General features: G+C 44.2%; 37 protein-coding genes. 17 read left to right on the forward strand and 20 right to left on the reverse strand.

Annotation, left to right across the window (positions count from 1 at the left end; translation table 11 throughout):
• Positions 1 to 775 precede the first annotated feature (775 nt).
• The 5 genes from JWG45_RS04330 to JWG45_RS04350 all read left to right on the forward strand — a co-directional run bounded on the left by JWG45_RS04330 (position 776) and on the right by JWG45_RS04350 (position 6,858).
• Complete coding sequence (locus tag JWG45_RS04330) at positions 776 to 2,173, forward strand: UDP-N-acetylmuramoyl-tripeptide--D-alanyl-D-alanine ligase (RefSeq protein ID WP_205278561.1); 1,398 nt, start codon at positions 776 to 778, stop codon at positions 2,171 to 2,173.
• A gap of 50 nt (positions 2,174 to 2,223) precedes the next feature.
• Positions 2,224 to 2,712 (forward strand): 5-(carboxyamino)imidazole ribonucleotide mutase, encoded by a 489-nt coding sequence (gene purE, locus JWG45_RS04335; RefSeq protein ID WP_205278562.1) that lies wholly within the window; start codon positions 2,224 to 2,226, stop codon positions 2,710 to 2,712.
• Between the two features lie 11 nt (positions 2,713 to 2,723).
• Positions 2,724 to 3,839 carry a 5-(carboxyamino)imidazole ribonucleotide synthase gene (locus tag JWG45_RS04340; protein ID WP_408611598.1) on the forward strand — a complete coding sequence of 372 codons (1,116 nt, stop codon included), beginning with the start codon at positions 2,724 to 2,726 and terminating at the stop codon, positions 3,837 to 3,839.
• Between the two features lie 210 nt (positions 3,840 to 4,049).
• Entirely contained in the window at positions 4,050 to 5,975 is a 1,926-nt protein-coding gene (locus JWG45_RS04345; protein ID WP_205278564.1) for an FG-GAP-like repeat-containing protein, read from the forward strand.
• A gap of 544 nt (positions 5,976 to 6,519) precedes the next feature.
• Entirely contained in the window at positions 6,520 to 6,858 is a 339-nt protein-coding gene (locus JWG45_RS04350; protein ID WP_205278565.1) for a hypothetical protein, read from the forward strand.
• Positions 6,859 to 6,919: 61 nt separating this feature from the next.
• Here JWG45_RS04350 and JWG45_RS04355 read toward each other — a convergent pair whose 3' ends face one another.
• The 5 genes from JWG45_RS04355 to JWG45_RS04375 are packed head-to-tail and all read right to left on the reverse strand — an operon-like array spanning position 6,920 to position 11,149.
• Entirely contained in the window at positions 6,920 to 8,230 is a 1,311-nt protein-coding gene (locus tag JWG45_RS04355; RefSeq protein WP_118967867.1) for a UDP-glucose dehydrogenase family protein, read from the reverse strand.
• Between the two features lie 54 nt (positions 8,231 to 8,284).
• Complete coding sequence (locus JWG45_RS04360) at positions 8,285 to 9,484, reverse strand: ABC transporter ATP-binding protein (RefSeq protein ID WP_205278566.1); 1,200 nt, start codon at positions 9,482 to 9,484, stop codon at positions 8,285 to 8,287.
• Complete coding sequence (locus JWG45_RS04365; RefSeq protein ID WP_205278567.1) at positions 9,481 to 10,236, reverse strand: ABC transporter permease; 756 nt, start codon at positions 10,234 to 10,236, stop codon at positions 9,481 to 9,483. The genes JWG45_RS04360 and JWG45_RS04365 overlap by 4 nt, the downstream gene beginning before the upstream one ends.
• Complete coding sequence (locus tag JWG45_RS04370; protein WP_205278568.1) at positions 10,230 to 10,928, reverse strand: JAB domain-containing protein; 699 nt, start codon at positions 10,926 to 10,928, stop codon at positions 10,230 to 10,232. The genes JWG45_RS04365 and JWG45_RS04370 overlap by 7 nt, the downstream gene beginning before the upstream one ends.
• The gene (locus tag JWG45_RS04375) at positions 10,925 to 11,149 is read right to left on the reverse strand and encodes an LIC12298 family protein (RefSeq protein ID WP_118967863.1); all 225 of its coding nucleotides are present in this window, start codon (positions 11,147 to 11,149) and stop codon (positions 10,925 to 10,927) included. Before JWG45_RS04375 ends, JWG45_RS04370 begins: the two co-directional genes overlap by 4 nt.
• 313 nt (positions 11,150 to 11,462) lie before the next feature.
• On the opposite strand from JWG45_RS04375, the gene JWG45_RS04380 reads away from it, so the two are divergent.
• Together JWG45_RS04380 and JWG45_RS04385 are read left to right on the forward strand one after the other, a co-directional pair.
• Positions 11,463 to 12,449, forward strand: a complete 987-nt coding sequence (locus tag JWG45_RS04380; RefSeq protein WP_205278569.1) for a hypothetical protein — start codon at positions 11,463 to 11,465, stop codon at positions 12,447 to 12,449.
• On the forward strand, positions 12,449 to 14,044 hold the full coding sequence (locus JWG45_RS04385) for a hypothetical protein (protein WP_232380523.1): 1,596 nt from the start codon (positions 12,449 to 12,451) through the stop codon (positions 14,042 to 14,044). The genes JWG45_RS04380 and JWG45_RS04385 overlap by 1 nt, the downstream gene beginning before the upstream one ends.
• Before the next feature lie 471 nt (positions 14,045 to 14,515).
• Here JWG45_RS04385 and pssA read toward each other — a convergent pair whose 3' ends face one another.
• The 10 genes from pssA to JWG45_RS04435 form a co-directional block, all read right to left on the reverse strand.
• Positions 14,516 to 15,280: a CDP-diacylglycerol--serine O-phosphatidyltransferase gene (gene pssA / locus JWG45_RS04390; protein ID WP_205278571.1), complete on the reverse strand. Its 765-nt coding sequence runs from the start codon at positions 15,278 to 15,280 to the stop codon at positions 14,516 to 14,518.
• Complete coding sequence (tsaD, locus tag JWG45_RS04395; protein WP_205278572.1) at positions 15,277 to 16,293, reverse strand: tRNA (adenosine(37)-N6)-threonylcarbamoyltransferase complex transferase subunit TsaD; 1,017 nt, start codon at positions 16,291 to 16,293, stop codon at positions 15,277 to 15,279. Before tsaD ends, pssA begins: the two co-directional genes overlap by 4 nt.
• A gap of 453 nt (positions 16,294 to 16,746) precedes the next feature.
• Positions 16,747 to 18,144 carry a S41 family peptidase gene (locus JWG45_RS04400; protein WP_205278573.1) on the reverse strand — a complete coding sequence of 466 codons (1,398 nt, stop codon included), beginning with the start codon at positions 18,142 to 18,144 and terminating at the stop codon, positions 16,747 to 16,749.
• Positions 18,134 to 18,424, reverse strand: a complete 291-nt coding sequence (locus JWG45_RS04405; RefSeq protein ID WP_205278574.1) for an LA_1448 family UV-C exposure upregulated protein — start codon at positions 18,422 to 18,424, stop codon at positions 18,134 to 18,136. The genes JWG45_RS04400 and JWG45_RS04405 overlap by 11 nt, the downstream gene beginning before the upstream one ends.
• 38 nt (positions 18,425 to 18,462) lie before the next feature.
• On the reverse strand, positions 18,463 to 19,074 hold the full coding sequence (gene lexA / locus JWG45_RS04410) for a transcriptional repressor LexA (RefSeq protein ID WP_205278575.1): 612 nt from the start codon (positions 19,072 to 19,074) through the stop codon (positions 18,463 to 18,465).
• A gap of 69 nt (positions 19,075 to 19,143) precedes the next feature.
• The gene (locus JWG45_RS04415) at positions 19,144 to 19,839 is read right to left on the reverse strand and encodes a hypothetical protein (protein WP_205278576.1); all 696 of its coding nucleotides are present in this window, start codon (positions 19,837 to 19,839) and stop codon (positions 19,144 to 19,146) included.
• Positions 19,840 to 19,918: 79 nt separating this feature from the next.
• Positions 19,919 to 21,100 carry an efflux RND transporter periplasmic adaptor subunit gene (locus JWG45_RS04420; protein ID WP_205278577.1) on the reverse strand — a complete coding sequence of 394 codons (1,182 nt, stop codon included), beginning with the start codon at positions 21,098 to 21,100 and terminating at the stop codon, positions 19,919 to 19,921.
• Between the two features lie 21 nt (positions 21,101 to 21,121).
• Positions 21,122 to 22,522: a TolC family protein gene (locus tag JWG45_RS04425; RefSeq protein WP_408611599.1), complete on the reverse strand. Its 1,401-nt coding sequence runs from the start codon at positions 22,520 to 22,522 to the stop codon at positions 21,122 to 21,124.
• Between the two features lie 143 nt (positions 22,523 to 22,665).
• Entirely contained in the window at positions 22,666 to 23,265 is a 600-nt protein-coding gene (locus JWG45_RS04430) for a hypothetical protein (protein ID WP_205278579.1), read from the reverse strand.
• 660 nt (positions 23,266 to 23,925) lie between these two features.
• Positions 23,926 to 25,497 (reverse strand): tetratricopeptide repeat protein, encoded by a 1,572-nt coding sequence (locus tag JWG45_RS04435; RefSeq protein WP_205278580.1) that lies wholly within the window; start codon positions 25,495 to 25,497, stop codon positions 23,926 to 23,928.
• 114 nt (positions 25,498 to 25,611) lie between these two features.
• Here JWG45_RS04435 and JWG45_RS04440 point away from each other — a divergent pair, with 114 nt between their 5' ends.
• The 5 genes from JWG45_RS04440 to JWG45_RS04460 are packed head-to-tail and all read left to right on the forward strand — an operon-like array spanning position 25,612 to position 29,062.
• Positions 25,612 to 26,136: an ABC transporter permease gene (locus tag JWG45_RS04440; RefSeq protein ID WP_205278581.1), complete on the forward strand. Its 525-nt coding sequence runs from the start codon at positions 25,612 to 25,614 to the stop codon at positions 26,134 to 26,136.
• Positions 26,133 to 26,798, forward strand: a complete 666-nt coding sequence (locus tag JWG45_RS04445; RefSeq protein WP_205278582.1) for an ABC transporter ATP-binding protein — start codon at positions 26,133 to 26,135, stop codon at positions 26,796 to 26,798. The genes JWG45_RS04440 and JWG45_RS04445 overlap by 4 nt, the downstream gene beginning before the upstream one ends.
• The gene (locus JWG45_RS04450; RefSeq protein WP_205278583.1) at positions 26,795 to 27,691 is read left to right on the forward strand and encodes an ROK family protein; all 897 of its coding nucleotides are present in this window, start codon (positions 26,795 to 26,797) and stop codon (positions 27,689 to 27,691) included. The genes JWG45_RS04445 and JWG45_RS04450 overlap by 4 nt, the downstream gene beginning before the upstream one ends.
• The gene (locus JWG45_RS04455) at positions 27,688 to 28,038 is read left to right on the forward strand and encodes a histidine triad nucleotide-binding protein (protein ID WP_205278584.1); all 351 of its coding nucleotides are present in this window, start codon (positions 27,688 to 27,690) and stop codon (positions 28,036 to 28,038) included. The genes JWG45_RS04450 and JWG45_RS04455 overlap by 4 nt, the downstream gene beginning before the upstream one ends.
• Positions 28,039 to 28,057: 19 nt before the next feature.
• Positions 28,058 to 29,062, forward strand: coding sequence for a lysylphosphatidylglycerol synthase transmembrane domain-containing protein (locus JWG45_RS04460; RefSeq protein ID WP_205278585.1), 1,005 nt, complete (start codon positions 28,058 to 28,060; stop codon positions 29,060 to 29,062).
• Between the two features lie 234 nt (positions 29,063 to 29,296).
• Here the strand turns inward: JWG45_RS04460 and JWG45_RS04465 are convergent, their stop codons facing one another.
• Both JWG45_RS04465 and JWG45_RS04470 read right to left on the reverse strand, forming a co-directional pair.
• Complete coding sequence (locus tag JWG45_RS04465; RefSeq protein WP_205278586.1) at positions 29,297 to 29,728, reverse strand: LA_2478/LA_2722/LA_4182 family protein; 432 nt, start codon at positions 29,726 to 29,728, stop codon at positions 29,297 to 29,299.
• Positions 29,729 to 29,830: 102 nt separating this feature from the next.
• Positions 29,831 to 31,303 (reverse strand): adenylate/guanylate cyclase domain-containing protein, encoded by a 1,473-nt coding sequence (locus tag JWG45_RS04470; RefSeq protein ID WP_205278587.1) that lies wholly within the window; start codon positions 31,301 to 31,303, stop codon positions 29,831 to 29,833.
• 834 nt (positions 31,304 to 32,137) lie between these two features.
• On the opposite strand from JWG45_RS04470, the gene JWG45_RS04475 reads away from it, so the two are divergent.
• Entirely contained in the window at positions 32,138 to 33,424 is a 1,287-nt protein-coding gene (locus JWG45_RS04475; RefSeq protein ID WP_205278588.1) for a beta-ketoacyl-[acyl-carrier-protein] synthase family protein, read from the forward strand.
• A gap of 10 nt (positions 33,425 to 33,434) precedes the next feature.
• Positions 33,435 to 33,962: a SiaB family protein kinase gene (locus JWG45_RS04480; RefSeq protein ID WP_205278589.1), complete on the forward strand. Its 528-nt coding sequence runs from the start codon at positions 33,435 to 33,437 to the stop codon at positions 33,960 to 33,962.
• Here the strand turns inward: JWG45_RS04480 and JWG45_RS04485 are convergent.
• The 3 genes from JWG45_RS04485 to JWG45_RS04495 form a co-directional block, all read right to left on the reverse strand.
• Positions 33,937 to 34,758, reverse strand: a complete 822-nt coding sequence (locus JWG45_RS04485; protein WP_205278590.1) for a PP2C family protein-serine/threonine phosphatase — start codon at positions 34,756 to 34,758, stop codon at positions 33,937 to 33,939. The genes JWG45_RS04480 and JWG45_RS04485 overlap by 26 nt on opposite strands.
• Before the next feature lie 170 nt (positions 34,759 to 34,928).
• Positions 34,929 to 35,687, reverse strand: a complete 759-nt coding sequence (locus tag JWG45_RS04490; protein ID WP_205278591.1) for an SDR family NAD(P)-dependent oxidoreductase — start codon at positions 35,685 to 35,687, stop codon at positions 34,929 to 34,931.
• Positions 35,688 to 35,717: 30 nt separating this feature from the next.
• On the reverse strand, positions 35,718 to 36,590 hold the full coding sequence (locus JWG45_RS04495) for an acyl-CoA thioesterase (RefSeq protein ID WP_205278592.1): 873 nt from the start codon (positions 36,588 to 36,590) through the stop codon (positions 35,718 to 35,720).
• 609 nt (positions 36,591 to 37,199) lie between these two features.
• Here JWG45_RS04495 and JWG45_RS04500 point away from each other — a divergent pair.
• From JWG45_RS04500 to JWG45_RS04510, 3 genes are all read left to right on the forward strand, one after another.
• Positions 37,200 to 38,987, forward strand: a complete 1,788-nt coding sequence (locus JWG45_RS04500) for a CoA-transferase (RefSeq protein ID WP_205278593.1) — start codon at positions 37,200 to 37,202, stop codon at positions 38,985 to 38,987.
• A 34-nt stretch (positions 38,988 to 39,021) separates the two neighbouring features.
• The gene (locus JWG45_RS04505) at positions 39,022 to 39,996 is read left to right on the forward strand and encodes a ketoacyl-ACP synthase III (protein ID WP_205278594.1); all 975 of its coding nucleotides are present in this window, start codon (positions 39,022 to 39,024) and stop codon (positions 39,994 to 39,996) included.
• A 32-nt stretch (positions 39,997 to 40,028) separates the two neighbouring features.
• On the forward strand, positions 40,029 to 44,937 hold a 4,909-nt coding region (locus JWG45_RS04510), incomplete at its 3' end, for an AAA family ATPase (protein WP_205278595.1).

A 44,937-nucleotide genomic window follows, 5' to 3' on the forward strand; every position in this document is an offset into this window, starting at 1 on the left:
GCGCTAAATTCTAAATTTTTGACCTCTTGCAAACAAAGAAAAAGAAAAGTGATTTTCTTCTCATCTCTCCCGCGTTTATACGAACTTCGCATAAACACCCGTTTTTCAAAAAGAGAACCTCGTCGTATTTACGACTAAGCGCTAAATTCTAAATTTTTGACCTCTTGCAAACAAAGAAAAAGAAAAGTGATTTTCTTCTCATCTCTCCCGCGTTTATACGAACTTCGCATAAACACCCGTTTTTCAAAAAGAGAACCTCGCCGTATTTACGACAAAGCGCTAAATTCTAAATTTTTGACCTCTTACAAACAAAGAAAAAGAAAAGTGATTTTCTTCTCATCTCTCCCGCGTTTATACGAACTTCGCATAAACACAACGCCCGTTTTCGATAATAGGGCTCTTTCGAAGCAAACAAAGTCTAATCGACTCAATAACGAAGCTGAGACAAGAGTGGAAAAAACAACATCCTATTGATTCTTTGGAACAGAGAAAATCGAACGAAGGTTAACTTTCTAAGAAATTCTTCGTAATGTTTCCTTGAACGACTTCTCACATTTTCCCTATGTCGGAGTTCCGACCTTGAAAAAATTCGAAAAATACTTGCGATTTTGCGGGCTTTTCCGATGGACCTCTGCCTTCTCCGGAAACGAAATAGTGGAGTATGATCCCGAAATCGGATTCGATTCGCAAGAATTTTAAAAATTCCTAAATGAACTTGCGCGAGGCGCTGAAAAAATAGAATTTTCAAATCATTCTCCTCCTACATCCTGGACTCATGAAGGCAGACTTCTTTTATGATCCAGAAACGATCCGAAAAGTTTTAGGATCACCCGGTAATACTTGGTTCCAAAAGGATTCTCAAATAACGAATATAACGACCGCGTCCAACGAAGCGGAACCGGGTTCCCTTTTTATTCCGCTTAGGGGGAATCGGGACGGGCACGAATTCATTCGAGACGCCCTCTCTCGAGGAGCTTCTTATTTTTTAATCGAAGTAAATCATCCCCTCCGTAATAGTTTTTCTCAGAAAGAAGAACAAAAGGCGATTCCCGTATCGGATACGTTACTCGCGCTTGGTAACCTCGCGGCATTTCATCGATCTCGTTTTCGTCCTATTCTCATCGCCGTAACGGGTTCGAGCGGAAAAACTACGACGAAAGAACTCCTCGGAAATTGTCTTAAGGAAATGAATGACGCGTTAGTTGTCACCGAAAAGAACTTTAACAACGAAATCGGACTTCCTTTCACCCTTTTTAGAATCAATGACAAAACTCGAGTTGTAGTCTGTGAAATGGGTATGAATCATAGAGGTGAAATATCCCGGCTTTCGAAGATTGCAAAACCAGATTTAGCAATCATAACAACGATTGGAACCGCTCACATCGAATTTTTAGGAAACCAAAAAAACATAGCAAAGGCAAAAGCGGAAGTTATTGAAGGTTTTTCCAACGGAGGAAAACTTTTTTTCCCGAACTCGAGAGAACATTCAAAAATCCTAAAGAAGAAACTTCGCAAATACGGAGGACATCTGATTCTCACCGAACCGGAAAAAACCTTTAAAGTCATAGAAAAAAAGCCCTCGGGCTTCACTCTTGAATACAAGGGAAAACAAATCGCGTGGAATCTTCCCGGAGACAAACTCCTCGGAAATCTCGCTCTCTCGGTAGCCTGCCTGGAAACGATAGGAACGCCCAAGGAATGGATTCTCGAAGGTATATCCGGCTTTCGATCCGGAAATAAACGTCTTGATTTGCAAATCGGAAAATACTCGATTATCAACGACACATACAATGCAAATTATGAATCTATGATATCCTCTATCGAAGTCGCGGATCAACTCGCGGACGGAAAAAAATTTTACGCGGTCTTAGGCGACATGAAAGAATTGGGAAAACATTCCCTTACTTTTCATAAAAAATTAGGTAAACGATGTGCCGAATTTAAAAATTTAAAAGGACTCCTAACGTTCGGACAAGATTCCAAATGGATCCAAGAAGAATTTCACAGACTTACAAATTCGTCAAGATTCTCCTTTCATTTTCCTGGAACAGAGGAAGGCCTCAGAACACTCCTAACGGTCTTTCTCGAAAATGTTCCGGAGTCGTCCGTCGTTTTAGTAAAAGCGTCGAGAGGAATTCAACTCGAACGCTTCGTGGAAGGTCTTCCCGTTTAGTACTTGCAGATCCCTTATCAAAAGAAATATCTTACGCAGGAGCATCGAACTTGAGCGCAAAAGTTGCAATCATCATGGGAAGTTATTCCGATTGGGAAACGATGAAGGAAGCCGAACTCATACTTATTGATTTTGGCGTTTCCGTTCATAAAGAAATTGTTTCCGCGCACAGATCCCCGGAGCTTATGTTAGAATTTTCTAAATCAGCGAAAGATGCCGGATATTCCGTAATTATTGCGGGAGCCGGAGGCGCTGCCCACCTTCCGGGTATGGTAGCTTCGATGACTACACTTCCGGTCTTAGGTGTTCCCATTCAAAGTAAAACCTTGAATGGATTGGACAGTCTTCTTTCTATCGTTCAGATGCCGGGCGGAGTTCCGGTAGGAACTTTGGCAATTGGGTCGGCGGGTGCAAAAAACGCCGGTTTGCTCGCCGTCAGAATTCTTTCTCTTCAGGATTCCAAACTCGCCGAAAAACTTTCGAAGTACAGGGAGCAAATTCGTGAGGACGCACTTTCAAAGAATAAGGATCTGTTGTGACACAAAAAAAAATACTCCTTCCAGGCGCAAAACTCGGAGTGATGGGATCCGGTCAACTCGCGAGAATGTTCGCCTTAGAAGCAATTCCGAACGGTTACGAGGTTTCCGTATATTCTCCTGAATCGCACTCCCCCGCAAGCGGCGTCGGCGCAAAAGAGTTCGTTTCCGAGTATGAAAACGAAGAGGTGCTCCTTGCTTTTTTAAAAACCATAGACGCGCTTACATTCGAATTTGAGAATATTCCGGAATCTGCACTTACCGTAATCGAGGAATTTCAAAAGAATTCGAACCTTTTAGTGCATCCTTCTCCGAATTGTATCCGAATCGCACAGAATCGCTGGAAGGAAAAGATTTCCTTTCGGGACGCTCGGATTCCGACAGTAAATTTTTATCCCCTTTTTACGGAGAAGGACAAAAACGAAATTCCTTCCAAAGTTTCCTATCCTTGTATTTTAAAAACGAATACGATGGGATACGACGGAAAAGGACAGGTGAAGTGTAGGTCGAAAGAAGAATTGATTTCCGCCATTTCCGATCTCAAGGAACTCAATCATATCGTTGAGGAATTTTTTCCTTTTACTTCGGAAGCCTCCGTGATCTTCGCAAGATTTCAAGACGGATCGATTTCCAATTTTCGTCCATCCTTAAACATTCATAAGAATCATATCTTGGATCTCACTTTTCATCCCGGTAACTTTCCTCCGAATTTGGAAAAAAATCTCGTTGATTACGCGAAAAAACTGGCAGAGGAGATCGATTATATAGGCGTTTTCGGAATCGAATTCTTTATCAAGGGGGAAGAAATCCTGTGCAACGAGTTCGCCCCAAGGCCGCATAACTCGGGACATTTCAGCCAGGACAGCGGTTCTATTTCGCAATTTTCTCTTCAGCTAAGAACGCTCTGCAACCTTCCGGTTCCTAAAGAGATTCCGGTAAGACCCGTAACGATGAAAAACATCTTAGGCGAAGATTATAAACCCGGTTCGAAACTCTGGACGAAAACATTAGAAAATCCTCATTATCATCTCCATCTCTATGGAAAAAAGGAAGCGAGAATGGGAAGAAAGATGGGACACTGGAATTATTCGGGACCGAACCCTGAATCCGCTTTTATTGGATGGGAATAGAATAGGATTGGAAATCCGAATCGTCTTTCTGCCGTTTGGCGACTCAATTCTGCTTAAAAAATAAACGATTTATTCGTTTTAACACGAACCTCTATTCCAAATAGAATTCTTATTTCCGTCTCGATTATTTTTTTATATAAAGCCTTTTTTTTCTTTCCTCGTGTTTCAAAACGGATAGGAATTGTATCTTAGGAACAGGGAACCTGTAGAATGGCTTTTTATAATACTTTAAAATCATACTTTGTTAGAGTTTCCGTTTCCTTTCTAATTCCTCTTCTTTTGAATGTTTTCGGATTCAATTGCTGGTCGAACGCCTTTTTTAAACCTCCGGTCGAATGTGTGGGAAAGATAAACAACGAACTCTGTCCGAAAGAAAACTCCCTCGGTCTGATCTTAGCCGGCATATTTGCCGGATTCTTATACGCCGAAAACGCAGTTGCAATTTCTAATTTAGTAAATTATTCTATTGTTCAATCCGGTTTTTTGGTCGGAAAGGCTCAAACGCCTGCGGTGTTCGTTTCTCTTGACGATGCTCCCGGAGCCTTTGTTCCGGTAGACGATCTTTCAACTTGGAGATACCAACTTCCTGCACCTGCGGTCACGAATTCGTTTTGGAAGTTGGGAACAAAACACAAGATCTCAGTCAAAGCAGTCGATAGGTTCGGTAATATCTTTGGAGAAAAGATCGTAAACGTGATCAAGGGAAATAATCGAGATACAAACGGAGACGGTTTTGCCGATGTTATCCTTTCGGTTTCACCGAGCAATGCAGTCGTCGGCTACGGCCTTGTTTTCTTGGGTCACGGAGATACGGGAATCCCTTCTACCGCACCGGATTCGATCCTTACGGACGGTCAAGCAGGTGGAACGTATTTCGGAGATCGGATCGGCGCCGGCGACTTTAACGGAGACGGCTACGCTGATATAGTCATCGGTGCACAAGCGGCTCCGGCGCTCTCCACTTTAGGAATCGTTTATATTTTTCATAGTTCCGGTCAAAATGGAATCTTGGGTCGGAATTTACTTTCCGGAGGGACGTATGATACTCTGATCCAAGGGCAGACCGCCGGAGAAAGACTCGGCTCTATGGTGTTAGGCGGAGATGTGAACAACGACGGTTATGACGACGCAATTCTTACTTCTCCTTGGACAAACGGCCTGGGATATATTTTTTACAGCCGAGGAAGTTCCGGAGTTCCATCCAAAAACTTAGGCGCGGGTGGATTGGCCGACATCAAATATTTGGGAGCCGCCGATAACTTCGGTTCGACATCCAGTATCGGAGATATAAATGCGGACGGATATATGGATCTCGTAATCGGAGCTCCAAACTTCAACACGAACCAGGGAAGAATTTATATTTTTATCTCAAACTCGGGGACTCTTCCTTTAACTCCGCAATATTTAGTTTCGCCTAACGCACAATGTCCACCGGGAGGCGGTTGTGCTTACTCCGGGAACTCAATTCAACTCGCCGACTTCAACGGAGATTCTTGTGCCGATCTCGCGGTGACCGCCCAAGGATACGGAACCAACAGAGGACTCGTATTCGTTTATCATTCGAACTGCGGGTCCACAACCCCCTATTCGAATTCACCGAATACAACTCTTTTTGGCCCGGCGCTTTCTACATGCAACGCGGGAAACAACTGCAGCTTCGGCTCCTCCATGTCCGCCGGAGATTCGAACGGAGACGGTTTCGCCGACTTGCTCGTAGGCGCCTATCAAAGTTCGAACAATTTCGGAAACGTCTATTTGTTTCAGAGCTCCGGTTCCGGCGGAATCCCGAATGCGGATTTAGGCTCCGGAGGATCCGCCAATGCAGTGTTAGGTGGAGAGTCGGCGGGTTTAGACTTCGGGATCTACTCCGTCCTTCAGGACATAAACGGAGACGGGTTGTCCGATATTCTGGTCTCCGCACCGGATCCGATCGCAACCGGAGGCGCTCAGATCGGAAAAGGAAAGATTCATTTTTTTAGAAACAACCCTTCCGTCGGTCCGGGCAATCAGGATCTGCGTTCCGGCGGAACTGCGACCGCGACCCTGACCTTTACAAACGGCCTCTCTTTCGGGAACTCGATCGCATTGGATCAGATTGATTTTTTCGAATCGAAAATTTCGTTTCTTTTCCGTTGATCGTTCCACAAAAAAAGGTCGGTGGAGCGTTCAGCCTTTTTAGAAGATCAAAGCCGATCCTTTTGAAAAAACTCCGGAGAACGGCTTGGAATCGAATCACAAAACGATTTTTCGATTTTAGGGGGAAAAACGCTAAGAACGGATTCCAAAATCAAAAAGGAAATTTTCAGGAACCAGGGAAAAGTTTTTCACCCTCTTTTCATTTTCGCGAGATGGGCTCTACACGATTCAAAACGGAGGAGTTCCCGCATTTTTTTTAGATCTCGAGGCAAACTTATAAAACAGAGATCGATCACTCACAGAACACTCGGCTTTCCCATCTTCTTGTTTTAACATACCGTCGCCAAAGGAAAAGAAATCTGTAACTGGATCAAAGTTCGAATCCGATCGTATGGGGAAAATGATACATTAGAATATTCTAATTTTTGTATTCATTTTCTCCACGAAAATGAATACAAAATCAATTTCAAAAAAAGGAAACCGCCTCGAAGGATAAAATTCCAAAATCTTCCCTTTCGAAAGCTAAATCTTACCCACAAGTTGTATGGATCTTCCGAAAATCTGTCGGAACTACGACAATTCTTCCGTAAAAATAGCGCTCCCCGCCCTGATCTTGGGTGGAGGGGAGTGGAGGCGGGAAAATCCTCGGGTGACTTTCCTCTATCATAAAATCAAACTTCTCGCAAGAAAAAATTCTCTTGTAGGAATTCCTACAAAACCCTTGTCTCGGGACGATTCTCGTCGTATTTCCTCTCAACTCGCGGACAAGGTTAAGCAATATCGGGTGGCGGGAAAATTCCGGTCAAATCCCTCATATCAGAAAAAAATACTTTTTGCAAATACAAACTTCCGTGTAGGAACTCCTAAAATAGCCCTTTCTTGAAGTAAGATTCTCTTCACAGGTTCCTCACACATGCAGGTAAGGTCATACTGAAATCGGAAAATCAAACGTTCGGCTTACCGATCGAAAAATATTGAAAACCCTCTTTTTTCATCAGCTCGGGAGAATATTGATTCCTACCGTCGAAGATCACATTCGATTTTAATAATGTTTTGATCTTACCGAAATCCGGTTCCCTAAATTCTCTCCATTCCGTAAGAAGAAGAAGTGCGTCCGCTCCCTTGAGAGCCGAATACGCGTCCGCGGAATATTCTACTTTTCCTTGAAAGTAAACCGCCGAGGTTTCCTTCGAAACTGGATCGTAGACTTGCAACTTAACGTTTTTCTCATGAAGTTGCAAAAGAAGAGGAATGGAAGGAGCCTCTCTCATATCGTCCGTCCCGGGTTTGAAGGAAAGGCCCCAGACCGCGAGGGTTTTTCCGGAAAGATTCGATTCTCCATAAAACTTTACGATTTTCTCATAGAGTCTGAGTTTCTGGGCTTCGTTGACTTCTTCCACTTTGCGAATGATCTGCAAAGGAGCGCCTTCGTCTTCGGAAGTTTTGATCAGAGCTCGAACGTCCTTTGGAAAACAAGAACCACCGTAACCGATTCCCGCATAAAGAAATTGTCTTCCGATTCTAGAGTCGGTTCCCATTCCTTTGCGAACGTCTTCGTAGTTCGCTCCTACGACTTCGCAAAGATTGGCGATCTCATTCGAAAAAGAGATCTTTGTCGCGAGAAATGCGTTGCACGCGTATTTCGTAAGTTCCGCGGAGACGACGCCCATTCTTAAAATCGGATTTCCGTTTAATACGAAAGGAGCGTAGAGTTGTGCGACCAAGTCCCCCGCTCTCTGCGTGTCGGAACCGATCACAACTCTTTCCGGGCGCATAAAGTCGTCGATCGCCGCCCCTTCTTTTAAGAATTCAGGATTGGAAACGACGTCGAATTCTTCTTTTGTCTCGTTTGCGATGATCGCTTTGACCTGGGCCGCAGTTCCGACCGGAACCGTGGATTTGTCCACGATGACCTTGTAACCGTTGATCGATTTTCCAATCTCTCTCGCCACCGCAAAGACGGCGGAAAGGTCGGAGGAACCGTCGGGAAGCGTGGGAGTTCCCACAGCAATAAAAATGAGGTCGGTCTTTTCCACTCCTTCTTTCAGAGAAGTGGTAAACTCCAGTCTCTTTTCCTTGGCGTTGTTCAAAACGAGTTCGGAAAGACCGGGTTCATAGATAGGAATGATTCCTTTTTTGAGATTTGAGATCTTTGTTTCGTCCTTATCGACGCAGATCACTTGATTTCCGTATTCTGCAAAACAAGCGCCCGCAACGAGGCCGACATAACCGCTTCCAATCACGCAAACTTTCATATTGAGAACCAGGATTCCGGACTTTCCGGACTTAGAAAGAAAAATAAATCGGGATCAAACGTCTTTTTTGAGACTGCTTTTTACCGGCAACCACGCAGCGCCTTCGAATTTCGGAAGATCCAGACGCTCCAATTCAAAAGAAAGAATTCCGTCTTTCCAGAGATAACTGTTTCCTACGTGATTGTCGCCTTCGTGTAAAGCGAGACCGAGAGAATATTTCCCGGCCGAAAAGTTGAGCGGAAGTCGGAAGTTCGCCGTAATCGATTCTCCCGCGAGAATGTTTTTCAAAGAATTGCCGAGGTGAAACGTATTTGTTCCGAACGCACGGATTCCTCTCGCGTCGTCGATATGAAATCCCACGGTCAAATCCGGAATGTCCTTTTTGAATTTCGCTCCGATCTCGATCTCGATCTCCGCTCCAACGGGAAGAATTTTCGGATTGATCTGACCCTTGTATTTCAAACTCAGAGAAAGGTTTTCCAAGGGAGAATCCTTTTGTAAGGGAAGAATCGATTCTTCTCCCGATCCGGAGTCCGCGATGATTTGCATGTATTCCCGAAATCCTTCCACAGGATCTCCGTCGAACACGAGTTTGCCTTTTTCTAAAATCAAAACCCTCGAACAGACGGATTTGAGAAGTTCCAGATCGTGACTCACGATCAAGGTCATGGTTCCTTTTTCTTGGAAGGAACGAAAACGGTGCAGACATTTTTGTTGAAAGCTCGCATCCCCCACCGCGAGGGCCTCGTCCACGATGAGAATATCCGGTCTTGAAAACGTCGCCAATGCAAAACCGAGGCGCATCACCATCCCGGAAGAATATTGCTTAATTGGAATATTCTTAAATTCTTTTAAACCCGAGAATTCGAAAATTTCGTCCATCGAAGAAGATATTTCCTTCGGACTGAGTCCCCAGACTAGACCGTTGTAGTAGAGATTTTCCTCTCCCGAAAGTTCGGGATTGAATCCCACCCCCAACTCCAAAATGGAACGGAGCGTTCCGTTCTTTGTGATCTTTCCGGACGCGTAAGACGAAACCCCGGTCAAAACTTTTAAGAGCGTCGACTTACCCGCGCCGTTTCTTCCGATCAAACCTACGATTTCTCCGGGTTCGACCTGAAAGCTGATGTTTTTGAGCGCGTCATAACGTACGTCGTTCCCGAAAAAACCGAGCGTGAGAACGTTAAGAATTCTTTTGGAAGGTCCGCTAAAACCGTTATAGACCTTTTGGAGATTTTCTACTTTCAGGCTCAAAGATGGTCCAGGATCACGGAATGAAATTTAGAACGGCTGAAAATCCCGATCGAAGGAAATAGAATCAGATACGGAAGGAATTCCTTCCAATGAAAAACCGGAACAAAGTCGTTTAACAAAACAAAACGAAAGACTTCGAGAGGAAAGTTGAGAGGATTCCAAACGTTGATCGAATGTAAAAAACCGGAGGAAAGATAGAGGATCGGCAAAGACCAAAAGAAGAATTGGGAGATCAACCGAATCAAAGGGGTGATGTCCCGAAGAATCACGTTCGCTCGCGCCAAATAACCCTGCACAAAAGACAAAAGAATTCCGATCACGATCATCGTCAAAATCGAAAGAGGAAACAAAAATACATTCAGTTTATTGAATATAACGAGAACGATCAGAACAGGAACCGCGGTCACCAAAAAATGAATGAGCATTTGAACGAACGGAATCCAGAGAAATATTTCGGGGCCCAAGGGAGATCTTTTGATCAGTTGACGATTTTCCGTAAGAATGGAGGTTCCGCGGATCATATATTCCTGAAGAGGAACCCAAAAAAGAAGTCCGCTAAACGCGTAGCCGATAAAATCGGCCGCGGATTCCGGGTTTCCTTTGAGATGTAAAAATAAGAATACGATTGTGTAGATGAGGATGATGCTAAGATTTTGGACGAGCATCCAGGAGATTCCGAGAGCGCTTCCGGCAAATTGTAAGGCGTAATCTCTTCTTACTAAAATCCAAAGAATCGGTAAATTTTTCAACACTTCGTTTGAGCCTGAAGAACCTTACCTTCCTTACAGGAATAGATCCCGTCAATTCCAAAAATCCATTGGTCTACGAGTTCCAGTCCGAGTGCCTCGAGAAGTTTTTTGAAATTCTTATAAATCCAAAGATCGTCCTTACTCGGTTTCGAACTCGACTCCGGATGATTATGCGCGATGATCACGGAAGAGGCCGCATCGTTTAAGATGATCTTTAAAAGATCCCGGCTCTGCACCCCCACTTCTTCTAAACTTCCAACGGCTACGATCTCGGCCCGTAAAACCGCTCCTTCGGGAGAAAGTGTAATGAGAACAAAACATTCTCTGTTTTTGGGAATCAAACTTGTGGAAAGATAATTGATAAGATGCTCGGGAGAATAACGTTTCCCCTTGAGGGCTTCCCATTTGAGACGTCTTGCAAATTCGACCGCCGCGAGTAAGGTGGTGGCCTTTGCATGACCAATGCCGGGAATTTGAACCAGATCCGAAACTTTCTTTTGAAGAAGTCCGCCCAAACCCCTGCTGTGGTGCAGAATGTTCCGACTGAGTTCCTCGATCGGTTGAGCCCGATTTCCCCTTCCCAGAAGTACCGCCAAAAGTTCCCAATCTTGCAGGGACTCGGCTTCATACGCTATGCGCGCTCTGGGATCCGGGAAAGGGCTCAACCTTTCCGAGAGTTTTCCGCCAGACTTCAAATCCGCTTCAGGTTGTTTTTACTGAGCTCAGACAAAGAATCTGCAAACCAGGTTCCCTGTTGAACTACTTCCCCTTCAAACGCTTCCTCCAGATAATCCGCGAAGGATTTCAGATTGGACTCTCCCGCACGAGTTCTTTCCCTCCAATTAGGGCCAGCTCCTGCGAGACCACCGCGTTTTCTCTGATAATTAGCTGATTCTTGCAGAGATCGAATGATCATAGTCTTCTCTCCATTCTTATTAAATTAGACGACATAAACCGATAAAACCACAAATAATTCCACTTAACGGATATGTATATACTACTCAAAACATAAGTAAATGTCAACTAAAAACGCTCGATTTTTTAAAAACCTTCGATTTTAGAAGTAAGAACGATCTTTGAGTAATAAAACCTGTGGTTTTCCTCCGTTTCTGTTCTTTATCTTAACTTTCCCCCCGGACAAAACGTTTCCGTTTGGTTTTTTTTTCGTACATCTCGCATTTTTTTAGAATTCCCGCTCTCTGAAAGTGGATCGAAGAACCGTTTTCAATGTGGGGAAAACGCAAAGCACGTCACTTGGAAAGGGAAAATGGGTCCTTAAGTTCCTAATTTCTTTTGTTTTTCTGTTTTTGTCCTTCGGGACCGAAGCGGAAGCGATTCCGATTCCCAATTCTCCAAAGGATTTGAGTCCGTTTTTCTTTCTTACAAAATCCGATTCTTCCTTGGTTCTGGGAATTTTTACCGAGGCAAAAAAAGAAAGGCTTCCTTCGTACGGGACCAAACTCGCTCTTCCAATTCTTCCGAAGAATCCAAGACATCTCTGGAAGGGATCCTTTCTCTATGAGAACCAAAGATTTTCAGAAAACGAAAATCGCGCGTTTCATCGGTTTTTTTCCGGATTGGAATATTCTTACCTTCACCCCGAAAAACGAATCCGTATTTCTTGGCTCGCGGGTTGGGAAAGAGGAGAAATCAATCTTTTTGTTTTCGGAATTCACCTGGAAATTTCCGAAAAACAGGGAATTCAAATTCTCGGAAAAAGCGGAGGGGATTTCAGAAACGTTTCGATTTTACTCCATTCTCCTTTGGAAAAGGAACTCAAACTCTTTTTGGGCGCGTCTCGCGCCTGGAACGAAACGATCACGGAAGATCGGTTCTTTGTGGGAATCGGATTTTCTTGGGAAAATCTACAGACTTCGACCTTTGGTTCTAAAAATGGACACGAAGAACATTCCGTTTCTAGCATATTTGAATTTCAGAATATTCTAAACACAGAAGATTTTTCAAAAGAGAAATTAGTTCCTAAAATACTTCCACCCAAAAAAAGAATCCCGTCTTTTTCGAAATTTTCTCTTGGAGTCCAGGAACTTTTATCTTCGGGATTCTCCCTAAATTCTTCTTTGCGGATTTCCGGAGAAAGTTCTCGTTCCAGGGAAGAATTTTTCGAATTCTTAGATTCTCTTTCCGAAAAGGAAAAAAATCGGATCTTTGTTCTTTTGAAAAAAAAGAATTCGAACCAGAAGAAGGAGAAACGTTGATGTTTTTCCTTCTTCGTTTTCGGTTCGTGACATTCAATTTTTATTTTCAGATTTTCCTTCGTAGTTTAGGGTTCGTCCTTTTCTTTTATTTGGCTCGTTTTTTGATTTCGATCCCAGACCGTTGCCGACTTCCGCTGTCAAAATTTGTTTCGAACGCGGTTTTATCTTTCCAAACGAAAATCCATCGTTTCCTTCCAAACCGAAGTTTATCGACTAATAGAATTCGTTTTTTTGAATATTCTACGATTCTACTTTATTTAAGGATTTTTTTAGGGACGATTCTTTTTGTTTTTCCGTTTCTCTTTCCTCTTTTCTCGGAAGAATCCAGGATCGGAGCCACATTGGAAACCTATAATTCTCGTTATCTTCGCAATGAAAAGGAAAACTGGTTTTTGAAAACTTCCAATTGTCCGATCAAACTCAAAAGTCCGAGTGAAGAATTCCCTTCGTGTTGGACGGGCTTTTTGGAGACCAGAAACGGAAAGCCCTTTGTTTCCGGAAAATGGGAAAACCGCTTTGCAAGAGCGAGTTTTGGTCATCGGTTTCGACCTCTGGAGAATTTTTATTTTTTGAGGGACAACGATTTTTATACCGCGCTCCCGGAGATAGAACAAGCGATTCATCGTTCGGCGTTCGTAAATTTCAAATTTGCAGACTGGGCCTTCGGTTCTTTTTATTCCGAAACGGAAGCGCGCAAACGAGGCGGTTACTTTATCGTTTCTCCCAAAAGAATATTCGAATTTTCTTATGCTCCTGAATTGGAAACTCACTACGCGTCCTTCGATTTTAAATCAAAGAACTTTCGTCTTCCCGGTCCGAAGATTGTTTCTCGGATCCAAACCTTTGGTAGAAAACGGCAATGGGACGGAACCTTTTATACTTCTATTTTTTCGGATCGCCTCGATACGGAATTTAGAATCACGGGTTACCGCGGAAAAACTCAGGATCTTTTTGCGATCGATCCCGATCGTAGAGAACTGGATGGAAAAGCGAGCCTTGCACGTTTTGGAATCGTTTCCCATTCTTACTTTTCCTTGGAATGGATCCGCGCCTGGAATCGATCCCTTGTTTCGGAAACGGATTCGCGGTTTTCTTTCGAAGTTTCTTCCACGGAAACTTTGAAGAATTCAGACTCTCAACGATGGGAGATCCTCGGCGCGAAAGCTCCTCTTTACTTCGGAGATTTCGGTGGAATTCTTTTTTCACTTCGGAATTATTCTCGGGACGCGTCCCAAGAAACTTTGGGAAGAGGTCTTTACTACGCGCTTCAGAAAAAGAATTTTTCAATCGAAGCCGGGCAAGAATGGAGGTCAAACGGAGATTCGATCACCGAAGGGAAATGGTCCTTTCGTCTGAGCGAATCTTGGAACTTAGAAGGAGCTTTTTTATTCCAGAAAGAAGGCAATCGAATGGATTCTCTTTTTGAGGCGAGGACGGCGAGGGACGAAACGAGCCTCATCTTTACGGATCGGAATTCTTCGTTTCGTCTGAGGCTTCTTTCGCCTTACGTCGCTTTTACGGTCAGTCATTCTCGGAAAAAGGAAGTCAAAGACGACGGGATCTGGATCAATCTTCAGGTGCAATTTCCTTTTTAGGGTTTTTAAAAAAGCCGTTGTGCTCCGACAGAAGCGAGACTCTGAGTTTCACAAAAAAGTAGGAACTCCTATTCGAATCGTATACAATATCTTCTCTTCGAAAGTTCATCCGCCGCGAGAAAAACCGAATTTGTGGGAACTCCCCGTTTTCAGGGTTCGAGATTCAAAAGGAGAAATCTTTTTTCTTTCTTTTGTAGCATGGATCCTTTTTTTAAGACCTAAAATACTTTAGAAGATTGGAATGTATTTCGAAGACAATATTTGAGGAAGGCGAATTCGTTTTGAAAAACCGTTTTAAACGGATCGGTCTCGAGTCCACTTTCTCTGTGGACGTTTAACCCGATCTCAGATTCTTTTTTTCGAAATTTGTCTGGGAAGAACTTAGAACTTTCCCCGTTGGGAAGGAAAGCTCTTTGTAGTTTACGAAATTCTAAGATCGAAAATCGGGAGGAAAGCGGAAGTCGGAGTTCTTCAGTCGAGTTTTACTCTAAATTCCTGAATCAAGTGGATGAGAAATGTCATAATTCCAGAGAAGATATAAAAGAAGATCAGTCCGTAAATGAGCCAGGGCCAACGATCAAGTCCAATCGATACAAGGAGGAGAGTGACTCCTCCGAGCAGTAAAAAGACCCGTGTAGGATTGAGTTTGGATCGGATCGCCGCTTGCGGTTTCGAATAACGTATGTTGGAAACCATCAGAACCGCGATCAAAACAAATCCGATGATCGTGAGCCAATGTGGAGCCGAGTTTACGTTTAAAAAGATCGGGAAAAAACCTACCGTTACTCCGGCGACCGGAGAAGGAAGTCCCGTAAACGATTTCGGATCGTGAGCTACGTTGAATCTTGCGAGTCGATACGCCGCACAGATCGGAAAGATCGCGGCGATGAGCATTCCGACCGGAAAAAGATCCTCTTTTCCAAAGACGTCAATCTTGTATTCGGAAAGAACCATCTGATACATTAGATATCCCGGAGCGATCCCGAAAGCGGTGAGATCGGCGAGGCTGTCCAGATCGGCACCCAATTCCGAGGTGGCGTTCAATGCGCGTGCGACCATTCCGTCCAATCCGTCAAAAAGAGCCGCGAGCAATATAAAGAATCCTGCAAGTGTATAAGCTTGTAACTCGCTTCCTCCTCTCGATCCGGCTTCGGACGCTATGAGCATAGCACTGAATCCCATCGTGAGATTTCCAAGAGTGATTGTATTGGGAACCCAGCTGAATTTGAGTTTCATGAAAAGATCTCCTGTCGAGAGGGACTGACGGTAAAATCGATATCTCTTTTATAACCTTTCTGGAACAAATAGTATCCCAGTGTAGCTACCATTGCCCCGTTGTCCGTACAATAAATTTTTTTCTTCGGGCTAAAAAGTTCCACAGAATTCTTTTCCGCCCAAGACTGCAATCGTTTCTGAAGAGTCGAGTTTGCAAGAACCCCTCCTCCGGCAAAAACTCTTCGGATCCCGGTTTTTAAGACGGCTCGTTTGAGGTTTCTTTCCACAAGATCAAAGGCCGAATTCTGAAAATTCCAACAGATTTGTTCTTTGGAGATTTCCTTTTGTTTTTCCAGAAGGACCATCACCGCGGTTTTGAGTCCGCTAAAGGAAAAAGAGATCTGATCCTGGGGAAGATTGCGTAAGAGAGGGGGGAGAACCGGTTTTTCATCGGGGGTCGGTTTGTATTCCAGGGCCTTGGCTTCGATATAAGGGCCGCCGGGATAAGGAAGATCCAAAAGACCCGCGACCTTGTCAAAGGCCTCTCCCAAGGCGTCGTCCATCGTATCTCCGACAAGTTCCATTCTCCCGAATTCTTTCAGATTGTAAATTGCTGAATTCCCCCCGGACAAGAGGAGTCCGAGGACCGGGAATTCTGTGGGAACTCCCTCTAAATGGAGAACGGCAAAATGAGACTGAAGATGACAGACCGGTAGGATCGGAGTTCCGTAGACCATCTGAATACATCGGGCCATCTGAGCTCCGACCATGAGAGACCCGGTAAGACCGGGAGAAGATGTGACCGCGACATAGGAAAGTTCTTCGAAGGAAACCTTGGCTTCCTCCATCGCTTCTTCCAAGAGAAGATTGATTTTTTCGAGATGAGCGCGAGACGCAATCTCCGGCACAATTCCTCCGTAGGGTTTGTGGAGATCGATCTGGCTAAAGATCCGGAGACTGAGCAATTCTTTCCCATCGCGAACGATTCCGATCGAGGTCTCGTCGCAACTGGTTTCGATTCCCATTCCGATCAAAGGAGAACCCGATTTACAAAAGAATTGAATCTTAAAAAAAACTGTCGGAACAACGACAGACCTCCGTAAAAGTCGCGCGCCCCCACCCTCATCGGGTGGTGGAGGTGGGCCCGTGGGAAAAACTCGAAGGACTTTTCTCTATCAGAAAAATCATCTTTTTGCAAGGATAAAATCTCCTCTCTCTTTTGTCGGAACTCCGACAAAAATTTCAGATTGGATCTTGCCGATTCCAAATCGTTCTTCAACTTCTGGGTAATGCCTCTGGATTTCGGGAAGTTAGCGAGGCGCACTTCCTGAATCGCCTCGCAGGGAAAAATCGGGAGATTTTGCTCTATCATAAAATCATTGTTTTGCGGACGCAGAGTCTATCTTTGTCGGAGTTCCTACAAAAATTCCTTTTGCTCTTGAAATGTTTCTCACTCACCCTCTTCTAACTTCCGAGAAAGGGCCCGATCAAGAAATTGGCGTTTTCTTTTCTCCCTCTCTGGGAGCGGTAAGAATCTCGATCGCCTTTCTCATCTGAGGATCCAATTCTAAATCCAGAATTCCATTCTGCCCGTCTTGGGTGCTTCTCGTTTTGTATAAGAATTTGGCGACGTCTGTGGAAAGTTTGATTCCTTTTTCTGCGAGATACTTTTCAAAAAGAAGAAAGTTTGCTTCGGAATAATTCGGATTCTTTGCAAGAAAGGTTTCGAGCATTTTTTTCTCGGCCATCTTGCGGATGTAGAAACGATCGTCTTCCGTAGGTTCCACCGATTTTACGACTACGTCCGGTTGAATTCCCTTTCCATGAATCGACTTCCCGCTCGGAGTATAATACTTTTGAATCGTAAGCGCCACACCGGTGTTATGCGAAAGCGGATAGATATTCTGCACGGATCCTTTCCCGAAGGAAACGGTCCCGAGAATTTTTCCTCTCCCGTGATCCTGCATCGCTCCCGCAAAAATTTCGGAAGCGCTCGCAGACCCTTCGTTGATTAGAACGACGAGCGGAAGATTTGTAAATTTGTCGTTTGCAGTCGTGGATCGAAAAACTCGAACGAGCTCGCCCCCTCTTCCTCTCACGGAAACGATATCCATATCCGGTTTTAAGAAAAGATCGGAAAGTGAAATCGCAAGATCCAGAAGTCCGCCGGGATTCATTCTTAAATCCACAATCAGCCCTTCGGCCCCTTTTTCTTTGAGAGAATTCAATTCTTTTTTAAATTCGGAAAGTGTGCTGTCCTTTCCCATAAACTGATTGAGTTTGATATATCCGAGTTTTTCTTTTTCTAAATAAGAGGATCTTACGTAACGAATCTTGATCATCTCTCTGACTAAGGTGAGATTGATCGGTTCCTTCTGATTCTTTCTTTCCAATTTGATATTTACGGAAGTTCCGACTTTTCCTCGCATCAATTTGATGGAATCGGAAAGAGAAAGGTCGTTTGTCTTTTTTCCGTCGATCTCTACGATTCGATCTTGAGGTAGAATCCCGGCTTTCATCGCAGGCGTATCTTCGATCGGAGAAATGACCACGATCGCCCCGTCCGCAAAGGAAACTTCCATTCCGAGTCCGCCAAAACTTCCTCTCGTCTCTTCTTGGAGTTGGGAAAAATCATCCTTATCCATGAAGCGGGAATGTGGATCTCCCAAAGATGAGATCAGTCCTCGGATGGCTCCGGCGTAGAGTTTTTCTTCGTCTACGGATTCCACATAATCGAGTTGTATGGTGGATAAAACTTCGTGGAAGATCTGAAGATAAGATTCTCCATTTTTAGAAATTCCTTTTACGGTTCCTGTAGGGAGAATGAGTGCAAAGCTGAGAAAGGAGACAACTCCGATCCAGATCATTCTTTCTTTACTTTTCATATTCTTTTTTCAAGGCCTCATGAAGCGCCGGACTTTTTTCTTTTAAACGCTCGAGTACTTTATCGGGATCAAGTCGATAGACTGAACAGGCTTCGAGAAAAAAAGTCAGATCGTTCGGAGCCGATTTGCCCGCAGTCGATTTGAGGTTCGCATTGATTCTTGCAATGCTAACTCTTTCCAAAACCCGTTTTACATCACCATCAGTGATGGTTGTCTTCTGGGAACTGCATTGGAGGCTGAGGAAAAGGAGGACGGAGAGGAAGAAATTTCTTTGAAACACTCTGTCCGAAGTTTCAGTCGAGTTTCTTCCTCTGTCAATCAGTAAATTCTATACAGACCGACGAGCTTCCCCATCACAACGGCCTTCTTGGTACGGATCGGTTTGTATTTCGGGTTTCTCGCTTCGAGACGAATCTGATCCTGTTCTTTGTAATAGACTTTCAAGGTAGCCTCGTCTTCGATAAGCGCGACCACAATTTCCCCGTTTCGAGCAATGTCCCTTTTTTCGATGATCGCGATGTCTCCGTCGTTGATTCCGGCGTCGACCATCGAATCTCCCTGAATCCGAAGCGCGTAAGTCGGAACATTGGACCCCACCATTTCGTCGGGGACCGGAATGTAGGATTCGATATTTTCTTCGGCAAAGATCGGAAGACCGGCGGCGACACGACCGATGACCGGAATACTCGTCGCTTGAACGGGAAGAGATTCCAAAGGACTCTGGCGAATGAGTTCAATCGCTCTGGATTGATTTTTCGCGGTTTTGAGATAACCTTTTTTTTCGATCGCCTTGAGGTGGTCATAGGCGCCTTTTGCGGTAATTCCGAATTCGTCTCCGATTTCCCGAATCGTAGGCGGAAAACCGCGCTCCTTGATGATGGCAGTAATGAATGTGAGAACAGCCTGTTGCTTGTCTGTCAGGTCTTTCATACTAAACAACTTAGTAGTGAATAAATGCTAAGTCAACACAAAAATAGCAAAAACGGAGGGGTAGAATTTTCACTTCCGTTCGAAAGGTCTGGCTGCGTCCTGATTGATTTCAACGTTCAATTTCTCAAAGTCATCGATGAGTTCCGTAATCGAAGCTCGAAAGGATTCCGGGACCCTTGTCAACGGAATCGCGGGCACAAAACTTTCGTTAAACGGTTCCAATTCCCGATCGGGCTCCGGGGAAAGAGATTCCAATTCGACAGCTTCGTACAATTCGATCAATTCCAATCCGCAAAGAGAATTGACAACTATATACGGACCAAAACGGGGAAGCGAAATAGATCGAGAAAAGCTTGAGCTGGTTGAAATATAAGGAGCGCTATAGTATTTAACTTTGGCATGAATGAGTATCGCTTTTTTGAATCTGCGTAACTCATGGCTCCGCTCCGGACCGAAATAAGTCAAAAGATTCAACGACCATTTTGATGTAGGATCCTCATAAGCGCGGCAGTACCACACGGGCAAAATCACAAATGTAGGTTCCTCGACTTTCGTGCCCATCTTGATTGCACACCGAATCGCCGCGTTCAAAAAAGGTCGAAAAATCAAATTGAACCAGGACGTTTTTTTTCCGAAGGCTCTTTGATAGCAGGCCTTATCGAACCAACGGTTTTCCTTAAACTCCCTAAGTTCGTTCGGATCAAAGTAAAAACCTTTCGAAAGAATCTTACTCACCTGTTTTTCGGTCAGCTGTTTTGCGCTCATAAAAGGCTCCTCGTTCCGCTCCGAAAAATCGGCGTTTGGCGCTTTTAAGATTCTAATTTATCTTTTCATAAATTAAAATCTAGAGTTTCAAATATTCACTTTTTAGAATAAAGGATCCCTTGGAAACGACTTGGACTCCCTCTCTGAGTCCCGACTTGATGATCACCTCGTCTCCGACGGTGTCTCCGATCAAAACTTCCGTCGCTTCGAAACTTCCGTCTTCGTTCTGAATAAATACCATCGACTTTCCTTCGATCTCGTGCACGGCTTCCAGGGGCAGGGTTTTTCTTGCTTCGGTCCCCGTGTTTGCGACGATTCCCTTTACCTTCGCGGTTACGGACTGCCCCGGTTTGAGTTTTCCGTTTCGATTGGAAACCATGATCCGAAGTTTTGCGGTTCTTTTGACGTTATCCAAAACCGTTCCTACATAAGCGACTTCCCCTTTGATTCCGGGAGATTTTTCGTCGCCCAAAGGATAGATCATCGCGTCGGCTCCTTCGGAAATAGAACCGATATCCTTTTCGTACACTTCCAAAAGAACCATCAGATTGGTAAGATTGGCGATCGTAAAGAGGTCTTCGTTCCGAGTGACCTGTTGTCCCTGAACCGCTTTTCTTTCGGTGACCTCTCCGTTGATCGGACTTCTGAGAACCAAATTGGAAGAAACATAAACCCCTCTTTCGATTCCCGCGATCTCCGCCGGAGTGAGTCCGTAGTTTTCAAGTTTGATCCGGGTTGTTTCCACTTCGGTCTTCGCCGTTTTGTATTGCATGTTCGCGAACTCGTAGTCTTTCGCCGAAGTTACCTTCATATCAAAAAGTTCTTTCGCACGATCCGCTTGGAGTTTCAAGGCCTCCAAACTCGCCCTTGCCTTGACGTACGCCGCTTCCACTTCTCCGAGCATCACGGAGGAAAGAATCGCGAGAGGAGAACCTTGGCTAACACGATCCCCTTCTCTCACGAGAACCTTTTTGATCCTCGCTTCCACCGTGGATCCGGCTCTCGCCATACTTTCCGGGTCGTAGGAAATTCTTCCGGGAAGCGCGACCTCGTCCACCGAAGCGATTTCTCTCAACGCCACCAAACTCAGCGGATGCCGTCTTAGAATCTCCTCGGAAACCGCGAATCGACTCTTACTCACGGCGACCGGCTTTTTATCGTCCGCTCTTTTCGAGAAGAATTTTTTGTAACCGAAATATCCGGCTCCTAAAACTGCGAGCAGAACGATCGTAGTTTTATAGCGGTTTAAGAAATTGATCATACAAATCTCCGGGATGGATTCTTAATCCCTCTCTGTTTTTTTACCGACTGCGGCCTTATAAATTTCCACGGCGTTATAATAGAGATACAACACTTCGTAATAATCCCTCAGGACCGTAAGATAATTCTTTTCCGCCTGAAGAAAGGTCACCTGGTCGGATGCACCACGGACATAGGCTATCCTGGATTTTTGTTCTAACAGCTTGTTTTTTTGTAATAGATTGATTCTTTCGTATTTTGCAAGAAGATCTTCCCTTGCGAGGAGTTCCTTCTTGGAAGCTTCGATCTCTTCGTTGACTTCTCTTTTTTTGGCTTCCAGAGCGAGTTCGAATTTTTTGTGTTCTTCCCTCGCGGAAAGAACCTTTCCCTGACCACGGTCGTTGATCGGAAGCGGGATCGAAGCAAACACACCCGCATAGTGTTCGTTTCCTTTGATTCTCCATTCTCCGCCGACTTGAAGATAACCAAGACTTTCCCTTCTTTGAAGATCGATGTTGAGTTTTTTCTCTTTGACCCTTTCTTCCAGGGCGGCGATGTCCGGACGATGAACCACGGCCACGGCGGAATCCTTCAGACGCAAACCCAGGTCTTCCAAGGACTTAAATTTCATCTCCGTCTTAAACGCAAAAACTCCTTCCGATTCACGGATTCCGGAAAGAATCCGGAGTTCCTTCTCGACGATCTGTCTCCGAACCAAGGCGTCTCTGTAAAACTTCTCCACCTGAATTCTTTCCAGTTCGAGTCTTTCGAACTCGAGAGGGGAAATGTCTCCCTTTTCCACTCGAAACTTCGTGAGTTCGAGAAGGTCGCTGTAGTTTTCGTAAAATTCTTTATTATAATCTACTAAATTCGTTAGAAAGAGATAAGCCCAGTAATTCTGTCTGAGACGAAGACGAAAGAGCCTGTCGAAATTTTCGAATTCCCCTAAAACTGCTTCGAAGGATTTTTTCGCGACCTTGGAACGCAAGGAGATCACTCCGTAAACGTCCAAGTCCTGATATAAACCGGGGGCGACTTCGGTACTTCCGCCCTGAGATCCGTTCTGTCCCAATAGATTCGGACTCGAAGATCCTCCGCCTCCGGGAACTCCGATGAATTGTTGTTGGAGTTGAAGGACCGGATTTCTGGAAAGAGAAGCGGTGATCACCTTTCCCCTTTCGATTCCCATGTTTTGTCTTTCCGCCAAGTAAAGAGGGTTGTTTGCGACGGCGTGTTCGGTCAGTCTTTCCACGTCCCAGTCGATGATCTTTCCGGAAAAAGTCACAGGGATCGAAGAAGTGGGGGACTGAGTTTTTTCGGTCGCCGCATCCAATGGAGAAGAAATCGATTTATCTTCGTCCGAATTTCCGGATTTCTTTTTATCCTCTTCCGTCGTCGAATTCGTTTCCAGAGGAATCACTTCTCCTTGAACCGGAGCGATCATCACGGAAACAAAACTCAAAAAACCCAAAACCAAAAAAGTTTTGAGAAACCGAAAGACACGAAGACCCAAAGAAGGAGAATGTTCTCCTTCCGTATTTTTGGAAAAAACTTTTTTAGAGACGAAGAATTCTTCGCCTCGCTTGGTTAAAACATTCTGTGAAGATACCATTTTCCCTGCACTTTCTTAAAGTATGGATTGAGAAGTTCCTTCTCCAGTTCTATGTTATCTTTAAATCTGAGTTTCAATTCGCATTCCGTCAAACTTTCGTAATAAAACTCTGCCTCGATTCCGCCCGAAAGAAGAAACAAATCTCGGACTGTACGAACGTTCTCGGAGTTTTTTTGTTTTTTGAGAAGTTCTCGATCGAAAAAGTAGGTTTGAAAATAATTCTCTTTTTTTTGAAGTTCCTTCGCGATTTGTTCCCGAGTCCAGATTCCCTTCAGATCCAAGAGTAAACCGTCCTTCGGTGAAACCCGCTCCGGCAATTTGGAAAAATCCCGGCCGACCGTATCGTCTACGAGGGACTTCATTATAAGAAGAATTTCAGGAGTGTCCTTGCCGTGATCTCCCGTATGACCCGCGAGAAAAATTTTTCCGGCACGAATTTCGGGGGCTTTTCCATCTCCTCGAGAAAGAAAGAATTCCCGTTCGGAAGCCGTATGACAAGAAAATGACAAGAAAAGCCCGAGCCAGAAAACTCTTTCGGAAATCTTTCGAATCGAATGTGAGAACAAGGACTTCATAACGGATTTGAATTTTTACAAAACAGGGAACGAGTCCAGTCTCTGAAAATCATCCTGAAAGTCGAACGAAACTTTTATTTTTTATCCTCTGAAACCGATCTTCTTCAAGACAACACTTTCTCAAAAGGAAGATATCGTTTTTTGCGATTGTTAAAAATAAGAAAGATACAAATAAAAAAGGAAACCGATCGGGAATGATTCGGGTCTTTCGGAAGCGTTTGTCTTGTGTTCATAAGAATCCGTTCTCGTGAACGATCCATCCTCGTTCGTCAATTCCAGCCATTCGTTCGTGGAAAATTCCTTCAGCATTGCAGGTAAGAATTGTTCGAAGAGTAAAAACAAATTTTGATTTCTGATCTTGCGGATCGTAACGAGTGGAAGTCTGCGAGGTTTTTTTCGAATGAGATACGAATCTAAAAAATCGGAATTTTTGGTATCAAAATCCGATCGTCCGTATCATTCGAAGAAATGATTTCAGAATCCGGAGTTTTTACTCCAAAGGAATTTTTTCGGTGTGTAATACTCCGATCTCTTTTTCTTGAAACAATTTCACGAGCGTGGAAGGAAGCTTAAGCGTCCGACTCAGAACTTTCTGCGGAAGTTTTGTAGATGGATTTAACCGAAACGAGATGTGTATTCCAAGCAAGCGGAGATATCTTCTTACGCTCCTTTGGATTCCAGACGGAGCGCCTTTTTTAAAAGTTCTTCGAGATCCTTGCCGTAGACAACGGTGAGAAAACTCGGATTGTCTGTGAGAAACCGTTTGGCTCCTTCCGTAAATTCCGCGTCTCCCAAGACAAAGGCCTTGTCTACTCCCAATTCTTTCAACTGACCGATGGTATCCCGAAGAAAGATATCGGAAATTTTCGCGTCCTTCCACTTTCTAAATTTGAAAAGAGCTCTTGTTTCCTTATCGGTTTTGTTGAGTCCCGTAAGATTGAGGCCGTCGCCTTCTTTGTTGGGAACTTCCCGGCTTACGGTGTAGTTCAAGGCCATCACGATTCGAACACAGAGATTCTTAAATTCTACACCCTTGAGTTGTCGGTAATGATCCAGAACGCCGACTCCGATTTTGGAAACGTCTCCGAGGACTTTGTTTCCCTGTTCGTCGATGATTCCTTTGATGTGAAAGGACTTGGATGACTTGAGTCCCGAAAGTTCGTAGAATCTTTCCATCGGAAAAAGTTCGCTGAAAATTCTTCCGATCTCTTCGTCCAAAGAGAATCCGCTCTGAGCCGCTTTGTTCGCGTCGGCGCGTTTTGTTTCCAATTGGAATTTATAATTGGCGAGATCGATGATTCGTTTGTCGTCGATCCTTTCGGACTCTGCTTCGATGAGATACTCGCTCGCCTCTTCCAACTTTCCGAGTTTCACGGCGAGAAGGGAAAAGTAAACGTCCGAGTCGATCATCTCCTGTTTCCATCCGCTGTTTCTCGCCATCTCCATACAGAGTCTCGCGTGTTTGAGAGCCTCTCCCAAATTTTTCTGAAGAATAAAATTGCACATTAAGAATTGAAAGATCGTATAACGTACATAATCGTCTTCAATCAGATCCGCCACCGAGTTTGCGACCTTGGACGCTTCCTCGTATTTTCCATCCCGGCTCAAACTGAGCGCGTAGAGAAAACCTCCGACCGGAGAAGCCGGATCGAGCTCGTAGGCTTTTGCAAAAAATTCTACCGGATTTCCTTTTCGAAGAGCGGCGGAAATGACACCCTTCCCGATAAAGATCGATGCGACCTTGATCTTTTCGTTGGGAATTTTACTCAGGAACCGATCCGCGATTCCGAATTCTTTTTGACCCAGGGCCATAAACGCGATCCGAACATTCGCTTCCGCGTTTTCGGTTTCCACTTGGACCGTATCCAAATAGTGAAAGAGCGCTTCCTCAAAAAGATCCTGTTGGTAGTAGATATCCGCGATCCGATTGGAAACCGCAACCTCGTTGATCCCCTTCTCATAGGTCCCGATCTTTTTGATTTTTTCAAGATGACGGGCTTCATTGGTCGTATCCCCTTCCATCGCGTAGATTTTTGCGATCACGTAGTGGGCCCGGACGTTCGAAGGAGAATTGTCTAAGATATCGCGAATGATAACTCGGGCATCGACATAATTGCCCATAGCGGCCAGTGCGAGGGCCTTTTCGAATGCGTCTTTCTTGGTCTGGATCAGAAAAGATCCAAACGCAACGATCAGAATGATTCCAATGGCTACAAGAATGACGAAGATCATTTTTTTTGTTTTTCTTTCAGGTTCGAGTTAGTAAATGGATAAAATCCCGGGAACCGAGCCGGGTATTTCCCGATCTTGGGATAAAATCAAATCATTTGTAGAAACTAAAACCAGATGGGAAAACTTACCTACCTCAGATTTGCGTATTCTATCGTAAAACGCGATATGACAATCAGTATTCTTCATATAGGATTTTCCGTATTCTTTTGTTTTTTCCTGATTTTCGGAATTTTTCTACTGAGAATGGACAAAGCCCCTTCCAACCCTTCTAGTATCGAACTCTTCCGGAATTATCCACAGTTGGTTTTATTACTCAGCAGCGCCGGATTGATTTTTATGGCACTTTCGAGAACCCTCCTGAGAACCGCGGACGCCGGGATTATGATGGCGGTCGGAGGCAATCGGATCGGCACGATCCGCCTTTTGGTGGCGGAACTCTGGATTTTACACGGGACCGGATTCTTCCTGAGTGTTTTGGCCACGATTGTCTTCCCACCCTGGTTTGGTGAAAGTTCCAGCCTTTTGGATTACGGAAAGGCGTTCTTGGTTTGTATTTCGTTGATCTCCGGAACCGGAGGAATCGTTTCCGTGATTCTTACTTTTTTAGACCCGTATCGTTCGATCCGGAGGGGCAAATGATTCTTCGCATCAACGATCTCTCAAGAGAATACGGAAAGTCCAAGGCCGTGAACGGCGTATCTTTCGACATGAACCAATCCGACTATGTCGCGATCGTAGGACCTTCCGGTTCGGGAAAGACCACTCTTCTTTCGATGATCACGGGAATGCTTTCGAGCACCTCAGGAGAAGTTTACTTCGACACGACCAAGGTGAGCGACATGGGTCACGGAACCTTGGCGAATTTCCGCGCGAGAAACATAGGACTGATCTTTCAATTTTCGGAACTCCTTCCTCATCTCGACGTGGAGGAGAATATTCTGCTTCCGGCTCTTCTCGTAGGAAAGTTCAGCCAAAAAGAATATTTGGAAAAATGCGAATACCTCATTCAGAGTTTGCGCCTCGAATCGATTCGCAAGAGTTATCCGAGTAAACTTTCGGGCGGACAAATTCAAATGACGGCGATCGCAAGATCCCTGATCAACGAACCCGAACTCCTTCTCGCAGACGAACCTTCCGGCGATTTGGATCCGGAGAACAGCGAACTCGTAAGAAATCTTTTAAACGATTTTAACACAAGAGGACTAACGATTCTACTCGTAACCCACGATATGAATCTGGCCTTCGACGCAAAAACAATCTACGAGATGAGAGAGGGAGCGTTTACCCGGGTGGTAAAATGAAATCCTATCTCGGGATCGATATCGGAGCCGGGAGCATCAAAGCGAGTCTCGTCGATAAAAGCGGGAACATTCTCAAACAAACCTCGAGAAACACGGGAATCGAAACGACCGAAAAAGAATTTTTGGATTCTCTCGTAAACATCGTGAACGAACTCGAAGATCCTTCGCTCGTCGCGGTCGGAATCGGAAGCCCGGGACCGATCGACACGGAAAACGGAATTCTCATCGAGTCCGCGAACCTTCCCCTCTTAAAAGAAGTTGCGTTAGTCGCTCATCTCAAGAAGAATTTTAAACTTCCCGTATATTACAATAACGACGCAAACCTCGCGGCTCTCGGAGAATATCGTTTCGGTCTCGGAAAAGGATCTTCCAATCTGATGATCCTAACGTTAGGCACGGGGCTCGGCGGAGGTTGGGTGTATCAGGGAAAACTGTTCAACGGATATCGGGGAAGCGGGATGGAAGCAGGACACGTAACGTACCTTCCCGGAGGCGCGCTCTGCGGTTGTGGACAAAGAGGATGTACGGAAGCCTATTTTAGCGCGAGCGGATTTCTTCACCGTTATCACGAAACGACCGGAAATCATCTTTCTTCGGCGGAAGAATTTTTCGAAAACGTTAGAAAGGGAGAAAAGGTCGCAGTAACTTTGTTAAACGAAGGGATCGACGCGCTTTCCCAGCTCTGTAGAACTTTGATTCACACGGTCAATCCGGAGAAAATCGTCTTCACAGGAGGACTCGTCAAATCCTGGGATCTCTACGGAAACGTCTTGAAAGAAAAAATTCACGGACTAATCTTTCCTATTTTTAGAACTTATACTCAAATTCTACCCGGTGGAAACGTAGCGGGAGCGCTCGGCGCGGCCGCACTTTGTATGGAGAATCACGAATGAAAGATCCAAATTGTATCTTCTGCAAGATCATCGCGAAGGAAATTCCTTCCAAGATCGCCTTTGAAAACGAAGAAATATTAGCATTTTATGATATTTCTCCGCAGGCTCCGGTTCATATCGTATTCATCCCCAAAAAACACATCGTTTCGCTCGCGGATGTAAAAAACGAAGACTCCGCGCTCCTTGGAAACATACTCGTTCAGATCCGCGACGTAGCAAAGAATTTGGGAATTGCAGAAAACGGATATCGGGTCGTAAACAATACCGGAAAGAACGGCGGACAAACGGTATTTCATATTCACTTTCATCTATTGGCCGAACGCCAACTCCACTGGCCCCCGGGTTAAAACTTAAGGAATAAAAAAATTGAAACGAATTCTATTTGGAACCGTCGTCAGCGTCGTCGCACTCGGATTTTTATTTTCAAAATTGGATCTGACCGAATTTTCAAAAATTCAAGAACGTTGGGAACCGATCTATCTTATACCGTTTTGTATTTCTTCGGCCTGGGGACTTCTTTTATTCTCTTGGAGATGGCATCTCTTGATGGGAAAACAAATCGCGTTCCGTTATGCGCTCTTTTCCTCTTTCATCGGAGTTGGGGCGAATATGTTTCTTCCCGCGAGAGGAGGAGACATTTTCCGTTTGTATTTTTGTAAAAAAGAATCCGATCTCCAATATCCGACCTTGGTGACGGCGCTTTTTATCGAAAAGGTTTTGGATTTTTCTTTTATATTCTCCGCCGGAATCTGCGCGTTGATGTTTTTAGGAATCAAAGACGAAAGTAGCGATTCTTTCTTTATCATTTCGTCGCTTGTGATCCTCGGAATTTTTCTCGGACTTCTCGCGGTTCGATTCTTAAACGAAACGATCGTTTCCGTTCTTGCTTGGGCCGCCGGACTCTTAGGAAAGAAAGAATGGTTTTTACAAAAACTCGCCCACTACGTGCGGGACCTCGGAAAGTTTTTGGTTCTCAAAAGATTTCTTCTTCCCGCCCTATTGACTATGTTTACTTGGTTGATCGGATACGCGCTCAGTTACGGCATCTTACTCAAGTTAGTCGGAATCGAAATGAGCTACGCGGGAATCGTCTTGATCATGTTCGCGGGTGCGGTCGGAGTGATGGTTCCCTCCGCACCCTCAGGCGCGGGAGTTTTTCACGCCTCGGTTACGTCATCCTTCGTTTTGATGGGAAGAAAGGCCTCCGAAGGATTGTTCTACGCGACCACGGTTCACCTGGCGCAGTTTATTTTACAGAGTATATTCGCGATTATTTTCTATCTTTATTGGATCGTGGATCGAAGAAGACGCGGCTTAGGAAAAGCGGAATTCTCCCTCAAAGAATCCGAGGTGATCGAGGAGAATTCCTGATCGTTTCCCTCTTTCGGAATTATGATGCTACATTCAAAGAACCGAAAAACTAAATCTACGGATCTTCTGTTTTAAACCTGGCTACGGGATTTTGATCGATGAAAAGAACCGGAACAAAATCGATCTCAATTTTTTGAAGATATCAATTTTTGGAACACTTCCCAAAGTTGAGATGATTTAAAAAAGGTTGAAAAAAAAATCCGCCCGAGTGGACGGACTTTCCCTTAAGAATTTTTATTTCTTAGATAAAAACTGACAGGCTTCCGATTTTTGAATCGGGTTGTTAGGCGACATCATTTCGGAACAGCTTGTCTTTTCGATCAACTCCATACATTCCTTTGCGGCTTTCACTTTTTCAGGAGTTGCGTCCTTCCACTCGTCGGCTTCGGTCGTCCCGGTTTTTGCTCTTTGAGCCGCGGCGTTTTGTTCAATCGATTCTAAACAAGCTTCTTTGGATTGAAGCATAGGAGGAAGAAATTTTCTCTGAGCCTCGGGCAATTTGCTGAATTGCTCTTTCGCACATTCTACCGTCTTGGAACAGGTAATATCTTTCGACTTCTTTGCAAGTTCCTGCATTTCGGCGGCGGGATTTCCCGCTCCTTTGCAGTTGAGAACAAAAAGTGTCAAAGAGACGAAAACTAAAAGACTCGTTTTTTTGTGATTCATAACCCTTTCCTATTAAAAAACAAAAGGATCGTTCTTGGTATGTTTTTGAAAATAATTTTTTTCTAATTCTTTTCCGGTTTTACGAAAGGGAAGAACGCAGTTTTATACCGCGTTTACCCATTCTCTCCGTTCTTCCAATTTAAAAAGTTTATGAACCGTTGCCTTCTGACCGACTCCCTTGAGAGATGCCTCGTGTTTTTCGGAATCATACCCTCTCAGATTCAATTCTTCTTGAATTCCGGGACTCGAAAGAATCGGCTCGGTCACCCATATTTCTCCGGCCGAAGCGAGGGATTGAACGCGGGCAGCGATATTCACGCTTTGTCCGAAATAGTCGAGTCTTTCGTCATTGATTACGGCTAACGCAGGCCCTTCGTTTAAACCCACCTTCAGACCGATTTCGTGTCCGTGTTCTTTGAATTCTTCGTTCATACGATCGATCCGAGTCATCATCTCGAGAGCGGCGAACATTCCGTCCAGAGGACTCGAAAAAGTCGCCATAATCGCGTCCCCCATCGTTTTTACGATCGCACCGTGGAATTTTTTCACAGTTTCCGTAAGAAGACGAAAATGTTCCTGAACCAATCGATAGGCGAGTATATCCCCTGCCTTGTCATACATCTCGGTCGAACCTCTGAGATCGGTAAAAAGAATGGTAAGACTTTTTACGTTCAGATTCAGTTTACTGCTCAACTGTTGAATTCGAAAGAGTTCACGGAAAGTCTGATTGTTCAAAAGCATCTTTGCGGTCAGAAAGGGCTCTATCACCGTAGGATGTTCTTTCACGATTTCTAATATTCTTTTGAGATCGGGTTTGATGATTAGAAATCCGGCTTTCGCGATCGTAAGATTAGAAACCTTGAGTTCGTATTCTCCCGGAGCGAGATGAAGTTCGTTCGGAGTAAAGCCGTTCGTTAGAAGACTTAGTTCGATGACTTGGTCGTCCGGAGTTTCCTTTCCGTCGAAATACAAATGTACGGCCGAATTGTTTTCCACCGAGCTGAGTTGAAAAGCGGGAACATCTGTTGCGTCTAACGTGATTTTCCGAGTTGCTCCCGGTTCGAGAACGATCAGATCCTTAGTGTTATTCCCTATAAAATCCAAAAGTTCCTTGGATTTATGAAAGTTTGCGGAAATATGATATTTGAGATACGTTTCAGCGTCCACCAAAGGATCCAGATTCTGCTTCTTGAGAGAAGGGTTTACGGCAAAACTGACTTCTACTTGATCGTCCAGCGTGGTAGGAACGTCGAGATTACAGATATGACAATGAAAACTCTTTTCTTCTATCTGATCCAAAGAAGTATGCGACGAGACGACTCCTCCACAAGCGGGACAAATCATATTATAAGAAAAATCGATCAAACCGATCTTTCCGGAATGTAAGAATAGATCGATCGTCTCCCCCGTTTCAAAATCATTCTCCCGAGCAAATCGAAGCGGATTGATTCTATGTAATTTCCATTCATTTTGAGAATGCAAACTCTCGATAAATCGAGAGATCGATTCCTTTGATAAAACGCCAAATCCTTCTAAGGCTTTTTTCTTCTGCGCCAAAAGAGTTTCATTCCACATAACATCCCTCCTAGGATTCAACACCAAAACGAATCGATCTTCTCCGAAGGCGTTTCTATGGCAAGTATTTTGTAACTTTTTTTGTTACATTTATTTCATTTCCTAGCTCGGACTCATTTTTGGTTTCCTTTCGAATGTTAGAGGTTGCCTCAAAAACTGTCGAACGCCGATCGAAGCGAGACATTGAGTTTTGTAGAATGTAGGAACTCCAATAAAAATGGATCGGCAATCGATATCAATCCTTTCGAAAATTCCCGAATCGCTCTCAACGTCGCGCTCTGTAGGAACTCCATCGTTTTCATCTCAAACAATAGAGCATTTTATATGGTGCATTTTGAGATTTTGAGCGAAACCCTACCTTGATTTCGGACAAACTCGGGCTTCCATTAACAAGAAAGAGACGAACTTCCGACCTCCCGTGTTCGGAAAAACCGATTTTCCGGAGAATTTTCCTTGGGTGAACTTCGGGTTCTTAGCAAAACCTTTTTCGAAAGACGCTTTGTCTTACAAAGAATTCGAAATCGAAGGAAACGTGAGAGTTCCCACAAAACTTTGTTTTTACAGAGCGATTCCGAAAAACAAAAAAACCAGGTTCCGCAAGTTTGCCCTAGGCTTTACCGAGGAAAGTCGGAACTCATCCCAAGAAACACTTCGCGGAGCAAAAAAAATACATTTGGTTTTTTTGATTTGATTTTTGGCGTCGAATGTCATACTTAAAATCCTTTTCTCAAAAATTCAAAACAGGTGGCCTTTCGAAGAAACTTCGTTTTCTTCAAAATCGAAAAGCGCGTTATCCCCATCAAGAAGTCAAACGCGGATCAGATCGAAATCAATATGGATAAAACGAAACAAAGTAAAAACTCGAGGGTTGTAATCACCGGAATCGGAGTCATCCTTCCTAACACATTCTCGGTGGACGAATTTTGGAAAAATCTTTCCGAAGGAAATTCTCAGATCGATACGATCACTCGATTTAATACGGAAGACATGCCCGTAAAAGTTGCGGCAGAGATGAACAACTTTGACTGGAAAAAATTTCTTCCCGACTTAAACGAAAAACACGCAAAGAATTACAATCTTGAAACCTTCGCCCTTATGTCCGCGATGGAAGAAGCGAGAAAGGACGCAAAACTGGAGAAAGATTCGGTCGATCCTTCCAAGGTGGGCTTTATCGATTCGTCTTCCCGCGCGTCTCTGGCTTGGTGGGAACACGCCTGGAAACTCTATCACCAGGAAAGAAACGCGAGCGTCTTCGATCGTTATTCGGTTCTTACTTCAATGGCATCTAATCCCACAAACCTCACCGCGATTTACGCAAATATCCAAGGATTCGTGACCACCATCACGGCGGCCTGTGTGGGCGGACATCATGCGATCAGCCTTTGTTATCAGGCGATTCGAAAAGGAAGAGCCGAGGTAATGTATGCGGGAGGACACGAGTTTCCTCTGATCAAACCTCTCATGATGATGTATTCGGATCCCGCGAGTTCGGTCATGTCCTCCGAAGAAAAACATCCTAAGTCCGCGATCAAACCCTATGATCGAAACAGGGACGGCTTTATTTTAGGAGAAGGCGCCGCAGTCCTTTGTATGGAAAGAATGGATCACGCAATCGCCCGAGGAGCTCGCATCTACGCAGAGGTCTTAGGAACGTTTAGTTACAACGAAGCCGATCACGCAATGAGAATGGATCTAACCGGTAAAAAAGCCGCGACGGGTCTGAGCCGACTTTTAAAAATCAGCGGAATGCACCTAGGCGATATCGATTACTTTTGCGGACACGGGACGGCCACGATTAACAACGATATGGCGGAAAGCAGAGCGATGAAAGTTTTATACAACGGTCTTGCAAAAAACAAATGGGCTCCGCTCGGTTCCATCAAACCGATCTTCGGACATACTTTTGGAGCTGCGGGAATCATCAACGTTGCCGCGACGGCGCTTATGTTGGAAAAACAGATCATCTGTCCTACGATCAATCTCAAGGACGTGGATCCGGAATGTGATCACGATCATATAACCGAAGGTCAGAGAAAGGTTCGTCTAAGAAACGCGATCTCGATGGCCTTCGCCATCGGTAGCCAATCCTCTTTTGTAAGTCTGACTGCACCGGATCTTTAGGGTACGAAGAATGAAATCCGGCGGACTCCACAAACAATACGATCATTCCAAAAAAATGAAGTCGGTCCTTTACTACCAAGGCGCCGTGACCCAGGACATCTTAGGAAGTCTCACCGAAATTCTCAAAAGTAGAATCTCGGATGAAAAAAGGAAAAATAAAATTCTCAAAGTATTCGTAGAGATGGCCCAGAACGTAAGCCACTATTCCTCCGAAAGGGAAAAGGATTACGGAGTCGGATTGATCTTAGTAAAGGAAAAAAGCCACATTCTCAAACTCTCCACCGCGAACTTTTTAACTTCTGAGACGGCCTCCCCGCTCCAGGAAAAACTGGAACACTTTCTCTCGCTTACGGGAGAAGAGATCAAGGAACTCTATCAGGAAAAAATCAGGGGAGAAAGACCCGAGGATAGCAAAGGCGCCGGTTTGGGATTCTTAGAAATATTAAAAAAATCTGATTTTCCATTCCGCTCCTCTTTCGAAGAGTCTCCAAACGGAGAGTTTTTTTTCACTCTTACCGTTTTCTTTCGCTTGGGGTGAGTTTCCAAGGTTCCGCGTGCGAAAGGGCCATCTCTTTGACTTCGATCACGATCACGGAAGTATTATCTCTCGTCATTCTAAGATTCGCTTCTTCCGCGAGATGAGAACAGGCCTCCTTTACGTTAGACGCGTTTTTAAGAATTTCTTCCAGATCGTCGATTTTAATGACGTCCGTAAGCCCGTCCGTGCAAAGAAGGATCCGATCCCCTTCGCTTAAAGAATTCGTAATATCAAAAAGATCCATCTGAAGATCCGTGGTTCCGCCTCCGATACAACTCGTGATATAACTCCTGGAACTCTGATTCCCTCCTCGGACCGAATCGGAAAAGGAATGATCCACGGTGATCTTATGGACCCCTTGGGAAGAAAAATGATAGGCTCGACTATCGCCCATATTGAAAACAAGAACCTTTTTTCTTCCGAAAAGCGCGCCGACAAGAGTGGTTCCCATTCCAAGTTTACCGGTCATCAAAGCGTGTTCGTTGATTTCGTTGTTGATCTTCCGAAATAAATTCTGCCAACCTGCCCTCGGAAGTTCTTCCAGAGGTTGAATGGCTCTCTCCATCCAGGCGAGTTTTTCCAACGTGAGACGGCTTGCGATTTCCCCGGAAGTATGACCTCCCATACCGTCCGCGAGCGCAAGAATCAAAGGAGAATGGGAAGAATCGCGGATGCCGGTGGAAGCAAAGGAACCGGAAACCGTACCGGCGACGATTTCTCCGGAAACATACATCGAATCCTCGTTATGCGAACGAAAATTTCCCTTTTCCGTAATTCCGAAATATTGAATCATCATGAAGAATAAAAAGTACGGAATTTTGAAGGAATTTCCGTAAAACTATTATAAAATTGTGTCAGCGAAGGTATTCAAGAACAAATCTTCAGGAGGTCGCTTTTTTCAAACTATTGAGACGAAGAATTCCTAAATTCTAATTCGCTTCTTTCTATTTCGTTTAAAAAAGAAAATTATTTAGCGGAATAACCGCCGTCCACGGGAAGAGCCGTACCGGTGATAAAAGAGGCGTCCTCGCTGCACAACCAAACCGCAACTTTCGCGATTTCTTCGGGAGTTGCGATTCGATGGAGAGGATGCAGTTTTACGAGTTGTTTTTCGGCCTCCGCCGAATCTTTCGCAAAATGAAAGAGCTCGTCCAAAATTTCAGTCTTCACGGCTCCGGGACAAATCGCGTTGATACGAATGTTTTTTTTTGCATATTCGAGAGCTCCACTTTTGGTCAAACCGATGATTCCGTGTTTTGCGGCGGAATAAGGATTGATTCCGACAACACCGTTGATCCCCGAAATCGAAGAGACGTTCACGATCGCTCCTCCTCCGAGTTTTAACATTTCAGGAATCTGATATTTCATCGAAAGCCAAGCGCCTTTGAGATTTACATTTACCACCTTATCCCATACCTCTTCCGGGTATTCGTGCAAAAGGTGATTCTCTCCCATAATTCCTGCATTGTTGATTCCGAAATCCAATCTGCCGAATTTTTCAACCGCGGCATCCACGGCTTTTTTTACTTGTTCTCCGAAAGTGATGTCGCAGGCTACGAAAAGAACGTCACCTCCCTTTGATCTAATTTCGGATTCTAATTTTTTCCCCTCTTCGGACCGCCTGCCGCAGAATACAACTTTCGCTCCTCTGAAAACGAACTCTTGAACTACTGCCTTTCCGATTCCTGTGCTTCCGCCGGTCACCATAGCGACTTTGTCTTTCATCGAATTCTCCAAAAATAGAATATTCAAAATTTAGGATATCTTTCTCGTTTTCCCGTTTTTCACTCGAGATAGATATTTTTTCAGATGTCCGTTGATCACTTCCAAATCGGTAAGTTCCCTCTCCACAGAAGTCACTTTTAAGTCTTCGATCAGGATAAAAAGATATCTGAGTTCTTCCAGATGAACTTTTGCTTTGAGAATGTTTTTTATTTTCTGGGAAAGAATCCGGCTTCCCCATGCTCCCGCAATCGAAACGGGTAAAAGGGTCGCAACCGAACGGAGATGCTCCAGAAGTTGTGTGTGATCTTTTCCCCGGGAGCCCTCCAATTGATTTCCGAGTTTATATACTTTTAAAATGAGATTGTGAGCGAGTCTCCAGACTTCCAGCTTATCCAAGGTGCGAATCTGAGTCGCGGAAGCGATAGAAGATACCGTTTCCGAAACACCGACGGTAGGAGAAGGATAAGAAGGGATTTTTCCGTCCGTAAACTTCTTTCTAAAACCTTCCGGAACCGGAACAACCTTACGAATTGAATAGTCGAAAAATAAAACCCGAATTTGAACGAGAGAAACCTTCTCTTTTCTTTGGTTTTTGGAGATACGAAAATAAAGATCGAAGGATTTTTCTCCGAGATTCGCTAAAACTACATCGATCTTCACTTGATCGTTGTAGAGCAATTCGCCCTGATACAAAATTCCAGCGTTAGCAAAGATGATACTCTTCCCGTAAATGTTAGTCACTGAAAAACCGAGATATTGAAAAAACTGCAGATGCGCTTCCATCACCAGATCCAAGATCGAAGCAAAGGAGACGTGAATATCCAGAGTCAAATCTGTTTTACGAATCGACAACTCCGTTGAGAAGTGATAGGTTTCCGGAAATTCAATCTGTATATCGGCCATAAGAAATATTTTATATTACTACGAAGTTCAATCGGGACATAATGATTCTAACGCCGCCCGCCCTTCTTATTTTCCAAATCAAAAAATCGAAACGTTAGAATCGTTCCCGAAAAGAACCGGTCCCGAGTTCTCGAAAAAAGATCTTCCTATTGTTAGTTTCGGTTTTCGAAAGGCTCGTCTTGAATCGAAATGGCACTTTGATCCTAACAAGAGGAAAGTCTCTTACAAAATCGAAAATGAAAAAACGGACTTCCTGATTTATTATAGGTTCCTAAAATCACATATCCGGTTCTCAAATCGATCAAGAGTCGCAAATTTTGATTTAGATAATTTTTTATAATCAAGGATTGTTTTTAGATTCTGCTTCAAAAAGTTCTTGCTCGGAAGCCTTCTCCAAGGAAGATCTTTCCACCATTGAGACACGCCAAAAATCTACTCGGTGTTTGTTGAAAAAGAATAGAAAGAAAAAACTTAGGATTTTAAAAAACTCCGACTTCTCTGTAATGAATCTTCTCTTTTTCTCGTAGCACCGGAGAGAAAGAAAAGCGTCCTTGCAGATCGGAAAAAAAAATCCAGAACATTCATACTGATCCGGGAAACATAGAATCATTGGAAGCAAACAAGAAGATCTTTACAAATCCAGATGAAATGATCCGAGAGATCGTGAAGCCGGGAATGTCGCTTCATCTTTCGGCGACTATGTCGAGACCCAATGCGCTCATCTATTCTCTCGCACGATGTTTCCAAAATACAAATCCTGAGTTTACGATCAGCATGGCGGGAATTCATTCCAGCGCACACGCTCTTACCATCTCCAAGATTGTAAAAAAGATGATCACCGGTTTTGCCGGAGACAATTATCCGAAACCTTCTCCAAATTCACTCTACTCGAATCTTTTGGACGGAACACCGTTCGAACTCGAACTCTGGTCCTTATTGAGTATCGTACAAAGACTGATGGCCGGTGCGATGCGGCTTCCCGGATTTATTACGAATTCTCTTTTAGGAAGCGATTTGATTTTGGACAAGTTAGGCAAAACGGCTTTTCTGTTTCCGGATCCACAAAGCGTTTCGCAAAAGGAAAATCTTCCTTATACTCAGGATTATAAAGGTAAAAAAGGAACGGATCTAGCCTACATTCTTCCTTTAAACCCCGACTACACTTTGTTACACGCGGTCATCGGGGACGAAGACGGAAATCTTGTTCTCTGTCCTCCGAGCGGCGAAGGCTACTGGGGCGCGCTCTCCGCAAAACGAGGAGTCATCGCAACGGTGGAAAGAATCGTTCCGAAAGGATCGATTCCTCCCGAACTCGTAACCATTCCCGGAAACAGAGTCGTCGCTTTATCCGTTGCGGAATACGGAGCACATCCCCAGTCTCTTCGAGTTTTCGATCTTCCTGGAATTTCGGCCTTCGAAGGTCTATCCACTTATCTAGACGATTATGAATTTCAAATCGAAGCCAATGAAGCAGCTAACGTGCCTTCCAAAGCCGAAAAATGGTACGCGGATTACGTTAACCTTCCCGGCGGTCACTCCGAATATCTGGAACGTTTAGGAAGTTCTCGTCTCAGAAAACTAAAACAAATTCCGGAAGAAAACAAAGCGCTGAAACTGGAAGATCCCACTACCGTCAACGATTCGGAGCAGATGATCATCCTCGCGGCGAGAGCGATTCAAGAATACGTAAAGACAAAAGGATACAAAACGATTCTTGCGGGAATCGGAGCCGCGCATATTTCGGCTTGGACGGCCGCGCATTTTTTGGAAAAGGAAGGAATTCAAGTTCAAGTCATCACGGAACTCGGATTCTATTCCATGAAACCTCATGCCGGAGACGTATTTTTATTCAGTCAATTACACACAAAAGACTGCACGATGCTTTCGGATATCACAGGCATTTTAGGAACGGTGGTTCCGGATCACTGTCTCGGAGTTTTGGGCGCGGCGGAAGTCGACTGGTTCGGAAACATCAATTCCACAAGAACTACCAAAGGGAAATTTCTCGTGGGTTCCGGAGGCGCCAATGATATCGCCGCGAGCGCGGATTGTATCGTGGTTGCAAAAGCGAATCGGGGAAGATTCGTAAAAAAGGTAAACTACATTACTTCAGTGGGAGATCGTGTGATGGAAGCCATCTGTCAATTCGGAAGGTTTCAGAGACAACCCAACTCGGATCACGTTTTCGAATTCACACATTGGATCGCACCTCCTTCGGACGAGGAAATGGAACCGGAAGAAGCGGTTCTTCGTTATACGTCCTGGCTCCCGCCGGACGAAGACGTTCCGCTCAAAGAAGAAAAACCCGTGACAGCGGAAGAGCTTACCGTTTTAAGAGAATTGGACCCGGAAAAGATTTACATAGAACAATTTATGGTATATACAAGACTTCCATAATAAAATAAAATTCGAATTTACTTAGGGGAAAAAAATGAGCGGAAAAAATTTAACGAGCAATGGAGTGAGAATCACCGGTTTCGGTCATTATTTTCCCGAAACAATCGTGACAAACGAAGAAATCCGCTCTCGTTTGAAATTTCCTGAAATGCACCCCGCAGAAAAAGCTGTGATCGGAAATATCGGAGTCAACGAAAGAAGAAGAGCCAACGAAAAAGAGACCGCGATGTATATGGCCGCGAAAGTTGCAGAGATGGCTCTCAAGGACGCCGGAAAAAAACCGGAGGATGTGGATCTTTATATTCTCGCAAACTGGACCGATCGTTATTATCTTCCCGATCTCGCCCCCCAAGCGTCCAAATTATCGGGAACAAAAAACGCGCTCGCCTTTGACGTAAGCACGGCTTGTACCGGTTTTGTCCACGGAGTTCAGACCGCTTCCGCATTCCTAAGTTCCGGCAAATTCAAGAATGCGTTGGTCATCGGAAGTGAACGATTTTCGGTTCGAACACGCATGGGAGGTTACGGAGAATTCACCGCGGGAGACGCGGCGGCCGGAGTCTTCTTGGAATTTACGGGAGATAGGAATTTTGGAATCATCGACTCATTCTTACAAGACGACGGAGACCTTTCCGGGATCATAGTCACGGGACCGCCTCCTCAGAGTTATGTGAAAAGTTATCCGGAACTCGTCACAAACGCCGCGGATCTTACTCTCAAATCCATGGATCAACTCCTGGAAAAAAACGGTTTGACGATCGACGACATCGACTGGGTGATCCCTCATCCGGGGACGGACGTTGTGGTACAGGACGTTCTCAAAAGAACCAAATTTCCGAGAGAAAAAATTCTCATGAATTTTGAAAAGGTCGGAAACACATCCGCCGCTTCGATACCGATAGTCTTATCAGAATATTATTATAAAGGAATATTCAAAAAAGGAGACGTATTCCTCACTCCGGCCGTCGGCGGAGGATTTTATTGGGGAGGACTCCTATTTCGTCTCTAAAGAAAGAGAGAAAAAACAGGAAATAAAAAGATATGAAAATTGAAGGTTACGAACTAAAAGAAAGAATGAATTCGGATTCGTCGACGGAAGTTTACAAAGCCGTTCGAACCAAGGATGGGGTTCCGGTAGTCGTCAAATACATTCCCATCCTGGACGAATTACATCCTGCGGTCGTCAATTTAAGAAACGAATTCGAAATTCTAAATTATCTCGCATCCGAGAAGATGATCCACGCCTTCGCCATGGAAAAAATCCCGGAAGGATTCATTCTCGTCTTAGAATTCGTTCCGGGAGGAACCCTCAAACATTTCTCCGGAAAAAAACCGGTCAACCTGAAGGACTTTTTCAAAATTGCGATCGATCTCGCCGAAAGACTCGGGGAAATACATAATAAAAAAGTAATACATAAGGATTTAAAACCGGATAACATCATCTTCAATCCGGAAGGAAGTATATTAAGAATCGTCGATTTCGGGATTTCCACTCGTCTTTCCAAGGAAGAAACGTCCTGGTCCAATCCTAACCGATTGGAAGGAAGTATTCACTACGTGTCACCCGAACAAACCGGAAGAATGAATCGATCCGTCGACTACCGAAGCGATTTTTATTCCTTAGGAATCACGTTTTACGAACTCATCACCGGAAAACTTCCGTTTGAAAGCGAAGACCTTTTGGAACTCGTTCACTTTCATCTTGCAAAAGATCCCGCCGATCCGCGCAAACTCAGAAACGAAATTCCGGAAGCATTGTCCCAAATCGTATTAAAATTATTATCTAAAACCGCCGAGGATCGTTATCAAACTTCGGAAGGGTTAAAGGCCGATTTAGAAACCGTTCAGAAAAAATGGCTCGAGTCCGGAGACGTTCCTGCGTTTGTCTTAGGATCCAAGGACTATTCCCAAGAATTTAAGATCCCTCAGAAGTTGTATGGTAGAGAAGAATATATAAATTCACTATTAGGTGAATTTAAAAAAGTCACGGACACCGGAAGAACAAGCGTCGTTTTGATCGCAGGTTATTCGGGGGTCGGAAAATCCTCTCTCGTAAAAGAAATCAACAAACCTCTCACCGAATCCAAAGGTTATTTTGTATCTGGCAAGTTTGATCAATACAATCGAAACGTTCCTTTCAGCGCGATCATTCAGGTCTTTTCCAATTTGATCGAACAAATTCTCACGGAATCCCCCGAAAGAATCGAAGACTGGAAGAATAAGATCAAAGATACGTTAGGAAGCAATGGAAAAGTCATCACCGACGTTTTACCCGAACTCGAATTTATTATCGGTCCGCAAACGGCCGTAACCGAGTTGGGTGCCCAAGAAAATGCGAACCGTTTTTATCTGGTCTTTCAGAACTTCATAAAGATTTTTGCAAATCAAGAACACCCCCTCGCCATCTTTCTAGACGACTTACAGTGGGCGGACACATCGTCTCTGGAGTTAGTAAAAAACTTAATCGAAGACGTTTCCGTAAATTACCTTTTCTTAATGTTGGCTTACAGAGACAACGAAGTCGATTCCACACATCCGTTTTCGACTTTGGTTTCAGGTTTGGAAAAAGAAGGTTTCCGATTGGACAAAATTCTTCTAAAACCCCTCAGCCTGCAAAACGTAAACGAACTTTTGGCGGACAGCCTTAGAAGTTCTTCCGAAGAAACATTGAGTTTTGCTGAAATCGTTTATTCAAAAACGAGGGGAAATCCGTTTTTTATCAACGAACTCTTAAAACAATTATCGAAGGAAGAGATCATTTCCTATAAAAAAGGTGACTCTACGTTCAGCGGAAAGTGGATCTGGAATCTTGAAAAAATAAAAAACACAGACATTTCGGATAACGTGGTAGAACTTCTAGTAAGAAGAATCAAAAAACTTTCTCCGCGTACGCAGGAAACTTTAAAGTTAGCTTCTTGCATCGGAAGCAACTTTGATCTCGGAGTCCAATCCAAAATTTTAGGAACCACCCTAAAAGAAACTGCGGCGGCAATTTTAGAAACGATGGAAGAGGAATTGATAGTTCCTTACGGAGACAACTACCGATTGGTCGATTCGATGGAGGAAGTGGAAGAAAACAGAGAAAAAAACTTTCAGATAGCCAAGACGATCCTATTTCGTTTTCAACACGACCGTGTCCAACAAGCAAGTTATGAATTGTTAAGCGAAGCTCAAAAACAGACCACTCGATTAAAAATAGGAAGAATCCTCTTAGAAAACTTAAACGAAAAAGCGTTGGAAGATTCTATTTTCGACGTTGTAAATCATCTAAACACCGGTTCCTCCCTAATCACGAAAAACGAAGAAAAAAGAAAACTACTTCAGTTGAATATTCAGGCGGCCCAAAAAGCCAAACTCTCGGCCGCTTATAAACCCGCGAAATTATACTCCGAAAAAGCAAGAGAACTTCTTTTTGCGCTTCCGGAAGCGGAGAAGGGAGACAAGGAACTCTGGTCGAAAGAATACGAACTTGCGTATTCTGTTCACAAGGAATTAGCGGAAGTTCTATATCTCAACGGAAATTTTGAAGAATCACAAGAGATGATTCAGACCATCTTAAAACAGGCAAAAACGCCGGTCGAACAAGCAGAAGCCTACAACTTGCTGATGATCGAATATTCGGCTCAAGGAAAATTCGATCTCGCGATGCCAACGGTGATCAAAGCCTTAAAACCGTTAGGAATCGAAATTCCGACTTCAAACTTCGATAAGGTTGTGGACAAAGAAATCGAAGAGGTAAGAAAAAATTTAAAAAACAGAAGTGTAACATCGCTGCTAGACGAGCCTCTTATGACGGATGCAAACCATATCTGGGCTGTGAATCTGTTGATTAGCGCGATCCCGATGGCCTACAACAAGGAACCCGCCCTATTCCCTGTGATCTGTTTGAAGATGGCGAACTTACTTTTGAAATACGGAAATCTATCCGATTCCTACGGTTACTCCTGCTACGGAATGGTTCTTGTTGGGAAACTGTCCGATTACAAGGCCGCATACGATTTTTGCGAACTCGCCGTCAAACTCAGCGAGAAATATATGAACTCGGGCGGTTACACAAAAGCCGCAAACATATTGGCGAATTATTCTTCCTCGTTCGTAAAACACCTCAAGTTCTCCGAAGAAGTGAACATCAAATGTGTACAGGCCGCCTTGGATTCCGGAGAGTTTCTACACGGAAGTTATGCGGCCATGAACGATGCGTCTAACGTTCTTTTTCAAGGGAAAAATCTAGAAATTCTAAAACCTAAGATCAACCAACTTCTGAAATTCGTTAGAAAGGTGAAAAACAATCTCGCTATCGATACGATCTTAGGTACAACCTTGATTCTTTCCAATTTAAGAGGGGAAACGGGCGGCCATCTTGACTTTTCTTCAAACGAATATCAGGAAAAGGAATATATCGATCTTTGCAACGATCACCAAAGCTTGGCACCGATCTGTACGTTCAAAGTGATGAAGATACGATCATTATTGATGTATGGAGAATATCAACTGGCTCTTCAAGAATCGGAGGAAGCCAATGGTATGATCCTTTATCTCGGAGGTCAGTATGGCCCTTGGGAGCATAATTTTTTGTATTCCCTCACGCTTGCCGCGAATTATAAAAAAGTTACACCTGATAAGAAAAAAGAATATCTCAAAAAAATCCGTGAGAACCAAAAACAACTCTTGGTGTTAGCGGAAAGTTGCCCCGAAAACTTCTACCACAAACATCTCTTAGTCGAAGCGGAACTTGCAAGACTGGAATACAAAAATTGGAAGGCGGCGAGAACCTACGAAGCGGCGATCCGAGAAGCGAGAAAGAACGAATTTCCAAACGATGAAGCTCTTGCCTGCGAGATGGCCGCGACCTTCTGGCTTTCCAAAGGAAGTATCAAGATCGCCGGAGAATTTATCAACGAAGCCTTTCATCGTTACGGACTTTGGGGAGCAAACCTCAAACAAAGTATGCTCAAGTCCAAATATCCGGAGTTTATCCGCGAACGAGGAACCGGAACGATTCGAACCCACAGAACGATTTCGACCACGACTGCGGCGGCCACGGAAGTTTATTCGGGTCAGACCTTGGATCTTCAATCCGTATTAAAAAGTTCTACTGCGATTTCCGGAGAGATCAAACTGGAAAATCTCTTAGACAAGTTGATGAAGATCGTAATCGAAAACGCAGGGGCGCAGAGAGGAGTTCTCATTCTTAAAAAAGAAGGAAGGCTCTATGTGGAAGCGGAAGGTTCGATCACAAAGGACGACGTCGACGTTCTCACCGGAATTCCTCTCGGCAACAGTAAAAATCTTCCGATCTCTCTTATCTACTACGTGGAACGTACGAAGGAGAATTTGGTACTTAGAAACGCTAACCAAGACGAGAAGTTCAACAAGGACGAGTATATTAAGAATTCTAAAACTAAATCCGTTCTTTGTACCCCGGTGATCAAACAAGGAGAAATTTCCGGAATTCTCTATCTCGAAAATAATCTTTCGGAAGGTGCGTTTACTTCGGATCGGCTGCAGATCATGAACATTCTTTCCTCGCAAGCTGCGATTTCCATCGATAATGCGTTACTCTATGCGAATATGGAGGAGAAAGTCAGGGAAAGAACGAGAGAGTTGGCCCAGGCAAACGCGGACCTTGGATTAAAGAATCAGCATATCACAGACAGTATCACATATTCATTGAATATTCAACAGGCGATTCTTCCCTCCGAAACTCTTCTTGCAAAAAATCTAAAAGAGCAATTCGTCCTCTTCAGACCGAAGGATATCGTCTCGGGAGACTTCTATTGGTTCAGCAAAAAAGAAGGATCAATTTTTCTAGCTGCCGTCGATTGTACTGGACACGGCGTCCCTGGTGCTTTAATGTCAATGATCGGAAATACTTTGCTCAACCAGATCGTAAACGAAGCGGGAATCAAAGATCCCGGAAAGGTCTTAGAACATTTGAATAAGAATGTAA

Origin of the sequence: Leptospira ainlahdjerensis (assembly GCF_016919175.1) — a bacterium.
In the GTDB taxonomy this organism is placed as follows: domain Bacteria; phylum Spirochaetota; class Leptospiria; order Leptospirales; family Leptospiraceae; genus Leptospira; species Leptospira ainlahdjerensis.

Excerpts from the sequence above, each read along its gene's own strand:
- JWG45_RS04465 (WP_205278586.1), bottom strand. The coding sequence starts at position 29,728 with ATGAATCACAAAAAAACGAGTCTTTTAGTTTTCGTCTCTTTGACACTT.
- JWG45_RS04400 (WP_205278573.1), bottom strand. The coding sequence starts at position 18,144 with ATGAAAAGTAAAGAAAGAATGATCTGGATCGGAGTTGTCTCCTTTCTC.
- JWG45_RS04350 (WP_205278565.1), top strand. The coding sequence starts at position 6,520 with ATGGATCTTCCGAAAATCTGTCGGAACTACGACAATTCTTCCGTAAAA.
- JWG45_RS04420 (WP_205278577.1), bottom strand. The coding sequence starts at position 21,100 with ATGATCAATTTCTTAAACCGCTATAAAACTACGATCGTTCTGCTCGCA.
- JWG45_RS04455 (WP_205278584.1), top strand. The coding sequence starts at position 27,688 with ATGAAAGATCCAAATTGTATCTTCTGCAAGATCATCGCGAAGGAAATT.
- JWG45_RS04430 (WP_205278579.1), bottom strand. The coding sequence starts at position 23,265 with ATGAAGTCCTTGTTCTCACATTCGATTCGAAAGATTTCCGAAAGAGTT.
- JWG45_RS04385 (WP_232380523.1), top strand. The coding sequence starts at position 12,449 with ATGTTTTTCCTTCTTCGTTTTCGGTTCGTGACATTCAATTTTTATTTT.
- JWG45_RS04485 (WP_205278590.1), bottom strand. The coding sequence starts at position 34,758 with ATGATGATTCAATATTTCGGAATTACGGAAAAGGGAAATTTTCGTTCG.
- JWG45_RS04425 (WP_408611599.1), bottom strand. The coding sequence starts at position 22,522 with ATGATCGCTCCGGTTCAAGGAGAAGTGATTCCTCTGGAAACGAATTCG.
- JWG45_RS04345 (WP_205278564.1), top strand. The coding sequence starts at position 4,050 with ATGGCTTTTTATAATACTTTAAAATCATACTTTGTTAGAGTTTCCGTT.
- lexA (WP_205278575.1), bottom strand. The coding sequence starts at position 19,074 with ATGAAAGACCTGACAGACAAGCAACAGGCTGTTCTCACATTCATTACT.
- JWG45_RS04415 (WP_205278576.1), bottom strand. The coding sequence starts at position 19,839 with ATGAGCGCAAAACAGCTGACCGAAAAACAGGTGAGTAAGATTCTTTCG.
- JWG45_RS04475 (WP_205278588.1), top strand. The coding sequence starts at position 32,138 with ATGGATAAAACGAAACAAAGTAAAAACTCGAGGGTTGTAATCACCGGA.
- JWG45_RS04450 (WP_205278583.1), top strand. The coding sequence starts at position 26,795 with ATGAAATCCTATCTCGGGATCGATATCGGAGCCGGGAGCATCAAAGCG.
- JWG45_RS04440 (WP_205278581.1), top strand. The coding sequence starts at position 25,612 with ATGGGAAAACTTACCTACCTCAGATTTGCGTATTCTATCGTAAAACGC.
- JWG45_RS04480 (WP_205278589.1), top strand. The coding sequence starts at position 33,435 with ATGAAATCCGGCGGACTCCACAAACAATACGATCATTCCAAAAAAATG.
- JWG45_RS04375 (WP_118967863.1), bottom strand. The coding sequence starts at position 11,149 with ATGATCATTCGATCTCTGCAAGAATCAGCTAATTATCAGAGAAAACGC.
- JWG45_RS04445 (WP_205278582.1), top strand. The coding sequence starts at position 26,133 with ATGATTCTTCGCATCAACGATCTCTCAAGAGAATACGGAAAGTCCAAG.
- JWG45_RS04505 (WP_205278594.1), top strand. The coding sequence starts at position 39,022 with ATGAGCGGAAAAAATTTAACGAGCAATGGAGTGAGAATCACCGGTTTC.
- JWG45_RS04330 (WP_205278561.1), top strand. The coding sequence starts at position 776 with ATGAAGGCAGACTTCTTTTATGATCCAGAAACGATCCGAAAAGTTTTA.
- JWG45_RS04355 (WP_118967867.1), bottom strand. The coding sequence starts at position 8,230 with ATGAAAGTTTGCGTGATTGGAAGCGGTTATGTCGGCCTCGTTGCGGGC.
- pssA (WP_205278571.1), bottom strand. The coding sequence starts at position 15,280 with ATGAAACTCAAATTCAGCTGGGTTCCCAATACAATCACTCTTGGAAAT.
- JWG45_RS04495 (WP_205278592.1), bottom strand. The coding sequence starts at position 36,590 with ATGGCCGATATACAGATTGAATTTCCGGAAACCTATCACTTCTCAACG.
- JWG45_RS04435 (WP_205278580.1), bottom strand. The coding sequence starts at position 25,497 with ATGATCTTCGTCATTCTTGTAGCCATTGGAATCATTCTGATCGTTGCG.
- JWG45_RS04470 (WP_205278587.1), bottom strand. The coding sequence starts at position 31,303 with ATGTGGAATGAAACTCTTTTGGCGCAGAAGAAAAAAGCCTTAGAAGGA.
- JWG45_RS04490 (WP_205278591.1), bottom strand. The coding sequence starts at position 35,687 with ATGAAAGACAAAGTCGCTATGGTGACCGGCGGAAGCACAGGAATCGGA.